69 protein-coding genes (1 of these 69 cut by a window edge) are annotated in these 53,578 nt (G+C 64.7%); 47 read left to right on the top strand and 22 right to left on the bottom strand.

What is annotated here, in order from left to right; all coding sequences use genetic code 11:
• Together TL10_RS14200 and TL10_RS14195 are read right to left on the bottom strand one after the other, a co-directional pair.
• Window positions 1–1,054, bottom strand: partial view of a S53 family peptidase gene (locus TL10_RS14200; RefSeq protein ID WP_051954930.1) — the 5' portion only. The gene continues 581 nt to the left of window position 1, outside the view; only the first 1,054 of its 1,635 coding nucleotides appear in the window; the start codon lies at window positions 1,052–1,054; its stop codon lies beyond the left edge, outside the window.
• 59 nt (window positions 1,055–1,113) lie between these two features.
• Window positions 1,114–1,380, bottom strand: coding sequence for a hypothetical protein (locus TL10_RS14195; protein ID WP_043396811.1), 267 nt, complete (start codon window positions 1,378–1,380; stop codon window positions 1,114–1,116).
• A gap of 207 nt (window positions 1,381–1,587) precedes the next feature.
• On the opposite strand from TL10_RS14195, the gene TL10_RS14190 reads away from it, so the two are divergent.
• The 4 genes from TL10_RS14190 to TL10_RS14175 are packed head-to-tail and all read left to right on the top strand — an operon-like array spanning window position 1,588 to window position 4,830.
• On the top strand, window positions 1,588–2,283 hold the full coding sequence (locus TL10_RS14190) for a DnaE2-dependent mutagenesis accessory factor ImuA' (RefSeq protein WP_043396808.1): 696 nt from the start codon (window positions 1,588–1,590) through the stop codon (window positions 2,281–2,283).
• A gap of 1 nt (window position 2,284) precedes the next feature.
• A complete protein-coding gene (locus TL10_RS14185) occupies window positions 2,285–3,865 on the top strand; it encodes a DNA polymerase Y family protein (protein WP_043397123.1) in 1,581 nt (526 codons plus the stop codon).
• A gap of 58 nt (window positions 3,866–3,923) precedes the next feature.
• Complete coding sequence (locus TL10_RS14180; protein ID WP_043396805.1) at window positions 3,924–4,355, top strand: MarR family winged helix-turn-helix transcriptional regulator; 432 nt, start codon at window positions 3,924–3,926, stop codon at window positions 4,353–4,355.
• Window positions 4,356–4,407: 52 nt separating this feature from the next.
• On the top strand, window positions 4,408–4,830 hold the full coding sequence (locus TL10_RS14175; RefSeq protein ID WP_043396802.1) for an organic hydroperoxide resistance protein: 423 nt from the start codon (window positions 4,408–4,410) through the stop codon (window positions 4,828–4,830).
• 72 nt (window positions 4,831–4,902) lie between these two features.
• On the opposite strand, the gene TL10_RS14170 is transcribed toward TL10_RS14175, so the two are convergent.
• Both TL10_RS14170 and TL10_RS14165 read right to left on the bottom strand, forming a co-directional pair.
• Window positions 4,903–5,907: a nucleoside hydrolase gene (locus TL10_RS14170; RefSeq protein WP_043986137.1), complete on the bottom strand. Its 1,005-nt coding sequence runs from the start codon at window positions 5,905–5,907 to the stop codon at window positions 4,903–4,905.
• Window positions 5,908–6,029: 122 nt separating this feature from the next.
• Window positions 6,030–8,033 (bottom strand): SDR family oxidoreductase, encoded by a 2,004-nt coding sequence (locus TL10_RS14165; RefSeq protein WP_110789079.1) that lies wholly within the window; start codon window positions 8,031–8,033, stop codon window positions 6,030–6,032.
• A gap of 88 nt (window positions 8,034–8,121) precedes the next feature.
• Here TL10_RS14165 and TL10_RS14160 point away from each other — a divergent pair, with 88 nt between their 5' ends.
• Both TL10_RS14160 and TL10_RS14155 read left to right on the top strand, forming a co-directional pair.
• Window positions 8,122–8,988: a MaoC family dehydratase gene (locus tag TL10_RS14160; protein ID WP_043396797.1), complete on the top strand. Its 867-nt coding sequence runs from the start codon at window positions 8,122–8,124 to the stop codon at window positions 8,986–8,988.
• Window positions 8,989–9,287: 299 nt separating this feature from the next.
• A complete protein-coding gene (locus TL10_RS14155) occupies window positions 9,288–9,839 on the top strand; it encodes a DUF5994 family protein (RefSeq protein WP_231575607.1) in 552 nt (183 codons plus the stop codon).
• Between the two features lie 40 nt (window positions 9,840–9,879).
• Here TL10_RS14155 and TL10_RS14150 read toward each other — a convergent pair whose 3' ends face one another.
• The 5 genes from TL10_RS14150 to TL10_RS14130 form a co-directional block, all read right to left on the bottom strand.
• Window positions 9,880–10,083, bottom strand: a complete 204-nt coding sequence (locus TL10_RS14150) for a cold-shock protein (RefSeq protein ID WP_043396795.1) — start codon at window positions 10,081–10,083, stop codon at window positions 9,880–9,882.
• A gap of 86 nt (window positions 10,084–10,169) precedes the next feature.
• Window positions 10,170–10,625, bottom strand: a complete 456-nt coding sequence (locus TL10_RS14145; RefSeq protein ID WP_043396792.1) for a DUF5994 family protein — start codon at window positions 10,623–10,625, stop codon at window positions 10,170–10,172.
• Window positions 10,626–10,871: 246 nt separating this feature from the next.
• Window positions 10,872–11,357 (bottom strand): SRPBCC family protein, encoded by a 486-nt coding sequence (locus TL10_RS14140; protein WP_043396788.1) that lies wholly within the window; start codon window positions 11,355–11,357, stop codon window positions 10,872–10,874.
• Entirely contained in the window at window positions 11,354–12,052 is a 699-nt protein-coding gene (locus TL10_RS14135; RefSeq protein ID WP_043396785.1) for a DUF899 domain-containing protein, read from the bottom strand. The genes TL10_RS14140 and TL10_RS14135 overlap by 4 nt, the downstream gene beginning before the upstream one ends.
• Window positions 12,053–12,104: 52 nt before the next feature.
• Window positions 12,105–13,565 carry an FAD-dependent monooxygenase gene (locus tag TL10_RS14130; protein WP_043396782.1) on the bottom strand — a complete coding sequence of 487 codons (1,461 nt, stop codon included), beginning with the start codon at window positions 13,563–13,565 and terminating at the stop codon, window positions 12,105–12,107.
• Between the two features lie 334 nt (window positions 13,566–13,899).
• Between TL10_RS14130 and phoU the strand changes: the two genes are divergently transcribed.
• From phoU to TL10_RS14115, 3 genes are all read left to right on the top strand, one after another.
• On the top strand, window positions 13,900–14,541 hold the full coding sequence (phoU, locus tag TL10_RS14125) for a phosphate signaling complex protein PhoU (RefSeq protein ID WP_043396779.1): 642 nt from the start codon (window positions 13,900–13,902) through the stop codon (window positions 14,539–14,541).
• 142 nt (window positions 14,542–14,683) lie between these two features.
• Window positions 14,684–15,034 (top strand): hypothetical protein, encoded by a 351-nt coding sequence (locus TL10_RS14120; RefSeq protein ID WP_043396776.1) that lies wholly within the window; start codon window positions 14,684–14,686, stop codon window positions 15,032–15,034.
• A gap of 19 nt (window positions 15,035–15,053) precedes the next feature.
• Window positions 15,054–15,335, top strand: a complete 282-nt coding sequence (locus tag TL10_RS14115; protein WP_043396775.1) for a DUF3349 domain-containing protein — start codon at window positions 15,054–15,056, stop codon at window positions 15,333–15,335.
• Between the two features lie 80 nt (window positions 15,336–15,415).
• On the opposite strand, the gene TL10_RS14110 is transcribed toward TL10_RS14115, so the two are convergent.
• Window positions 15,416–16,000, bottom strand: a complete 585-nt coding sequence (locus TL10_RS14110) for a TetR/AcrR family transcriptional regulator (RefSeq protein ID WP_043397115.1) — start codon at window positions 15,998–16,000, stop codon at window positions 15,416–15,418.
• A gap of 98 nt (window positions 16,001–16,098) precedes the next feature.
• Between TL10_RS14110 and TL10_RS14105 the strand changes: the two genes are divergently transcribed.
• From TL10_RS14105 to mbp1 (TL10_RS30165), 9 genes are all read left to right on the top strand, one after another.
• Window positions 16,099–16,932, top strand: a complete 834-nt coding sequence (locus TL10_RS14105) for an alpha/beta fold hydrolase (protein ID WP_043396773.1) — start codon at window positions 16,099–16,101, stop codon at window positions 16,930–16,932.
• Window positions 16,933–16,990: 58 nt separating this feature from the next.
• A complete protein-coding gene (locus TL10_RS14100; RefSeq protein ID WP_043396770.1) occupies window positions 16,991–17,854 on the top strand; it encodes an alpha/beta fold hydrolase in 864 nt (287 codons plus the stop codon).
• 30 nt (window positions 17,855–17,884) lie between these two features.
• Window positions 17,885–18,745 (top strand): SDR family NAD(P)-dependent oxidoreductase, encoded by an 861-nt coding sequence (locus tag TL10_RS14095; protein ID WP_043396767.1) that lies wholly within the window; start codon window positions 17,885–17,887, stop codon window positions 18,743–18,745.
• 130 nt (window positions 18,746–18,875) lie between these two features.
• Complete coding sequence (locus tag TL10_RS14090; protein ID WP_043396765.1) at window positions 18,876–19,856, top strand: enoyl-CoA hydratase/isomerase family protein; 981 nt, start codon at window positions 18,876–18,878, stop codon at window positions 19,854–19,856.
• Entirely contained in the window at window positions 19,853–20,770 is a 918-nt protein-coding gene (locus tag TL10_RS14085) for an alpha/beta hydrolase (RefSeq protein WP_043396762.1), read from the top strand. Before TL10_RS14090 ends, TL10_RS14085 begins: the two co-directional genes overlap by 4 nt.
• Window positions 20,767–22,254 (top strand): class I adenylate-forming enzyme family protein, encoded by a 1,488-nt coding sequence (locus TL10_RS14080; protein ID WP_231575605.1) that lies wholly within the window; start codon window positions 20,767–20,769, stop codon window positions 22,252–22,254. The genes TL10_RS14085 and TL10_RS14080 overlap by 4 nt, the downstream gene beginning before the upstream one ends.
• Window positions 22,251–23,270 carry an NADP-dependent oxidoreductase gene (locus tag TL10_RS14075; protein ID WP_043396759.1) on the top strand — a complete coding sequence of 340 codons (1,020 nt, stop codon included), beginning with the start codon at window positions 22,251–22,253 and terminating at the stop codon, window positions 23,268–23,270. Before TL10_RS14080 ends, TL10_RS14075 begins: the two co-directional genes overlap by 4 nt.
• Window positions 23,257–24,858 carry a GMC oxidoreductase gene (locus TL10_RS14070; protein WP_043396756.1) on the top strand — a complete coding sequence of 534 codons (1,602 nt, stop codon included), beginning with the start codon at window positions 23,257–23,259 and terminating at the stop codon, window positions 24,856–24,858. Before TL10_RS14075 ends, TL10_RS14070 begins: the two co-directional genes overlap by 14 nt.
• 142 nt (window positions 24,859–25,000) lie before the next feature.
• Window positions 25,001–25,237, top strand: a complete 237-nt coding sequence (gene mbp1, locus TL10_RS30165) for a microaggregate-binding protein 1 (RefSeq protein WP_081936719.1) — start codon at window positions 25,001–25,003, stop codon at window positions 25,235–25,237.
• A gap of 90 nt (window positions 25,238–25,327) precedes the next feature.
• On the opposite strand, the gene TL10_RS30640 is transcribed toward mbp1 (TL10_RS30165), so the two are convergent.
• The 3 genes from TL10_RS30640 to TL10_RS14055 form a co-directional block, all read right to left on the bottom strand.
• The gene (locus tag TL10_RS30640) at window positions 25,328–25,483 is read right to left on the bottom strand and encodes a DUF6131 family protein (RefSeq protein WP_110789077.1); all 156 of its coding nucleotides are present in this window, start codon (window positions 25,481–25,483) and stop codon (window positions 25,328–25,330) included.
• A gap of 230 nt (window positions 25,484–25,713) precedes the next feature.
• A complete protein-coding gene (locus TL10_RS14060; RefSeq protein ID WP_043396751.1) occupies window positions 25,714–25,947 on the bottom strand; it encodes a CDGSH iron-sulfur domain-containing protein in 234 nt (77 codons plus the stop codon).
• The gene (locus TL10_RS14055) at window positions 25,944–26,639 is read right to left on the bottom strand and encodes a HemK2/MTQ2 family protein methyltransferase (protein ID WP_043986087.1); all 696 of its coding nucleotides are present in this window, start codon (window positions 26,637–26,639) and stop codon (window positions 25,944–25,946) included. The genes TL10_RS14060 and TL10_RS14055 overlap by 4 nt, the downstream gene beginning before the upstream one ends.
• 258 nt (window positions 26,640–26,897) lie before the next feature.
• Between TL10_RS14055 and TL10_RS30160 the strand changes: the two genes are divergently transcribed.
• Entirely contained in the window at window positions 26,898–27,071 is a 174-nt protein-coding gene (locus TL10_RS30160) for a CsbD family protein (protein WP_081936718.1), read from the top strand.
• Between the two features lie 291 nt (window positions 27,072–27,362).
• Window positions 27,363–27,749 carry a heme-binding protein gene (locus tag TL10_RS14050; protein WP_043396744.1) on the top strand — a complete coding sequence of 129 codons (387 nt, stop codon included), beginning with the start codon at window positions 27,363–27,365 and terminating at the stop codon, window positions 27,747–27,749.
• Between the two features lie 27 nt (window positions 27,750–27,776).
• Here TL10_RS14050 and TL10_RS14045 read toward each other — a convergent pair whose 3' ends face one another.
• The 3 genes from TL10_RS14045 to TL10_RS14035 form a co-directional block, all read right to left on the bottom strand.
• Complete coding sequence (locus TL10_RS14045; RefSeq protein ID WP_043986086.1) at window positions 27,777–28,301, bottom strand: flavin reductase family protein; 525 nt, start codon at window positions 28,299–28,301, stop codon at window positions 27,777–27,779.
• An 86-nt stretch (window positions 28,302–28,387) separates the two neighbouring features.
• Window positions 28,388–29,440, bottom strand: a complete 1,053-nt coding sequence (locus TL10_RS14040; protein ID WP_043986085.1) for an iron-containing redox enzyme family protein — start codon at window positions 29,438–29,440, stop codon at window positions 28,388–28,390.
• Window positions 29,441–29,507: 67 nt separating this feature from the next.
• A complete protein-coding gene (locus TL10_RS14035; protein ID WP_043396737.1) occupies window positions 29,508–30,167 on the bottom strand; it encodes a TetR/AcrR family transcriptional regulator in 660 nt (219 codons plus the stop codon).
• Window positions 30,168–30,299: 132 nt separating this feature from the next.
• Between TL10_RS14035 and TL10_RS14030 the strand changes: the two genes are divergently transcribed.
• From TL10_RS14030 to whiA, 6 genes are all read left to right on the top strand, one after another.
• Entirely contained in the window at window positions 30,300–30,671 is a 372-nt protein-coding gene (locus tag TL10_RS14030; RefSeq protein WP_043396734.1) for a DUF732 domain-containing protein, read from the top strand.
• Entirely contained in the window at window positions 30,668–31,138 is a 471-nt protein-coding gene (locus tag TL10_RS14025) for a DUF5078 domain-containing protein (protein ID WP_043396732.1), read from the top strand. Before TL10_RS14030 ends, TL10_RS14025 begins: the two co-directional genes overlap by 4 nt.
• Window positions 31,139–31,381: 243 nt before the next feature.
• Window positions 31,382–31,807: an MmpS family transport accessory protein gene (locus tag TL10_RS14020; protein ID WP_043396730.1), complete on the top strand. Its 426-nt coding sequence runs from the start codon at window positions 31,382–31,384 to the stop codon at window positions 31,805–31,807.
• Window positions 31,804–34,701 carry an MMPL/RND family transporter gene (locus tag TL10_RS14015; RefSeq protein WP_043396728.1) on the top strand — a complete coding sequence of 966 codons (2,898 nt, stop codon included), beginning with the start codon at window positions 31,804–31,806 and terminating at the stop codon, window positions 34,699–34,701. The genes TL10_RS14020 and TL10_RS14015 overlap by 4 nt, the downstream gene beginning before the upstream one ends.
• 199 nt (window positions 34,702–34,900) lie before the next feature.
• Complete coding sequence (locus TL10_RS14010) at window positions 34,901–35,221, top strand: hypothetical protein (protein WP_043396724.1); 321 nt, start codon at window positions 34,901–34,903, stop codon at window positions 35,219–35,221.
• Window positions 35,222–35,274: 53 nt separating this feature from the next.
• Window positions 35,275–36,237, top strand: coding sequence for a DNA-binding protein WhiA (gene whiA / locus TL10_RS14005; protein WP_192830238.1), 963 nt, complete (start codon window positions 35,275–35,277; stop codon window positions 36,235–36,237).
• Between the two features lie 87 nt (window positions 36,238–36,324).
• Here the strand turns inward: whiA and TL10_RS14000 are convergent, their stop codons facing one another.
• Window positions 36,325–36,783 carry a hypothetical protein gene (locus tag TL10_RS14000; RefSeq protein WP_051954929.1) on the bottom strand — a complete coding sequence of 153 codons (459 nt, stop codon included), beginning with the start codon at window positions 36,781–36,783 and terminating at the stop codon, window positions 36,325–36,327.
• Window positions 36,780–37,352: an RNA polymerase sigma factor gene (locus tag TL10_RS13995; protein ID WP_043397111.1), complete on the bottom strand. Its 573-nt coding sequence runs from the start codon at window positions 37,350–37,352 to the stop codon at window positions 36,780–36,782. Before TL10_RS13995 ends, TL10_RS14000 begins: the two co-directional genes overlap by 4 nt.
• 196 nt (window positions 37,353–37,548) lie before the next feature.
• On the opposite strand from TL10_RS13995, the gene TL10_RS13990 reads away from it, so the two are divergent.
• The 10 genes from TL10_RS13990 to TL10_RS13945 all read left to right on the top strand — a co-directional run bounded on the left by TL10_RS13990 (window position 37,549) and on the right by TL10_RS13945 (window position 42,798).
• Window positions 37,549–38,016 carry an Asp23/Gls24 family envelope stress response protein gene (locus tag TL10_RS13990; RefSeq protein WP_043397108.1) on the top strand — a complete coding sequence of 156 codons (468 nt, stop codon included), beginning with the start codon at window positions 37,549–37,551 and terminating at the stop codon, window positions 38,014–38,016.
• A complete protein-coding gene (locus tag TL10_RS13985; protein WP_043397105.1) occupies window positions 38,006–38,323 on the top strand; it encodes an Asp23/Gls24 family envelope stress response protein in 318 nt (105 codons plus the stop codon). Before TL10_RS13990 ends, TL10_RS13985 begins: the two co-directional genes overlap by 11 nt.
• Before the next feature lie 112 nt (window positions 38,324–38,435).
• The gene (locus TL10_RS13980; protein ID WP_043986084.1) at window positions 38,436–38,624 is read left to right on the top strand and encodes a hypothetical protein; all 189 of its coding nucleotides are present in this window, start codon (window positions 38,436–38,438) and stop codon (window positions 38,622–38,624) included.
• A complete protein-coding gene (locus tag TL10_RS13975) occupies window positions 38,617–39,021 on the top strand; it encodes an Asp23/Gls24 family envelope stress response protein (RefSeq protein ID WP_052506412.1) in 405 nt (134 codons plus the stop codon). The genes TL10_RS13980 and TL10_RS13975 overlap by 8 nt, the downstream gene beginning before the upstream one ends.
• Complete coding sequence (locus tag TL10_RS13970) at window positions 39,021–39,581, top strand: DUF6286 domain-containing protein (protein WP_043986083.1); 561 nt, start codon at window positions 39,021–39,023, stop codon at window positions 39,579–39,581. Before TL10_RS13975 ends, TL10_RS13970 begins: the two co-directional genes overlap by 1 nt.
• The gene (locus TL10_RS13965) at window positions 39,578–40,147 is read left to right on the top strand and encodes a hypothetical protein (protein WP_043986082.1); all 570 of its coding nucleotides are present in this window, start codon (window positions 39,578–39,580) and stop codon (window positions 40,145–40,147) included. The genes TL10_RS13970 and TL10_RS13965 overlap by 4 nt, the downstream gene beginning before the upstream one ends.
• Before the next feature lie 12 nt (window positions 40,148–40,159).
• A complete protein-coding gene (locus tag TL10_RS13960) occupies window positions 40,160–40,918 on the top strand; it encodes a hypothetical protein (protein ID WP_131630742.1) in 759 nt (252 codons plus the stop codon).
• Window positions 40,919–41,048: 130 nt separating this feature from the next.
• The gene (locus tag TL10_RS13955; RefSeq protein ID WP_043986134.1) at window positions 41,049–41,771 is read left to right on the top strand and encodes a TetR/AcrR family transcriptional regulator; all 723 of its coding nucleotides are present in this window, start codon (window positions 41,049–41,051) and stop codon (window positions 41,769–41,771) included.
• Window positions 41,772–41,952: 181 nt separating this feature from the next.
• Window positions 41,953–42,393, top strand: a complete 441-nt coding sequence (locus TL10_RS13950) for a response regulator (RefSeq protein WP_043397097.1) — start codon at window positions 41,953–41,955, stop codon at window positions 42,391–42,393.
• 6 nt (window positions 42,394–42,399) lie between these two features.
• The gene (locus TL10_RS13945) at window positions 42,400–42,798 is read left to right on the top strand and encodes an STAS domain-containing protein (protein WP_043986080.1); all 399 of its coding nucleotides are present in this window, start codon (window positions 42,400–42,402) and stop codon (window positions 42,796–42,798) included.
• Window positions 42,799–42,809: 11 nt separating this feature from the next.
• On the opposite strand, the gene TL10_RS13940 is transcribed toward TL10_RS13945, so the two are convergent.
• Window positions 42,810–43,580, bottom strand: a complete 771-nt coding sequence (locus TL10_RS13940; protein ID WP_131630741.1) for a hypothetical protein — start codon at window positions 43,578–43,580, stop codon at window positions 42,810–42,812.
• A gap of 88 nt (window positions 43,581–43,668) precedes the next feature.
• Window positions 43,669–43,917 carry a microaggregate-binding protein 1 gene (mbp1, locus tag TL10_RS13935; protein ID WP_043396705.1) on the bottom strand — a complete coding sequence of 83 codons (249 nt, stop codon included), beginning with the start codon at window positions 43,915–43,917 and terminating at the stop codon, window positions 43,669–43,671.
• A gap of 242 nt (window positions 43,918–44,159) precedes the next feature.
• On the opposite strand from mbp1 (TL10_RS13935), the gene TL10_RS31445 reads away from it, so the two are divergent.
• The 6 genes from TL10_RS31445 to TL10_RS13910 all read left to right on the top strand — a co-directional run bounded on the left by TL10_RS31445 (window position 44,160) and on the right by TL10_RS13910 (window position 49,138).
• Window positions 44,160–44,336 (top strand): DUF6131 family protein, encoded by a 177-nt coding sequence (locus tag TL10_RS31445; protein ID WP_192830235.1) that lies wholly within the window; start codon window positions 44,160–44,162, stop codon window positions 44,334–44,336.
• 227 nt (window positions 44,337–44,563) lie between these two features.
• On the top strand, window positions 44,564–45,007 hold the full coding sequence (locus TL10_RS13930; protein ID WP_043986133.1) for an ATP-binding protein: 444 nt from the start codon (window positions 44,564–44,566) through the stop codon (window positions 45,005–45,007).
• 26 nt (window positions 45,008–45,033) lie between these two features.
• Complete coding sequence (locus TL10_RS13925; protein ID WP_231575612.1) at window positions 45,034–45,756, top strand: SigB/SigF/SigG family RNA polymerase sigma factor; 723 nt, start codon at window positions 45,034–45,036, stop codon at window positions 45,754–45,756.
• Window positions 45,757–45,927: 171 nt separating this feature from the next.
• Window positions 45,928–47,121, top strand: coding sequence for a PP2C family protein-serine/threonine phosphatase (locus TL10_RS13920; RefSeq protein WP_043986132.1), 1,194 nt, complete (start codon window positions 45,928–45,930; stop codon window positions 47,119–47,121).
• Complete coding sequence (locus TL10_RS13915; RefSeq protein WP_043396701.1) at window positions 47,118–48,695, top strand: sensor histidine kinase; 1,578 nt, start codon at window positions 47,118–47,120, stop codon at window positions 48,693–48,695. Before TL10_RS13920 ends, TL10_RS13915 begins: the two co-directional genes overlap by 4 nt.
• Window positions 48,692–49,138, top strand: a complete 447-nt coding sequence (locus TL10_RS13910) for a response regulator (RefSeq protein ID WP_043396698.1) — start codon at window positions 48,692–48,694, stop codon at window positions 49,136–49,138. The genes TL10_RS13915 and TL10_RS13910 overlap by 4 nt, the downstream gene beginning before the upstream one ends.
• Before the next feature lies 1 nt (window position 49,139).
• On the opposite strand, the gene TL10_RS13905 is transcribed toward TL10_RS13910, so the two are convergent.
• Both TL10_RS13905 and TL10_RS13900 read right to left on the bottom strand, forming a co-directional pair.
• The gene (locus TL10_RS13905) at window positions 49,140–49,592 is read right to left on the bottom strand and encodes an ATP-binding protein (protein ID WP_043986078.1); all 453 of its coding nucleotides are present in this window, start codon (window positions 49,590–49,592) and stop codon (window positions 49,140–49,142) included.
• Between the two features lie 23 nt (window positions 49,593–49,615).
• Window positions 49,616–50,005, bottom strand: a complete 390-nt coding sequence (locus TL10_RS13900; protein ID WP_043397085.1) for an STAS domain-containing protein — start codon at window positions 50,003–50,005, stop codon at window positions 49,616–49,618.
• A gap of 486 nt (window positions 50,006–50,491) precedes the next feature.
• On the opposite strand from TL10_RS13900, the gene TL10_RS13895 reads away from it, so the two are divergent.
• The 5 genes from TL10_RS13895 (at window position 50,492) to TL10_RS13880 (ending at window position 53,455) form a co-directional block, all read left to right on the top strand.
• Window positions 50,492–50,833 carry a hypothetical protein gene (locus TL10_RS13895; protein WP_043396691.1) on the top strand — a complete coding sequence of 114 codons (342 nt, stop codon included), beginning with the start codon at window positions 50,492–50,494 and terminating at the stop codon, window positions 50,831–50,833.
• Between the two features lie 20 nt (window positions 50,834–50,853).
• The gene (locus TL10_RS30155) at window positions 50,854–51,009 is read left to right on the top strand and encodes a DUF4193 family protein (RefSeq protein ID WP_082067944.1); all 156 of its coding nucleotides are present in this window, start codon (window positions 50,854–50,856) and stop codon (window positions 51,007–51,009) included.
• A gap of 178 nt (window positions 51,010–51,187) precedes the next feature.
• Complete coding sequence (locus TL10_RS13890; protein ID WP_082067943.1) at window positions 51,188–51,703, top strand: DUF1707 domain-containing protein; 516 nt, start codon at window positions 51,188–51,190, stop codon at window positions 51,701–51,703.
• 214 nt (window positions 51,704–51,917) lie between these two features.
• Window positions 51,918–52,916, top strand: coding sequence for an alpha/beta hydrolase (locus TL10_RS13885; RefSeq protein WP_043986130.1), 999 nt, complete (start codon window positions 51,918–51,920; stop codon window positions 52,914–52,916).
• Window positions 52,917–52,987: 71 nt separating this feature from the next.
• Complete coding sequence (locus tag TL10_RS13880; protein WP_043986077.1) at window positions 52,988–53,455, top strand: hypothetical protein; 468 nt, start codon at window positions 52,988–52,990, stop codon at window positions 53,453–53,455.
• Window positions 53,456–53,578 lie beyond the last annotated feature (123 nt).

Genomic DNA, 53,578 nt, shown 5'->3' with positions numbered 1-53,578 from the left:
GGCCGGGCGGGGAATCCCAGTCGTCGCCGCCCTTGCATTCCAGCCCGGCCAGGTCACCGCTGGCGTCAAAGGCCGTGGTGCCGTGTGATGCCGCGGCGGCCAACGCGGAACGGACGGGCGCGAGGTCGGCCGCGGTTGTCAGCTTGTCGCAACCCCAGCCGATCGACAGGCTCCAGACCGCGCCGGGGAAATCGCGGTCGGCCTGTTCGAACATCTCGCCGATCTTCAGGTAGGCGCCGTCGCCGGTGACCGTGGGACGGGCGTTGACGACGACCAATCGGGCGTCGGGCGCGATGGCGTGGATCACCTCGAGATCCATGGTGGTCTCGCCGTGGTCGTCGCCGGGCTTCCCGCCGACGAGGACCGGGGTGAATTTGGGCAGGCCGAAGGTGGTGGCGAACTGATCCAGGTCGGCTTGGTCGTAGCCGTTGAAGGCGAAGACCACCACCGTGGTGCCCTTGCCGGTGTAGCCGGCAGCGGCCAGCTTGTCGGCGTGATAGGCGCTGAGCAGGTGGCTGGGGGTCAGGCCGCGTTCCGGCACACCGAGTGGCCGGGGTGGTGGGGTGGATTCGTGATGCGGCGTGTAGCTGAGGATCCGGCCCAATTCGGTGACCGTGCCGTGCAATTCGGTGGGGACTTGGGGCTGTTGCGGCGCCGCGTAGAACTCCTGCCCACGCCGGCTGCGGTAGTCGTGCACCTGGACGCCGAAGGCGGTGCCCATGCGGTCGGGGTCGCCTTCGACGACGGCCCAGGTGTCACCCGGCCGCCAGCGCACCGAAAGTCGTTGCAACTCCGCCCAATTGATCAGGGCATCCGGCCGGTAGCCGTCGTCGAGAGTGGCGGTGAGTTGGACGCGCTGCTGCGCATGCGCGCGTCCGAGATCGGTGGAGGACGCCAGCAGCGACGCGAAGGGGCCGTCGATGGTGCCCGACGGCTGGTCAGGCGCCGCGGTCGGCCGGCCCGGGATGGGCAGGTTGAAGACCAGCACCAAGGTGGCGGCAAGCGCCAGGGCCAACAGCCATCGCTTGGACGGTGTCCGAGTCGGCGGTGACATGTAGCAACGGTAGCGCGAACCCGGATTCTGCTGGGCCGGTAGGCAACCCGGGTCGGTTGTCAGTTGCGGTGGGTGCCCGGGGTGGCGGTGGGCGCCGGGTTGGCCGTGACCGACGGGGTGAACAGGTTGCCACCGTTCGGGCTGAGCGACTTCTCGGTCGGGGTGACCGCCGCCGACGTCGTCGTCGTGGTCGTGGTCGTCGTCGACGAGGGTGTCTCGGGGGCTTTCTTCTCTTCGCCGCAGCCTGCGGTGAGGCCGATCATCGCGATGAGCGCGGTGCCGCCTGCGGCGACTGTGATGCGGTGGACCAGACGATTCGAACGCACGATGCATGCCTTCCGCTAGCGCAACGGTCCACCAAGCCCGAGTGGGATTCCAGACCTATTCCAATTACGAGCGTACAGGTCAGAGCGCTGCAGTGACGGCGTTGTGGGTCGTCGGCGGCTTGACCATGTCGGTGGGTGGGTGTTTACTCACGGTATCGAACAAACATTCGAATATTGGTAGTGGTTGATGGTGCGGGAGGTGTTGTTGTGGCGGCTGTGACCAGTCTGGCGGATAGCCGGATTGACCGCGCTGACCAGCTGGAACAGCTCCGGCGCAAGATCGCCGAGATGTCTGGGTCGGCAGGTTTGCGTGACCGGGACCGGGGTCGGCCGGAGTCGGCTCCGAAGGCTGTCGAAAGTTTGCTGGAACCGCCGGATTTCCAGTCTGAGCTGCTGCCCGACGTGTTGCCCCGTGGCACGGTCGCGGTGCTCTCGGGGGCCCGGTCGCTGCCGTTGCGGATGGTGGCTGCGGTGACGGCGTCCGGTGGGTACGCGGCCATCGTCGGTCAGCCCAAGGTCGGGCTGCTGGCGGCGGTGGAGATGGGGGCCGATCTGGAACGCATCGCGCTCATCCCGGATCCGGGACCGGACCCGGTGGAGGTGGCCGCGGTGCTCATGGACGGGCTCGATCTGGTGCTGCTCGGCTTGGGGGGCAAGTCGGTGCCGGCCGGCCGGGCACGGGTGGTGGCGTCCCGGGCCCGGCAGCGCGAGTGCACCCTGCTGATCACCGATGGCGACTGGCCTGGGGCGACGGCCCGGTTGGAGGCCAGGGTCCGCGGGTATGAGGTGGTCGGCGCGGGCGCCGGGGACCCGGTCCCAGGGTGCGGACGGATCGGCCGGGTACGGCTGGACACGCGGGCTCGGGGCCGCTCGATGCGCCCGCTCCAAGCTGTGGGTGGGTGAGATGTCCGATCCTGCACACCGGGTACTGGCCATCTGGTGCATGGATTGGCCGGCGGTGGCCGCGGCGGTGGCGGCCGGGCTGCCGGTGACCGAGCCGGTGGCGGTCACTCTGGCGAACCGGGTGGCGGCCTGTTCGGCGTCGGCCAGGGCGTTGGGGGTGCGGCGCGGGCTGCGGCGCCGGGAGGCGCAGGCCCGCTGTCCCCAATTGCATGTCGCCACAGCCGATCCGGCGCGGGACGCCCGGCATTTCGAGGGAGTGACGGCTGCGGTCGACGAGGTCGTGCCGCGCGCGGAGGTGCTGCGGCCGGGGCTGCTGGTGTTGCCGGTCCGTGGCGCGGCCCGGTACTTCGGGTCCGAACAGGCTGCGGCCGAGCGACTGGTCGACGCGGTGGGGACGGCCGGGGTCGAATGTCAGGTCGGCATCGCCGACCAGTTGCCCACCGCGGTGTTCGCGGCCAGGGCGGGACGGATCCTCGCGCCGGGCGAGGATGCGCAGTTTCTTGCCGAATTGTCGATCCGGCAGCTGGCCACCGAGCCGAGCCTGTCCGGCGAGGGGCGGGAAGAGCTGTCGGACTTGCTGTGGCGCATGGGTATTCGGACCATCGGGCAGTTCGCGGCGCTGTCCCGGGCCGACGTGGCGTCCCGGTTCGGGGCGGATGCCGTGGTCGCGCACCGGTTTTCGCGGGGTGAACCGGCGCGGCGACCATCGGGGCCGGAGACGCCGGCGGACCTCGATGCCGTGATGGACTGCGACCCGCCGATCGACCGAGTGGATGCGGCGGCGTTCGCCGGGCGCTCGCTGGCCGGCCGGCTGCACCGCAGCCTGGAGTCAGCCGGGGTGGGGTGCACCCGGCTGGCCATCGATGCGGTGACTGCCAATGGTGAAGAATTGCAACGTGTTTGGCGGTGCGCTGAACCACTGACCGAGGACGCCACCGCGGACCGGGTGCGGTGGCAGCTGGACGGCTGGTTGACCAGGCGGGGTTTGGGTAGGGCTGGGCCCACCGGGCCCATCACGGTGCTGCGGTTGCATCCGGTCGAGGTCGTCTCGGCAGCGGCGCTGCAGTTGCCGTTGTGGGGCTCCTCCGGGGATGACGACCGAATGCGGGCCCGGCGGGCGCTGGTGCGGGTTCAGGGTCTGCTGGGGCCGGAAGCAGTGCAGGTGCCGGTGCTCGGCGGTGGGCGGGGACCGGCCGAACGCATCACGCTCACCCCGCTGGGGGATGAGGTGGTGCCGCGCAGCGATCCGACTCACCCCTGGCCGGGACGGCTACCGGAGCCTGCTCCGGTGGTCCTGCTGGATGATCCGGTGGAACTTGTTGATGTACAGGGTAATTCGGTTCGGGTGACGGACCGGGGCATGTTCTCCACCGATCCCGTGGGGTTGACGGGTTCGGGCTATCGCGGGGCGTTGCGCTGGTGGGCGGGGCCGTGGCCCGTCGACGAGCGCTGGTGGGACCCGGAGCGGGGGAAAGGCCGCACGGCTCGGGCTCAGGTACTGCTCGGGGGCGATGGGGAGAGCCGTGCGCTGCTGCTGTGCTACCGGCAGCGGCACTGGTACGTGGAGGGGGTCTATGAATAGCGGAGCGCTTTCTGGATAATGGTTGTGCACAATTGAATTGTGGGCTACAGTTCATTACGTGGACGCACTCACCTTGGACCGCCAGCTCTGCTTCGCCCTGTACTCGGCGTCGCGGGCGATGACGGCGGCCTATCGGCCGATCCTGTCCGAACTGAACCTCACCTACCCGCAGTACCTGGTGCTGCTGGTGCTGTGGGAAGAGGATCGGGTCACGGTCGGCCGGCTGGGCGAACGGCTGCAGCTGGATTCGGGGACTCTCTCACCGCTACTGAAACGGTTGGAAGCCAATGGATTCATCCGTCGTGAACGGTCGCTGCAGGACGAGCGTCAGGTCGAGGTGACCCTCACCCCGGCCGGCCGCAAGCTCGAAGGGAAGGCTCAGTGCATTCCCGAGCGGCTGGGTGCCCAGACGGGCATCACCGAGCAGGAAGCAGCGGACCTGCGCGACGCGATCCACCGATTGACCGATGCCCTCACCGCATCGCACTGAGTTACCGACGCAACCCGCGTCACCGGCACCAACCAACCACAAGGAGATCGACATGAAGGCGCTCTACACCGCAGAAGCCCTGGCCACCGGCGAAGGTCGCGACGGCCACGGCCGTACCTCCGACGGCAAGCTGGACCTGGACCTGGCCATCCCGAAGGAGATGGGTGGCAGCGGTAACGGCACCAACCCCGAGCAGCTGTTCGCCATCGGCTACGCCGCCTGCTACCACTCGGCGCTGCGTCTGGTCGCCCGCGAGGCTAAGGCCGACGTCACCGATTCGTCTGTGGGAGCGCGGGTTTCGCTCGGCCAGCTGGACAACGGCGGATTCGGCCTGGCAGTCGAGCTGGAGATCACCCTGCCCAACCTGGAGCACGACGCTGCCCAGGAGTTGGCCGACAAGGCCCACAAGGTGTGCCCCTACTCGAACGCGACTCGCGGCAACATCGACGTCAAGATCACCGTCACTGACGACTGATCGTCACCCCGCCGACTGGCCACTTGTGACGCGAAATCCGCGAATTTCCGTGTCACACGTGGCCATTCGGCGTCAGAGGGTGGAGGCGAACCTGCCGACCCGCTCGATGAACCGGTCGAAGAAGGCCACCGGATCGACCTCGACGCCGATGTGGGCATTGGGCTGACGCCCCCAATGCCCACGCCAGTCGGCCACCGTCATGCCGCGGGTCAGGGTGCCCAGCAGTTCCACGTCGACCGTCGCCTGTTGATACCGGACGATGTCCGGGTCCAGGGCCACTGCCGCCGCGAGCGGATCGTGCAGGTGCGCCAGATAGCCCTCGCCCTGGTCGTAGTGGAACTCGAAGTAGAACCGCATGGCGTCTTCCAGCACCCGGATCAGTGCGTTGGACGACGTGGAGCGCGTGCCGCGCTCGTCCAGCACGCTCATCGGCGATGACGGCCCGTCCGCCGCGGTTGCCAGCCGGCTCAGCAGCGACGGTGTCATCGCGATGTTCTCGGTCAGGTTGAGCCCCAGAATGATTGGCAGATGGGCCGGATCGTCCAGGCCCCACGCCGCACCCCAGACCGAGAACACCTCGGCCGCGGCTTCCGGGTCGACGCTGATATTCCATTCGGACACCGGCGTGGTGTTGCCCCGGTAGTCGAAGGCCCCGCCCATGATCACCAGCCGACGCAACAGCCGGGGGAGTGACGGTTCCAGCCGTAGCGCCAGCGCGAAGTTGGTCAGTGGACCGGTGACCAGACCGATCAACTCGCCCGGGTATTCGCGGGCGGCCTGGATCCATGCCTCAGCGGCGTCGTACTCGGTGAGCACGCCGCCGGTTTCGGACACTGGATTCGGCTCGGGCAGTTCGGCGTACCCCAACCCCCGCGGGCCGTGGGTGTCCTCGGCGGTACGCAGGGGTGTGGCCAGCGGGACGCTCGAGCCGCGGGACACCGGAATGGGGCCCACTCCGCACAACTGCAGCAATCCCAGGTTGTTGACGCACACCTGGTCGACCGGGACATTGCCCGCCGTCGACGCGATGCCGACCAGCTCGGCGTCGGCGCTGGCCAACAGATAGGCCAGCGCCATCGCATCATCTACGCCGGTGTCGACGTCAGCAAAAACCGGCTGCACCTTGGCCTGGCCGATGGGAAGTAAGCCCCCAGTCACGTCGCCAACCTTAGGGCCGGGCCGCTACCAATGCACGCCGTCTACCAGTGCACGCCGGGGATCAGACGTACCGCCTGCTTGACCGGCCGGGGCACGCGGATGCGGGTGACGGCGTTGGGCCGCTTGGGTCGGCGCGGGTTCCGGGGGCGATCGGCCACCGGCGGGGTTTCGGAGACACCGCGGGCCGCCGCCGAATCCGGGTAGCCCAGGTACAACTGGTGCAGCACGCGGCGAGACAGCTTGGGGGTGAAGTAGTTTCCGAGGTCGCCCAGTGTGCCCATCGGGGTGTCGATCCGGGCCGGCTTGTCGATCAGGCCACGCACCACCATCGCCGCGGCGTGCTCCGGGGTGATCGGTGGCATCGGATTCAGTCGCTTCGACGGTGCGATCATCGGGGTTTCCACCAACGGCATGTGGATGTTGGTGAACGTGATGTGGTCCGAAAGGGTCTCGGTGCCAACGACTTCGGAGAAGGCATCGAGTGCGGCCTTGCTCGGTAGGTAGGCGCTGTACTTCGGGCTGTTGGCCTGCACCCCGGCGCTCGACACGTTGACCACGTGACCGAACCGGCGTTCCCGCCAGTGCGGCAGCAGCGCCAGCGTCATCCGCACCGCGCCGAAGTAGTTGACGGCCATCACGCGCTCGTAGTCGTGGAAGCGATCGGTCGAGTTGACCACGGAACGCCGGATCGAGCGGCCGGCGTTGTTCACCAGGTAGTCGACGTGGCCGAACTGGCCCAGGATGTCCTTGACGGTGTGCTCCACCGACCCGCCGTCGGCGACATCACACGTGAAAGCATATGCCTCGCCACCGAATTGGCGAATCTCGGTGACCAGTTCGTCGAGGGCGTCGGCGCTGCGGGCCAGTGCGAATACCCGTCCGCCGCGTTCGGCGACGGCGACGGCCGAGGCCCGGCCGATGCCGCTCGAGGCGCCCGTGATGATCACGTTGCGGCCGACGAGCGGGCCGCGCGGGTCATCCCGGCGAGCCCGGTCGGGGTCCAGGTGCACGGCCCAGTAGCGCCAGAGTTTCGGTGCGTAGGAGGCGAATTCGGGCAGCACGATGCCGGTGCCCTGCAGTGCCGCGACGGTGGTCTCCGACGCGAATGTCGGCGCCAGGTCGACGACGTCGAGCACCTCACCCGGGATGCCCAACTGGGTGGCGGCCATGTTGCGCAGCACCCTGGCCCGGCCGGTGGCCTTGAGCACCGGGGCAGCGGTGGCTCGCGGCAACGTGCCGCGCAACGGCGGCAGCCCGGCCTCGGCGGCGACGCCGCGGTAGATGTCTTTGAGTCCAATTGGATTCGGCGACGTCAGGTGGAACGTCTGGCCGTCTCGCCCATCGGCATGCATCAGCGCGACCAAGGCGTCGACAACGTAGTCCACCGGCACGATGTTGGTGCGGCCGGTGTCGGGCACCATCATCGGCGTGAACTTCGGCAGCGCGGCCAGTCGGGCCAGGACTCCGAAGAAGTAGTACGGCCCGTCGACCTTGTCCATCTCGCCGGTGCGGGAGTCGCCGACCACGACGGCCGGCCGGTACACCCGGTAGCGCAGACCGGGGGTGGCGTGCACCAGTTGCTCGGCTTCGAACTTGGTCTGGTGATACGGCGTCGGCAGCTCCTGCGAGACGTCGAAGTCGTCCTCGGTGAAAATTCCCCGGTAGTTGCCCGCCACCGCGATCGACGACACGTGGTGCAGGGTCGCGTTCAGGCTGCGGGTCAACTCGATCACCGCCCGGGTGCCCTCGACGTTGGCGGCCTGCTGGGTGGCGGCGTCGACGGTCATGTCGTAGATCGCGGCACAGTGCACCACGTGATCGACCGGACCCAGATCGGCGAGATCGGACAGGCCCAGATCCGCGGAGGTGAGGTCACCGACCAGCGGTTTCGCCTGTTCACCCCAGTCCGCGGCCAGTTCTTCGAAGCGGGCCAACGAGGCCCGACGAACGAGAACGAACACTTCGGCTTCGTCGTGCTGGGCCAGAATTCGGCTGACGACGCGGCGGCCAATAAACCCGGTACCGCCGGTAACGACATATCGCATGCGAGTCATCGTGAACCTCTCGCGGGCCGAGGTCAATAGCGCGTAGGGTCCGAATTTGTCACACCCACTTGTGAGGGAGAACCGCAGAATGCCGATCAACCCCAACGCCGTCGGAGCCAAGACCGCACCGCAGCCCTTCGAATGGACCGAACGCGACACCCTGCTCTACGCACTCGGAGTCGGTTGTGGGACCAAAGATTTGGCGTTCACCACGGAGAACAGCCACGACATCGACCAGCAGGTGCTGCCCACGTACGCGGTCATCTGCTGCCCGGCCTGGGGCGCGGTCGGCGAGGTCGGCAGCTTCAATTTCGGCAAGCTGCTGCACGGCAGCCAACAGATTCGGCTGCATGCGCCGCTGCCGTCGTCGGGCCGATTCAACGTCAGCTCCGAGGTGGTGGACATCCAGGACAAGGGCGAGGGCAAGAACGCCATCCTGACGTTCAAGGGCACCGCCACCGACGACCACGGAAACGTGATCGCCGAATCGTGGTCGACCGCGGTGATCCGCGGCGAGGGTGGTTTCGGTGGACAGCCGGGGGAGCGGGCCGCGGCTCCGGAGATCCCGGATCGCCCGGCGGACGCCGTCGTTGCGCTGCCCACCACCGAGGACCAGCCGCTGATCTACCGGCTCTCGGGTGACCGCAATCCACTGCACAGCGACCCGTGGTTCGCGCAGACCCTCGCGGGTTTCCCGAAGCCGATCCTGCACGGCCTGTGCACCTACGGGGTCGCCGGCCGGGTCCTGGTCGCCGAGCTCGGTGGTGGCGATGCCGCCAAGATGAAGGCTGTCGGCGCACGCTTCACCTCACCGGTCTTCCCCGGCGAGACGTTGACGACGTCGGTGTGGCGCACTGAGCCCGGGCGCGCGGTGTTCCGCACCGAAGCCGCCGGGACCGATGGCAGCAATGCCCGCTTGGTGCTCGAGGATGGGACCGCGGAGTACAGCGACTGACGATTCCGCGCCGCGTTTGGCGCGGCGTGTCAGTGACCGGCGGAGGCGGGCGTATCGGGAACCGGGCCACTGCGGAAAACGTTTTTGCCGCAATCAACGCATTCCCATCGCCGCCCGCCGTTCGCGGCGGGTTTGGGGCTGGTGCTGGCCAGTGGATACATGCCGGTGCTGCCGCATCGGGGGCATTTCGGGGCCATATATCGACTCTACGCGTACCGGCCCGCGCAGACGGCGTAGCGTCATTGAGGGGGCCGTGTCGTTGCCGCTCGGCGGCTCGGCTCAAATTGAGTTGCAGCGTAATGTCCGTCGCCGTTTTGCCGGTGGTCGTCGCGGCATCGACCGTAAGGATTTCTCATGGCATGGCGCACGGACCGGCTCAGACACTCTGCGATGCTCTGATGGCATACCTCACGCAGCGGATACGCGCAGACAAACCCGTTCGGCTGTGTCTGGCTGATGATCTCGGTGGCCGGCTCGACGGCGCGTGGTGGCCATACACCGGAGCCCTGGCCGACGAATTGGCCGGTCTGGTGACGGTTTTGGAAGACCGATTGGGGAAAATCGTTTCGGTGGAGCTCAATTGGTCGCCGCTGCACAATCCGCCAAATCTCAATTGGCGGGACTGGCGCACCAAGCCTCAACACATCATGACGATCAGGGGATCTGACGCGAGCGCGACTCTGCTCATCGTGCCGAGCACGACCAACAGCTCGCTGGCCGGCATGGTGCTGCGACGCGCAGCCAGTCAAGCAGTGGACCTGCGGCGAGGCGAAGAGGCGATGTTGCAGACGGCTGAAGAAATCTTGACAGCCGCACGGCGGCAACGGGTTTCAGGCAAAATTCTGGACTGACGCGGGGCGAACCCGCGCCAGCCCAGGACTTTTGGCGTGCTTAGAGGACGGTAACGCCAACGGCCTGCGGGCCCTTGGCGCCCTGGGTGACGTCGAACTTCACTCGCTGGTTCTCTTCAAGCGAGCGGAAGCCGCTGCCCTGAATCTCGGTGTGGTGAACGAAAACGTCGGGCGTGCCGCCGTCCGGGGCGATGAATCCAAAGCCCTTCTCGTTGTTGAACCACTTCACGGTACCTTCGGTCATGCTGTTACTACTTTCTTTTTTTCATCATGAATGCGCATCGGCGCATCCAAATCTGTTGGGGCGCAGCGTAAGGGATTCTTAGCTGGCTAGTCGGCATGCTGCGCGGCAGCCAAGATGCCCAGCACTGTCGTGTGGTCATCGGGACGCGCGGCGTTCATGAGGGCGTTATGGGCTTCCGCCGGATCCGTGGCTGCGGGCACCGTCAGAAGGACGATCCTGTCGCGGTCGAGCCCAACCACCTCAACGGTGTTGATGGGCTGGCGCTGATATCCGTCCAGTCGGACCTGCCGTCCGCCGGTGTCGAGTTTGGTCGGTGCGCTCGACCACTCGCCGACGTTGTACAGCACTCGGTCGATCCGTCCGAGACGAACCGACAGCACGGACAAGAGATCGGGCAGTTCGCTGCTGAGGTTGCTGGTGTGCGGCCACCACGCCCCGTCCACATATCCGCTGTGGGGAGCCTTGGGCTTCAACCGTAAACGGGGAGTGTGCGTCGGGGTGGTGCGGTCGATCAGGGTCGTGTGGTCATGTTGCGGCGTCATTCCGACGCTCCTGCCTTGACCGCGAATCGGCCAAACTTCTTCGAATCGGCGACGGCGTGGCAATGATCAGCCACGCGACGAAGTACCGCCGATGCAATCAGCATACCCAGGATTCGCCCAGGAGCAAATCGGCTTGATCGATGCTCGTAACCCGACCCTCCGGTCACTCGTGCGATGTTCCACCCACCCCGACGCGGCAAATCCTTTGTCGTGCAAAGGTTGCCGCGCAGGGGTGGGCGGCCTGAATCAGCCGGTGACGGCCCGATCGAGGGCAGCCAGCGACGCCTCGATGAACCCGAGGGGGAAGGGCGGCATGCCGCCGATCTGGTCGCGGAAGGCCTGCGGTGTTCCGGTCCAGTCGTAGGTCAGCGTGACATCGGTGCCATCGCCGTTCGGGGCCAGGTCGTAGCGCCACCACCAACCGCCCGGGATGTATTCGCCCGAGTCGTCCAGACTCCCCGTCGCCCAGCCGACGGTCTTGTCCTGTTCGAAGTCGGTCACCCGGTTGTGCGTGACGTAGTCGCCGCCGGCCTGGTCGAGGTACATGTTCATGGCGAAAACCTGGCCGGTACCGGTGATCGGAGCGGAGTCGATGGCGTCGCGGACCCAGTCGCCCGGCTCGGTGTCCTTGTGCCGCGCAGGGTTGGCCAGCACGGCGAACACCGCCGCGGGCGGCGCGGCGATGGTGCGGGTGGCGACGAAGCGTTCTTGTGCCGTTGTGTTGCTGGTCATCGGTGCTGTCCGTTCGGTCCGCAGAGGCGTGCGATATCGGGGGAGCCGGCCCACTTGGAGTACGTCGGCGATTTGGGCCAGCCGTCGGGCGAATCCTGCCACTGCTCCTGGCGGCCGTAGGGCAGAACGTCGATCAGCGAGAAGCTGTGGCCCAGCTGCTCGGTGCCGCGGCCGTTGGCGTGCCAGGTGCGGTACACCGTGTCGCCGTCGCGCAGAAACACATTCACCGCGAAACCGTCGCCCGGTGCGGCATCTACGTCGGATCCGAAGGTGCTCTCCGACGACGAGTACCAATCCATCTGGTTGCCCACCTTGTTCCTGTAGGCCAGGGCTTCCTCGATGGGGCCATTGGTGACGATGACGAACCGGGCGTCGTAGTTGGACAGGAAGTCCAGCCGGGTGAACTGCGAGGTGTAGCCCGTGCAGCCGGAGCACTGCCACTCGGCACCGTCGGTCCACATGTGGTTGTAGACGATCAGCTGCGACCGGCCGTCGAAGATGTCGGCCAGCCGGATGGGTCCGTCGGCACCGATCAGCGTGTAGTCGGGTAGCTCGACCATCGGCAGCCGGCGCCGTTGCGCGGCGATGGCGTCGAGTTCACGCGTCGCGGCCTTTTCGCGGCGGCGTAGGTCGTCGAGGGCGGCACGCCAGGTGTCCTGGTCAACCACCGGTGGCAGGGCGGTCTGCTCGGTCATGTTGCCTCCTGAAGAGTGTGTTCATGGGATAGACCGGTGCGGGCCCGAATATTCATCGCGGCTCGCCGAACCAGTAGGTGAGCGCGTCGCGCAGTCCCGTTTCCGTGGCACCCGCCCAGGCGATGTGCGCATCCGGCCGGATCAGCAGGGAGTCACCGTGGTGATCGAGGAGGTCGACGCGGTCGGCCCACGGCGCCGCGACGTCGCACAGCTGGGCCGGTCCGACGAAGACGGGTCGCGCCGCGCGCAGGGCCGCCACGACGTCGTCGGGCAGGCCCGACGCAAACGTGCCTGCCAGGGCGTGCGGCTGCGCGCCGGTCATCGGGTACCGGACGTCGGACGCCGCGATCATCGCGCCGACCCGCGCGAGTGCGGGCGCGTCGGAGACCAATTCGCTGAACACTTTTCGTAGTGCCTCGTCGGCCGGGTCGTGTCCACGCCGCAACGACACCTGGGCCTGAGCGTGCAGCAGTAGCCGCTCACCCGCGAGGTGACGCTCGGAGTGGTAGGTGTCGAGCAGCCCGGGCGGGGCCCAGCCCTGGACCGTGGCGGCCAGTTTCCAGGCGAGGTTCACCCCGTCGAGCATCCCGGCCGAGACCGCCACGCCGCCCGTCGGAATCTGATGGGCGGCGTCGCCGGCCAGCAGCACCCGGCCCGCGACATAACGCTCGGTATGCCGGGCCGCGTAGGTGAAGCGGGTCAGCCGTTGTGGCTCGCCGAGCGGAATGTCCACGCCGAGCACGCGGCGCACGCTGTCGCGGAATTCGTCCAGCGTCATCGGGTCGTCATCGTCGTAGTCGTGATCGGGAGCCTCGCTGGTGTACATGCCCAGCCGTCCGGCCTCCGACGACGCGATGGCGAAGATTCCGCCTTCGGTCTGGCTGTACCCCCACGGCAGACGGCCGTATCCGGGCACGTCGTAGTCGCCGTCGTCGCGGACGGTGATCTCGGGCGGCCACGTGACATTGGCCATCCGATGGACCTCGGGGTAGACGATGCCCGGAAACTCGATGCCGGCCAGTTCCCGGACTTGGCTGCGCACCCCGTCGCAGCCCACCACGTACTGCGCGCTGACGCGGTACGGGCCGTCAGGCCCCTGGACTTCGAGGTACACGGCGTCGTCGTCCTGCTGCAGACCGGTCACCTCGTGGCCGCGCCGGACCTCCACGCCGAGGTTTTGCACGTGGCTCTGCAGAAGGGCTTCCAGTTGGGGCTGGGGGAGTCGCTGCACCTGCATCGGTGACTCATCGAGCTCGGTCAGGTCGACGTGGATGCCGCCGAACGGAAGTTTGGCGGTGACGGGTGCGCCGGCCGCGTCGTCGAGCAGGTCCCCGAGCTCCCGGTAGCGCAACAGGTTCAGGATCTGACCGCCGATGCCGCCGGCCTTGGCGACCTCGCGGATGTCGGTGAGCCGTTCCAGCACAAGCGGTTTGACCCCGGCCAGGCAGAGTTCGGTGGCCAGTGTCAGACCGGTCGGTCCGGCGCCCACGATGATCACGTCGGTATCTGTCATGCGTCCCCCTCAAGACGATCAAGCCGCAAGTTGCGTTGCAGCCCAGCGATTCTGGAGCATGAGGGGGGTCTTGCCGCAAGCCCCCGGGTGCGCTATATGTTGAAAGTGGAGGGGTGAGTTTATCCGTGGCGGATGGCATTCCGAGCTGACGGAAATTGGCGGATCCGCAAACTGAAATACAAGCGTGGGCGCCGAGACGTTGTCGCAGTGTCGAGGAGTGCTGGCCGACATCGACGACCAGCACGGTGCTTGCTGGTGATTCGACCAGGTGTTGTTTGCTGACGTTAACCTTCACGTCATGCAGAGTTCCATGCGCGTCGTAGGGTGGTAACCCATGCGAACTGTCTTCCATGAGCAACTCGATGCGCTCAACGACGGCATCGCCGACCTGTGTGACCGCACCGCCGCCATGATGCAGCTGGCGACTGATGCGTTGCTGCACGCCGACCTCGGCGCCGCCGAACATGTCATTGACCGCCGCCACGACATCGACGCCAAGTGCGCTGCCTTGGAAGCGGACACGTTCAGCATCCTGGCCCGCCAAGCCCCGGTGGCCCGCGATCTGCGCGCCGTCCTCTCCGGCATGCGCAATGTCGCTGATCTGCAGCGCATGGGCGCCCTGGCGACGCACGTCGCTCAGATCAGTCGCCGCCGCCACCCCGAGACCGCCGTGCCGGGCGATGTGAGTGGCCATTTCGCCGAGATGGGAAGCATCGCGGTGCGGCTCGCGCAAGACACCAAATGTGTTGTGCTCGATGGGAACACCGACAAGGCAGCCCAGCTCAACGCTGACGATGAAGCCATGGACGACATTCACAGGCGTCTGTTCGTCGTGGTGATGGACCCGCAGTGGTCCCATGGCACCACCGCCGCCGTTGATGTCACCCTGCTGAGCCGCTACTACGAACGCTTCGCCGACCACGCCGTCGAAATCGCCCACAATGTCATCTACCGAAGCACCGGCACACGGGACTGACGCGGCGCCCATCGCCGCTGTTCTCGACGAGGCCGCGGCGTCTGAAGCTCACAACCCGGGTGAACCGAGTGTGAACGGCTCCTTACGGGACAGATACCGCAGGGAAACTGATTCTGGCCTGCGGATTTGCGATCGTGATTCGATGACGGCCGAGTTCACCGACGCCCATCGGGCTACTCGGCTGGATGCTGCGTCATACGAAGTCACCGAAGCCCACCACATTCTCCGTCTACGCCCCGCCGATCCGATCACGCCGCCGACGCTCAACACCCCCGAACGGGCGCCGGTAGGCCAGCACGATTCCGACGTGCTGCAGGCGCGGCGCTTCATCGAGCTGCTCGACGACGAACTAGCCGAACTGCAATCGCAGGCGACCGCGCTGCGACGCCGCGCCCAGCACGGCACCGACAAACACCTCGGCACACTGGCCACGCGCATGAACGAAGTACAGGCGATGCGCGACGCGCTCCACCGGCGTTTCCCCACCGCATGATGACCAGACGAGCACCGACATGAGCAGCAGATTCGGCAGGGCGATCACGGCGCTGATCGCCTACTTGCGCCTCGGGCAGCCGCCCATGGCCCCCGCCAACGGCTACAACCCCCTGTTGGCGCTGATGCCCCGCCGGCTCACCGACAGCGACATCGACAGACTGAAAAGTCTTTTCGCGCAACAGCACCGAGCGGCCGTATCGGACATCGATATCGCTGTCGCCGTCATGGCCATCACCGACAAACTTGCCGCCCGCACAGATATCGATCGCGTCAGGCGATCGCTGTTCGGTCTGCAGTAGCGGCGAACCGCCCTCCCGGGGCGGAGTTTTTCAAGCTACAGGAGGGGTTGTTCTTCTGTCTTCCAGTGCTGCCACCGAAGTCATTCCGGACTGTCGAGAATCTGAAGTGCGTTGTTGATCCCGGCGTCGAGCACTTGGGCGGAGACTTCGGGGTCGGTGATCGCTCGGGCGAGTTGCAGCGAGGTGACCAGAATGCTGAACAGGCCCCACGCTGTCTGTATCCGATTCGCTTCCGGCCTCACGGCCGGGAGGTGCGCGGCAATTTCCTGGACGATCGACTGCGCCCCAGCGGAATAGGCGTCCCTGACGATGCCATCGCAACGTCCGATTTCACTCAGTAATGGTGCCGTCGGGCAGCCGTCGGGTTGGTTGTCCCGGTGTTCGGTGGACAGATAGGTGCGGATGTAGCCTTCCAGCGAATCGCGATCAGCCCCTAGGGCGCTGACGGCGGCACGCTGTTGTTCGAGTTGATCGGTGATGACGCTCGCGACGAGATCGTTCTTGGATTCGAAGTGTGCGTAGAACGCGCCGTTGGTGAGGTTGGCGTCGGACATCACCGCGGCGATCCCCGAACCGTCGATACCGTCTTGCTTGAGGCGCCGGCTGGCTGCCGCGATGATGCGCCGACGCGTCTCAGTCTTGTGTTCCGCTCCATATCTGGCCATGGAACCCACCTCCGCTTGTGTCACGAACCACTCTTGACGATGATAATACAGTCATAATATTATGATCGTAATATCAAAGCCGCGCCGAGAGGTTTGACATGCTCACCTGGGAAGACACGCCCACCAAGACAATCGACGTCAACGGAGTGCCGTTCGCATTCCGGGAGCTCGGCGTCGAATCCGACGTGCCCGTGGTGTTCCTGCATCACTTCACCGCCGTGCTCGACGACTGGGACCCAAGGGTGATCGACGGCATCGCGGCGCACCACCGTGTCGTCGCGTTCGACAACCGAGGCGTTGGGGCCACCGGATCGGTAGTGCCGGACAACATCGACCAGATGGCCGACGACGCGATTGCGTTCATCCGAGCGCTCGGATTGACGAAGGTGGATCTGATCGGGTTCTCCCTCGGCGGGGCCGTTGCACAGGTGGTGGCACTCAAGGCGCCCGACCTGGTTCGGCGAATGATCTTGGCGGGCACCGGACCTCGCGGTGGCGGCGGAATCGACGCGATGCGCAAAATCGTCGCCGTCGCCTACACGAAGGCTCTCCTGACGCGGAAAGACCCCCGTGAATACCTGTTCTTTCCCCGCACCGCGGAAGGCAAACGCGCTGCCTCCGACTACTTTGCCCGCCTGCAGGAGCGAACCTTCGATCGGGACAAGAAGGTCTCGATGCAAGCGCGGCTGGCGCAGCTCAAAGCGATTGTCAACGGCGGCAAGGCCACACCCGACGACCTGTCGCGGATCACGGTTCCCGTGCTGGTCGCCAACGGCGATGACGACCTCATGGTGGCAAGTAGCTTGTCGGCGGACATGGCGCGGCGAATCCCCAACGCGGAGTTGAAGATCTACCCGCGCTCGGGGCACGGCGGGATATTCCAGCATCACACCACCTTCATTCCCGACGCTCTCGGGTTTCTCGCTGGCTAAGTGGCAGTACCACTGCAAATCCACTGCACCGCAGCACTATTGAAGAAACGAGTACCTCATGAGCAGTATCAGTGACATCATCACCTCCTACGCCAAGGCGCCGTCGCGCACTGTGACCGCCGGCGGCACCACCTATGCCTACCGTGAACTCGGTCCCAAAGGCGGCATCCCGGTGGTCTTCTTCGTGCACCTGGCAGCGACCCTGGACAACTGGGATCCGCGCATCATCGACCCGATCGCCAAGACCCGCCACGTGATCGCCTTCGACAACAAGGGCGTTGGGGCGTCCAGCGGCAAAGTGCCGGGCACCATCGAAGAAGCTGCCGATGATGCTTACACCTTCATCACGGCGTTGGGGTTCAAGAAGATTGATGTGTTCTCGTTCTCGATGGGTGGCATGATCGCTCAGGACCTGGCGCTCAAGCATCCCGAACTGGTGCGCAGGCTGGTCCTGACCGGGACCGGGCCGCGCGGCGGCAAAGACATCGACAAGGTGGCGGGCCTCACCTACTGGGACACGTTGCGGGCCACGCTGACTCGTTCGGACCCCAAGGAGTTCTTGTTCTTCCACCGCGACGCCGTGGGCAAGCGCGCCGGCAAGCAGTTCGTCAACCGGCTCAAGGAACGCACCACCGACCGCGACAAGGACATCGCGATCAGCGCCTTCCAGACCCAGCTCAAAGCGATCAAGGCGTATGGCCGTTCCGGGCCGTCGGACCTGTCAAAGATCACTCAGCCGACGTTGATCGCCAACGGTGACAACGACCGAATGGTGCCCTCGGTGCTATCCGAGGACCTACACCGGCGCATCGCGGGATCGGAACTGATCATCTATCCCAACTCCGGGCACGGTGGCATCTTCCAGTACCACGAGCAGTTCGCGCCGATCGCCGCGTCGTTCCTCGCCGGCGACGGCCAGTAGCTAATCCATTACGGCAGAAAGAGTTTCGTGATGGCTCGTGCTCGTCAGCAGACCTACTCGCTGGACCGCAAGGTCGTATTCCTCACCGGCGCGGGAGGCGGGCTCGGTGCGGCGACTGCCGCGTTGCTGACTCGCCGCGGCGCACAGGTTGCCCTTGCCGATATCGACCTGAGTGCCGCAGAACGAACGGCTCGAACGCTGCCGCCGGGACAGGTCCTGACCGTGGACTGTGACGTCACGGCGATCGACTCCGTCCATGCCGCAGTCCGCAAAGTCGAGGACCAGTTCGGGCGCATCGACGTAACCATCGCCAACGCGGGTCTGATGGGACGCGGTGGAACATTCCGTACCCTGGCGACCGACGAGGTCGACCGCGTGCTGTCGGTCAATGTGTCCGGCGTCCTGAATACGGTGTCGGCAACGATTGACTCAGTCATTCACAATCGTGGCCAGATCGCTTTGGTGAGTTCGGTTTTCGCCTACCTCAATGGCGTAGGAGCAATGCCGTATGCGATGAGCAAGGCGGCGGTCGAGCAAGCCGGTCGCGCGCTCGCCGTCGAACTGGCCAGCCACGGCGCGACGGCCATGACCGCATATTTTTCGCTCATCGAGACCGGCATGATCCAGCACGGCATCGACGAAGACCCGCACGTGCAAGCGCTGATGTCGGCGATGCCGAAGTTCATTCTCAAACGCATCCAGCCGACCACGGCGGCAGCAGTCATCGTCAACGGCCTCGAACAGCGGCGACGCACCGTATCCGCACCAGCGCGCTGGCGCCCGGTCTCGGCATTGCGCGGTGTCCTCGGCCCTTTGGTCGATGCCCGACTGGCACGTGACATCGGCGTGCAACGCGCACTGTCTGAACTCGATACCAGGCATCGGGGTTGAGCCCCGAGCCGAACTGTGCTGACGCGCGGCAAGAGCTTCTGATGGCCGCCAGCTATCGGTTCGGCGGGCAAGTGGGAACCCTTGCCCAGAACAGAAATTCGTTACAGATGGTTCGCTCGAAAGGACGGCGATGACACAGCAAGTACGAGGCGATCTGGTGATCGAGGACCACGGGCGGGTGTTGGTCGCCCGGGTAGACGGTGGCCCGCATAGTTTGTTCGGGATCCAAATCGCAAGGCAGCTCGAGGCATTGGTGGACCGGGCCGACCGTGACCCCGGTGTGCACGCCGTGGTGTTCACCGGCGCACGCCCGGGGCGGTTCGTCAGTCACGCCGATGTGCGCTGGCTACAAGCAGAAGGTGCCGCCGTGCCCGAGTTGGGCCGGCGCAGCGCGTCAGCCGCCCTGCGTCTGGCCCGCGGCGTGGACCGCGCCCGGGTCTTGGATCCGGTTGTGCAGAAGACGCCGCTGCGCGGTGTCGCGCAGCTGGATCGGCTCCACGCGACGTTTTTGAAGATGAACGCCAGTGGCGTCATATTTGTAGCCGCCCTAAACGGATCGGCTCTCGGGCTGGGTGCTGAATTCGCGTGGGCCTGCGATCTGCGGATCATGGCCGACGGCGACTTCTTCATCGGCCAACCCGAAGTGCTGCTGGGCATCATGCCCGGCGGCGGTGGCAGCCAGCGTCTGACTCGGCTCATCGGCACGCACAAGTCACTGGTCGCCATTTTGGAGGGCAAACCGTTCACTCCCGCACAGGCGCTGGCCAACGGCGCCGTCGACGAAGTGGTGGCCCCTGGGGACGTCGTGACGCGGGCAGTCGAGGTCGCCGAGTATTTCGGCAAGCGGACGAAGGGTTCGGTCGAGGCGATCAAGCGGTCGGTCTACTTCGGCGGGTCCATGTCGTTGCAAGAGGGCTTGCACGTCGAGCGCACCGAGTTCCTGGGCACCGATCAATCCCCGGAGGGCCAGCAGCTGATGTTGCAGTACCTCGCCGACACCGAATCCTCGGGTGAGCTGCCGCTGTATAACGATGACGTCTACGACCGCGCGCTGGAATCAGGCACAGTACCTGCACTCAACGGTATCGGCGCCGGGGCGGCACGGAAATGACCTCGCCACAGTCATTTACGCGACAGGACGTCTCGTTCACCTCCGGCAAGGACACCTGCGCCGGGTGGCTCTACTTGCCCACGGGTGTGGCGTCGCCACCGGTGGTGATCCTGGGGCATGGCCTGGGCGCCACCCGCGAGATGCGGCTGGACGCTTTCGCCGAGCGGTTCGCGCAGGCCGGCATCGCCGCGTTGGCCTTCACCTACCGGCATTTCGGTGACAGCACGGGTCAACCTCGCCAGCTGCTGTCGATCAAGCGCCAACTCGCCGATTGGGATGCGGCGATCGCCTACGTGAAGGGGCGGCGCGATGTCGACGGCACTCGGATCGCGGTGTGGGGCAGTTCTTTCGGCGGCGGCCATTCCATCACGGTGGCTTCCCGTCACCCCGAGCTGAAAGCGGCTGTGGCCCAATGCCCGTTCACCGACGGTCTAGCGTCGGCCCTTGCGCTCGGGCCGCTCGGTTCACTCAAAGTGCTGCCGTTGGTCGCCCGTGATTACGCCTCGATCGTGAGCCGGCGGGAACCTGCGATGATCCCGCTGGCGGGAGCCCCGGGAACCCTGGCCTTGATGAACGCTCCGGACGCACTACCCGGCTATCAGGCACTGCTGCCGGCGGATTCGACGTTCCGCAATGAGGTCGCCGCTCGTGTGGCACCGACGATCATGGCCTACCGGCCGGGCCGGGCCGCGAAGAAGGTCGCGTTTCCGATCTTGTTCTGTATCAGCGATACCGACACGGTCACCCCGCCCGAGGAGACTGAACGCTATGCACGGTCGGCACCCCGCGGCGAGATCAAGCATTACAGTGCCGGCCATTTCGCGTTCTACCTCGGCGAACCGTTCGAGCAGTTGGTCACCGACCAGACCGACTTCCTGACCCGTCACCTGAACCCGATACGTGTGGCGCCGTGAAACTATCCATGCTGACCGGCCGCCGTGCCGAGCACGATCCGCACGGACCGGCGGTGTTCGACGCCCGCCACACACTGACGAATGCGCAATTGCACGACCGCGTTCTGGCTGCGGCATACCAGTTGCGCGACAAGGGGATCGGCGTGGGGGACGTGGTGGCCGTTGCGCTACGCAACCGTGTCGAGTTCGTCGTGCTGCTGTTCGCGGCCTGGCGGCTGGGCGCCGCGATTACGCCGGTCAACCCGAGCCTCACAGACGATGAGGTCAATCGCCAACTCGCCGACTCCGGGGCACGGCTGCTGGTGATGGACGACGACATCACCACCCGCACCGAGGTACCCACCCTGGGTGTCGCTGAGTTGGCGACTGCGCCTGTGGGAGCAGATCAGGCGCCGCACGACGATCCCGCGGCACTGGCGCTGCTGATCTACACCAGTGGCACCACGGGCGCACCCAAGGGCGTGATGCTCGACCATGCCAACCTCGATGCGATGGCGCAGATGGGGCGCCAGGCCCTGCAGATCGGACCGACCGACCGATGCCTGCTGATCCTTCCGCTGTTTCACGTCAACGGGATTGTCGTCAGCGTGATCACGCCACTGTTGGCCGGGGCCAGCGTCGTCATCGCCGACCGCTTCGCACCCCGCACCTTCTTCGAGGTGATCGAACGCGAGCGCCCCACCTATTTCAGCGCGGTTCCCACCATCTACACCATGCTGGCGGCCCTGCCCGAGGACGTCACTCCGGACACGTCGTCGGTGCGTTTTGCGATCTGCGGCGCGGCACCGGCGTCGGCGGAGTTGTTGAGCCGCTTCGAAACCCGCTACGGGTTCCCGCTCATCGAGGGCTACGGGCTTTCCGAGGGTACCTGCGCCTCGACCATCAACCCGATCGATGGCCCACGTCGGGCGGGTACGGTGGGCAAGCCGTTTCCTGGCCAACGGATTCGGATCGTCGACGCCAACGGCGACGACGTTCCTACGGGCTCCGCCGGCGAGATCATCATCGCCGGGCCCAACGTCATGCGCGGCTACCTGGGCCGCCCGGAGGCTACGGCCGACACTGTCATTGATGGCTGGCTGCACACCGGCGACGTCGGTCACCTCGACAGCGAGGGGTATCTGACCCTGGCCGGGCGCTCCAAAGACATGATCATTCGCGGCGGCGAGAACATCTACCCCCGCGAGATCGAAGACCTCCTGTCCAGCGACCCCAATGTGCTGGAAGCCGCGGTCATCGGGGCACCCGACGAGAAATGGGGCGAAGTAGTGGTGGCCTATGTCGCCCCACGCCCAGGAGCCGCCATCGACATCAACGCACTACAAGCCCTCTGCGCACTCAGTCTCGCCGGCTACAAACGCCCCACCGAAATCCTCATCTTGGACACCATCCCCAAAAACCCTGTCGGCAAAACCGACAAGGCCCCCTTGCGCGCCGCTCACGCGGCGTCGACCAACCACCGCACCGAGAAGGCCACACCATGAAAGCGTTCGCCCTCACCCGCTACGGCAAGAAAGACACGGTCAGCGCCGTCGAACGTGCCGTCCCCGACCTACGCGACGATGACGTCCTCGTGCAGATACACGCCACCAGCATCAATCCACTGGACCTCAAGATCAGAAACGGGGAGCTGAAACCGCTTCTGCCCTACAAACTTCCGCTCGTCCTCGGCAACGATCTGGCGGGCATCGTGGTCAAGACCGGCCCACGGGTGCGGCGATTTGCCCCTGGCGACGCGGTCTACGCCAAACCCAACCAGGACCGCATCGGCACCTTCGCCGAGTACCTCGCCGTCAACGAGAACGACGTCGCGAGGAAACCGGACAGCATCGACATGAACGAAGCCGCCGCGCTGCCACTGGTCAGCCTGACCGCCTGGCAGGCGCTGGTCGACAAGGCGCAATTGCGGCCGGGACAGAAAGTGCTCATCCACGCCGGCTCCGGCGGCCTCGGCAGCATCGCGATTCAACTGGCCAAACACTTGGGCGCCACTGTCGCGACCACGACCAGCACCAAGAACGTCGAATGGGTGAAGGAACTCGGCGCCGATATCGTGATCGACTACAAGACACAGGATTTCGCCACCGAGCTGCGCGACTACGACGTCGTCCTGGATACCCAGGGTGGCGAGACCCTCGACAAGTCATTTCAGGTCGTCAAACCCGGCGGCAGGGTCATCTCGGTCGCCGGACCGCCCGAGCCCGACTTCGCCCGCGAATTCGGAGTGAACTGGCTGCTGGTTCAAGCGATGCGGACTCTGAGCTTCGCGGTGCGGCGCAAAGCCAAACGACGTTCGGTGCACTACTCGTTTCTGTTCATGACCGCGAACGGGGATCAGCTGCGCGAACTGGCTGCCCTCGTCGATGCCGGCGTCATCCACCCCATCATCGATCGGGTGTATCCATTCGACGCCACCCTCGATGCGTTGGCCTACGTCGAAAACGGCCGCGCCACCGGCAAAGTCGTCGTGACCGTCCGAGGCGACGATGACCACCCGTGATGGGGCTTTTGACTACGACTGGCTGGTGATCGGATCGGGTTTCGGCGGCAGTGTCTCAGCACTACGTCTGTCGGAGAAAGGGTTTCGCGTCGGGGTGCTCGAACGCGGCCGCCGCTACGCTCCGCAGGACCTACCCAGGTCGGCGTGGCAAACCGACAAGTACACCTGGGCGCCGCGGTTGGGCAAGCTGGGCATCATGCGCACCTCGATATTCCGCCACATCTTCTTCCCCTCCCAAAGCGGTGTCGGCGGCGGCAGTCTGGTCTACGGCGGCGTCCTCTATCGCGCCAAGAAAGAGTTCTTCGGTGACGCCCAATGGCGCGAGCTCGGCGACTGGGAACAGCGCCTCAGGCCGCACTACGACACCGCAGAACGAATGCTCGGCGCGGCTCCGGTCCCGTTCGATTCGGTTCACCAACAATGGATTCGCGAAATGGGCCGGCACTTCGGCACCGAAGACGCCGTCAGCCGCGCACCCACGGGAGTGTTCTTCGGCGAACCGGGAAAAACAGTGCCCGACCCCTACTTCGGCGGCGCCGGCCCCGACCGCACCGGCTGCACCCGCTGCGGTGCCTGCATGGTCGGCTGCCGCGTCGGGGCAGTGAACTCCCTGACCCAGAACTACCTGTGGTTCGCCGAGCGCAACGGCGTGCACATCCTGCCCGAGCACCAGGCCATCGATGTCACCCCGGCGGGAAATGCCGACGGCAGCGACGGCTTCCACGTCACCACCATCCATCCCACCGGCGGCCACCGACAGATCTACACGACACGCGGTGTGGTGTTCGCCGGCGGGGCCTTGGGCACCAACGAACTGCTCGCCAACTGCAAACACGGTGGCTCGCTGCCCTACCTGAGCGACCGTCTCGGCGAATTGGTGCGCACCAACAGCGAATCCGTGCTGACCGTGTTGCTGCCCGACGATCAGGGCAGCTGGCGGGATGTCACCGCCAGCAGCAGCGTCCAGGTCGACGCCGACACCCACATCGAACTTCTCACCTATGGGCCGAACGCCGACATGCTCAGCCTGCTCTACACCGTGCTGGTCGGTGACGGCACCCGGGTGACCCGGCCCCTGAAATGGATTGCCGCCATCGTGCGGCATCCGCGACGCTGGCTGGCGACGCTGCGGCCACGGGGCTGGAGTCGGCGCACGGTGATGTTGTTGGTGATGCAGTCACGCGACAATGCGATCTCGTTTCGCGCCCGAAAACGCCGGTGGGGGAGCGGCTATCGGTTGTCCACCGCCGCGAACGCCGACAATCCTGCCCCGACTTACATCGACAAAGGCAACCAAGCCGCGCGCTGGCTGGCCGAACGGACGGGGGGCATCGCCCAGAGCAACGTGCTGGAGGCGCTCGGCAACATCCCCTCCACCGCCCACCTGCTCGGTGGCGCCGTCATCGGCGCCACCCGCGCCGAGGGAGTCATCGATGCGAACCTACGCGTTCACGGCTATCACAACATGCTCATCTGCGACGGCTCCGCGATGCCGGCCAACCCCGGCGTCAACCCGGCCCTGACCATCACCGCGCTCGCCGAATACGCCATGGCGCAGATTCCCGCACGCATTTCCGCCGCCGTGTGACGGGGCAACCGGTTCTGCACAACGGGTTTCGCCGCGGTCTGACGGGGAACCCGATTGGTAGTGGGTGCCGGCCCCGGCCCGCCGTCATGAAATGTGACGCACGAATCGTTCACGTGGGGCTTACCAACCGAGGAGAAACGCTGTGGGTGAACACAATAGTGGTCCTGAAGAGGGTCTCAAGGGAGTAGTCGAGGGTGTCAAGGGCAAAGTCAAAGAGGTCGCCGGCACCGTGACGGGTCGCGACGACCTTGTCCGCGAGGGCCAAGCTCAGCAGGACAAAGGTGAGGCGGAGCGGGATGCCGCAAAGAAGGAAGCCCAAGCCGAATCGGCGCGCGCAGCAGCAAAAGTCGCTGAGCAGAGGCAACGAGCCAACCAGTAGGCCAAAATAGCCCGGTGGCCCGATCTCTTTGGCCGGCAAGGAGATCGGGTCATCGCTCGTCAGTGATGGCGCGCGGGGGAGGTCGGCGAGTTAGAACCAGACCTTGCGTCCACCGACCGGGCGCCCCACTGCGCCGAGGATCCACAGCACAGCACCTACAACCAGCAGGATGGTGCCAATGGTCTCGAGAATGGGCACCGCCAGTGCGTACCCGAGAACAAGCAAAATGACTCCCAAGATGATCACGTCAACCGCCTAACTTTTGTAGACCGCTCCAACCGCGATCACTGCTGACAGGGATACCCATACCGGCGGGCTACCAAACCGCGGGTCCGGCTCAAACGCACTAGAACGCAATGAAGCGCAAACGATCCGCCCGTGTCCGACCCCTAGGAGAGCCATGCGCGCAAGTCCATCAAGGCCGGTGCCAACATCGCCATGACGGCCGGCTCGCCAAGCGCGCAACGGGGTGGTGGTCAATCGACGGAATCTTGTGGTGCCGAACGCTGTGCTGATGAATTGCGGACGACGGTGCGGTGCGAGGTATCACACAGTGGATAGATCTTGCTGCGGCGGCAGGTGCAGATCCCGACCATGAACCGGTCAGACTCAACGATGCGACCGTCGGCCAACTCGATCCGAACAGGGCCCTCCACCAGTATCGGGCCGGACGGCACCACCCGGACAAGGCGTCGCGTGGAGTCGCTCATCGCTTGTCCGCGCGGATCACCGCGATCTGTTCATGTCGGCGGCCGCGCGGCAGCCGTCCGGTGTGCTCGAGCCAGCGTGCGCGCGCCGACAGTACCGGTCCAAACGGAATCCATTGCTGAGCAACGATTTCTGCGTCGAGACCCGACGATCTCAGGGACTGCAGCGATTCCTCGATTCCGGCGAACTCTGACTGCACCAGCATGAGGGTGCCGCCCTCGGCCAAGAGCGTCGTCGCCCATTCGCAGAGCGGACCGAGCACCTCGCGCCCGTCGCGACCGGCGTTCCATGCCAGGGCGCGACCGGCCGTCGACGGGATCGCTTCGGTATCGCTGTCGGGGCCCATCGGAACATAAGGGGGATTGCACACCACCAGGTCGAAAGGCCCCGCGGCCAGCGCGTGGTCCAGCGTGCCGAGACGAATCCCTACGTCCACTCCGACCATATCGGCGTTGGCCCGCGAGCAGCTGACTGCCCTCGGGCAGATGTCGAATGCTGTGACGCTGGCCGCTCCGAGTTGGGCGGCTGCGATTGCCACCACTCCACTGCCAGTGCACAGGTCCAGCACCCGCCGCCCCGCAGCGATGGATGCCGAACTGAGTGCATCGATGAGCAACCGCGAATCCTCTTGCGGCGCATAAACACCCTTGTCGACGACAACCGCGTCAAACACCGAGTGGTGCGTAATGGTCAACTGTGGACCTCTCGACAATCATGGGTACTGGTAGCTCCAGGACTTCAGACTGAGATTCCCTACAATCGGCCGAGTCAAACCCCCAACCAATCCGGCGGCGTAGGACGTGAGTGCTGGACGATAGCGCGAGCGCCGAATTTGGATCCGCCGAGAACGGTTAGACGTCGCCAATCCGGGTACTCGGTAATTGGCCGCGTGGCGATGTCATTTCCACATTGCGAAACCGTGGCCGGCCAAGCATTACCAAAGGAGAAGCACATGGGCGCCGTCGACAAGGCCAAAAACAAGGCAGAAGAGCTGGCCGGAAAGGCCAAGGAGAAGGTCGGGCAGGCAACCGGAGACAAAGACACCGAGGCCGAGGGTCGCAAGGATCAGGCCAAGAGCAACCTGAAGCAGGCCGGCGAGAAGGTCAAGGACGTCTTCCGAGGCTGACCACTCGTCGTCACCCCGTGGGTAACGGATTGCGTCATGCCAAATCGCAATCAGTAATGCCCACAGGTCAATTCGTACCTATTCGGCCCTAGTCAACCACTGTGAGAAGCTGACATGTCGCCAGCGCGTAACATCCGAACCGCTGACTGTCTGGCCTCCTGTTGTCGTGATTCTTCCGACCCACTCGAGAACATTGCCCGCCAGTGGGTTCGGATGTTTGTGCCTACCCGAACCGGGGTATCCGCCCACGTCGGGGAATCGCAATAGCAACTACTTCAAGGATTTCGCCTGATGCTCAAACTCAACTCAAATTCCCAACTGGCCCTCACTGCGTTGGCCGCTGGAACGGTGATTGCGGCCGCAATGGCACCGATCGCCGGCGCCGCTCCGAGCGACTGCAGTCGAGAGTCCGTCAATGCGACCGTCCAGTCGGTGCTTGGCGTGGCGCGCGGCTATTTGAATGCGCACCCTGGCGCAGACCAGGCCGTATCCGCGGTCTATACGCAACCGCGCGAGGCTGCGGCCGCCAACATCAGAACGTACTTCACGGCCAACCCGCAGGAGTACTTCGAACTCAAGGGCATCCTGGCGCCGATCGGTGACACCCAACGCGCGTGCAATGTCGCGGTGCTCTCGCCCGAGATGGCCTCGGCCTACGACGAGTTCATGGCAGGCTGACCAGTTCTTTTGCCGTGCTGGCGGAGCTCATCCGTTCTGGGCTTCCGGTAGCGGTGCTTGAGCCCGATGCCCGGGTTCGAGGTCTTTGACATCGTCGAATGACACTGGGGCACGTGGGTTCTCAGCGCGATGCCCGGCCAGCGGCTTCAACAGATAGCCCACATGGTCGCCGCCCATATCGAGGCGCCGCACGACAGCTCCGACAAACCAGGCTTCGGCCGCGTCCAAGATCGGGGTGCCCTCCGGACCCAGATGCCACGCGCAAAAGTCGAATTTGTTGACTGCGTCGTTCGTTTGACCGCCGAAGAGCCGACACAACTCGATATTCTCCCTGGCCATCAGATGCACCCCGAGATGAGTCGCCTGATGCGCTACCGACAGTGTGTGGTTCGGCTGGGACAAGCCGACGAGAAAGATCGGGGGAGTGATGCTGGCCTGGGTGGCGAAACCGACCAAGCACCCACCCATATCGCCGCGGGCGTGTGCGGTGACGATGAACATCGGGTAGTCGAGCAGCCCGACGAAATCCTCAAATGCGCTGTTACCGTCCATCATCCTCACCTGCCAACTGTGCCGGAATCCAACACCTGGACATCTGATAGGCCAATGGCCACAACGGCATACGCGACATTGTTGGCCTACCGCTGCAGCTGTTGCAACGAAGATCGGCCGTCGTTCCAGCTGTCCAACATGAGGTGTTCGAGACGATTCTCGAGGCTGACGAACGCACGCATCCCGAACACGACGTCGCTGGCCAACTGCGGCTCGTGCAGTAACAGGTTGTCGATCACATCGGTGCGCACCACCTGTTCGTGTACCGCGTCGGCCTCGACGTGTTCGGCGTAGAACCGCACACACGGTTGTGGTGCGCGTAGGCGACGCAACGCCTCCACCAGTCGATACGCTCCCGGGGGCGAAGTGATCTCGGTGGCCGCGAAGTGGCCCACGGCGGCGCCCCGCAACCCTCGGTGCAGGCTGAACAGGGACATCACGTTGACCACAGCCAGCGTCTCGGCGGCAACGGCGTCGAGGTAGGCCAGATAGCCATGGTCCAGGCCGGCGGCCTCCAGTAGATCGGCGAATAGCTCCTGGTGAACGTTGCGGCCGTGTCCAGCGCCGTATTCGTCGAACTCCACAGCCACAAATGAGGCCTTGGCCTGTCCGGTGAGTCGTGGGATCACCCAGGCGTGGGGGTCACCCTCTTTGAGGTGATACAGCGAGCGGTGCACGAAGAATTCCTGCATCTGTGCCCAGGTGCCCCCATCGCGCAGGTACGCCGACACACTTGGGCTGCCGGGGCGGACGGTGGACAGCTTGTCTATCTCGGTCGTGGGGTCATCGTCGGCCGTGATGGTGCCGACCTCGCTGCGCACGGCATCGAGGAAGACAGTTTCCATGCGACCGCGCAAGTGCAACAGGGCGCCGTCCCATTCCCATCGGGGGTCAACGTCGACGAACCCGCGATAGTGCAACTCGTAGCAAAGATAGAGCGCCAGTTGAAGATCGAGGCCGAACGGGTCGGCATCGCCGAGTGGTGTCTCAATCCGGGTCAGATGAGAGCACGGCGCACGCTCGCACAGCAGCTTGATCACGGTGTCGGACAACGGGCCGCGCGACGGGGGCAAGAGCGGCGCCACATGGTGGCGCGGACCCGCCGGGGCGAAGGGGTCTGAACGGAAGGGTGCACGCATACCTGGGTGGGTACCCGACTTTGTGCCCGGATAACCGCCGCCAGTCAGAAGGGTTTGGCGTGCTGATTCAGGACACGGGCGGCGGACTGGTAGTCATGGCGATCGCGGCCTGGTCTTCATCAAGGGCATCGACCGGCAGCGGGTCCTGCCCATCGCGAGCGCGCAGCCCGTCCAGGAAGATGGCCACGTACCGTCGCCACAGGTCAGCATTGACGTGCCCGGCGAACTCGCTGACCGTGCCTGCCAGAAGACCCAGGATCGGCATGTCGCTGTCGGAGATACCCGGCCGCAGATAGCCGTCTTTTTGGGCCCGTTCAACAAGTTTCGCGAGCTTCGGAACCAGGCGGGTACGTGCCGCATCCACCCGATTGCCGCAACCACTCTGCCCGTACAGGATTTCACGCAGGCCACGATCGGTGGCAGTCTGCTGACCCATCTGTTCGACGAACCAGGTGAATCCCGCCCACGAGTCGTCGAATTCCAATCCCGAATCGGCGAAGGCGGCGATCTCGTCGATCGCGTCCTCGAAGATGGCCTCGATCAGCTCGTCCTTGGTGGGGAACCTGCGATAAACCGTGCCGACGCCGATCCCGCCGTGGTGGGCTACCTCATTGAGCGTTGCGCCCAGGCCTCGTGTGGCGAACAGGTCGCGGGCCGCGTCGATCACACGCTGACGATTGCGCACAGCGTCCTTGCGCAGCGGTCGATCAGTGGTCTGGCGGGTCATCACCCCCGCAGTGTAATGCGAGACACTATTCAGGTAAGTGGATTGACTTCATCCACTTACCTGAATAACTTCATGCCGAACACTGTGATCGGCTGACGATTGTGGTGATCTGCGATCAGGGGGACGTGCTGTATGACGCGACATCACCGGGCCGTACGCGTGTTGGCCGCCGCCGGTATTGGACTGCTTGCGGCAGTGGCCAATTCGGGGACCGCATACGCCGATCCCGATACGGACTTCGCGAATCAATTGCACACCTACGGGATCTATGGCCCGAAGGACTACAACGCCTGGTTGGGCAAGATCACCTGCCAGCGGTTGAGCAACAACGTCGACCATGACGCCTATCAGTCGGCCAAGTTCGTCGCCACCAACTTGTCCCGGCACAACGTCACGCAGCAGAACTGGCAGTTCCTCGGTGCCGCAATAGATTTCTATTGCCCGGACAAGCATTCGGTGTTGGACGACGCCGCGCATCAGTCGCAATCGGGAGGCCGCGCATGACGATTCGATCAATTCGTATGGGATTGGCCGCCATGGCATTTGGCGTTGCGGCGTCTTCCTCTCTGTCGCTGGCCGGCCCGGCTGCGGCCGATGCCACCGACGACTACCCGATCCCGCATCGGATCATCGTCACCACCTGTGATGCCGAGCAGTATCTGCAGGCGGTGCGTGATACCAGTCCGGTGTACTACCAGCGCTACATGATCGACCGGAACAACCGGCCCGCCGACATTCAGCAGATGGCCGAGGATCGCATCCACTGGTTCTTCTCGCTCGATCCGGCGGGTCGCCGGCAGTACTCCGAGGACACCGCCACCAACGTCTATTACGAACAGGTGGCCACTCACTGGGGCAACTGGGCCAAGGTGTTCTTCAACAACAAGGGTGTGGTCGCGAAGGCCACCGACGTATGCGTGAACTACCCGGCCGGCAACATGCAAGTCTGGGACTTCGGCTCCAATAGTTGAGTGATTTGCGTCCGAATTTCCCGCGCTGACCAGCCGTTTTCCGGGGTAGATCGCGCATGTGCGGACGTGGCAGGAATGCGGTGGGGCCGCGCCGGGTTGTAACGAAGACGACATTTAAATGGATGGACTCTATCCACTTTTTCGGTTAGGTTACCTAGCTAGATGTCCTCGGGGGTCACCAATGGTGGTGTGCCGCCACATGCCCGACGACCGCGCGGTCGGCAATTTCTACAGAAGGCAGCGATGACGAGTGTGTTTCGGCGGGCATGGCTACCGCTATTGGTGATCGTCGCGGTTGGCGCCGGCGTGGTGATCGTGTCGAACGTGCGCCAGGTGTTCGGCTCGAATCCCGTTGTGATCACAGAGAAGAGCTCGGACAACGCCGAGGACTTCAACCCGAAGTTCGTGAAGTACGAGATCTACGGCACGGGCAGCACGGCCGTCGTCAACTACATGGACCTCGAAGGCAAGCCGCAGCGCGCCGCGGGAGTTTCGTTGCCGTGGACGTTGACGCTGTCGACCACCCTGCCCTCGGTGCAGCCCAACATTCTGGCCCAGAGCGACGGCAACAGCATCAGCTGCCGGGTCAGTGTCGATGACGTGGTCAAAGAAGAGAGGACCGCCACCGGTATGAACGCCGAAACCTTCTGCTTTGTGAAGGCCGCATGAGCGCGCCGGCCGACGAGGCCCAGACCGACGCCATCCCGGTGGTAGAAGACAAGGGACACAAGGGGATACCGCAGTTCCTCCGCCGGTTCGCGGTGCTGATCATCCTGGCCTGGATCGGGGTCATCGCCGCACTGAACACCGTTGTCCCGCAGCTCGAGGAAGTCGGCAAGCTGCGCGCGGTGTCCATGAGCCCCAACGACGCGCCGTCGATGATCGCCACCAAACGCGTCGGCAAGGTGTTCGACGAATACAGCACCAGCAGTTCGGTGATGATCGTGCTCGAAGGCGACAATCCGCTGGGAGCCGACGCGCACGCGTTCTACGACAAGATGGTCGCTGACCTCCGCGCCGACACCACCCACGTCCAGCATGTGCAGGACTTCTGGGGCGACACGCTGACCGCCAAGGGCGCCCAGAGCCGCGACGGCAAGGCGGCCTATGTTCAGGTCTACATCGCCGGTGATCAAGGTGAGACGCTGGCCAACGATTCGGTCGCCGCGGTGCGCCACATCGCCACCGAAAGCCCTGCTCCGCCAGGGGTAAAGGCATATGTGACCGGTCCCGCAGCGACGAGCACTGACCAGAACGTCGTCGGCGACAAGAGCATGGAGCTGATCGAACTCGTCACGTTCGGCGTCATCGCGGTCATGCTCTTGCTGGTCTACCGATCCGTCATCGCGACCTTGATCGTGTTGGTGATGGTCGTGCTCGAACTCTCCGGGGCGCGCGGTCTGGTGGCATTCCTGGGCTACCACAACGTTTTCGGGCTGACCACCTTCGCCACCAACCTGCTGGTGACGCTGGCGATCGCCGCGGCGACGGACTACGTCATCTTCCTGATCGGGCGCTATCAGGAAGCGCGACGGGCCGGAGAAGACCGAGAATCGGCCTACTACACCATGTTTCACGGCACCGCGCACGTGGTGCTGGCCTCGGGCCTGACCATTGCCGGCGCCACCCTGTGCCTACACTTCACCCGGTTGCCGTACTTCCAGACCATGGGCTTTCCGCTGGCCATCGGCATGGTGATGGTGGTCGCGATGGCGCTGACCCTCGGGCCCGCGGTGATCTCGGTCGCAACCCGCTTCCGCCGGGTCCTCGAGCCTCGAACGAACACGAGAACCGCCGGCTGGCATCGGGTCGGCACCGCGACGGTGCGCTGGCCCGGCGCCATCCTGGTCGGCGCCGTGGTGGCGGCACTGGTCGGTCTGATCGCGCTACCGGGCTATCACACCATCTACGACGACCGGATCTATCTGCCGAAGGACATCCCCGCCAACGTCGGCTATGACGCTGCGTTCCGGCACTTTTCGCAGGCCAAGATGAACCCGGACCTGATGATGGTCGAGTCCGATCACGATCTGCGGAACCCGGCGGACTTCCTGGTGATCGACAAGATCGCCAAGGCGCTCAAGAACGTGCACGGAATCGCCCAGGTGCAGACGATCACTCGCCCCGACGGTGACCCGATCAAGCACTCGACGATCCCGTACACCGTCGGACAGAGCGGCTCCACGCAGCTCATGAACAACGATTACACGCAGACCAATCTGAACAATCTGCTCTCTCAGGCAGACGATCTGCAGAACAGCATCGACGCCATGACCGAGATGATGAGCGTCCAGAAGGATCTGGCTGCCGTGTCGCAGCGGATGGCCGACAAGATGAAGACCACCTCGGATGACATGGGTGACACCCGAGATCACTTGTCGGACTTCGATGATTTCTTCCGGCCCATGCGCAACTACTTCTACTGGGAGCCGCACTGCTTCGACATCCCGGTGTGCTGGTCCATGCGGTCGGTCTTCGAGAGCATCGACGGCATCAGCTTGATGTCCGATGACTTCCAGGCCATCGTTCCCGACATGCAGCGCATGGCCGACCTCATGCCCAAGATGGTCGCGACGATGCCCAAGCAGATCGCGTCGATGAAGCATCAGAAGCAGGTGCTGCTGAACCAGTACCAGATGCAGAAGGCCCAGCAGGATCAGACCATCGCGATGCAGAAGACCGGCACCGCGATGAGCGAGGCCTTCGACGCAGCCAAGAACGACGATTCGTTCTACCTCCCGCCGGAAGCCTTCGAGACCGCAGATTTCCAGCGCGGCCTCAAGCTGTTCATGTCGCCCGACGGCCATGCGGTGCGGTTCACCATCATTCACCAGGGCAACCCGTTGACGCAGGAGGGCACCTCGCGTATCGAACCGCTCAAGGTTGCGGCGGCCGACGCGATCAAGGGCACCCCGCTCGAGGGCTCGTCGATCTACCTCGGCGGCAGTGCGGCCATGTACAACGACATGCAGATCGGTGCCGATTACGACCTGATGATCGTCGCGGCCGCGGCGCTGATCCTGATCTTCATCATCATGTTGGTGCTCACCCGTGCGGTCGTCGCTTCGGCGGTGATCGTCGGCACCGTGGTGCTCAGCCTGGCATCGGCCTTTGGTCTCTCGGTACTGCTCTGGCAGCACATCGTGGGTATTCCGTTGCACTGGATGGTGTTACCGATGTCGGTCATCGTCCTGCTGGCGGTCGGCGCGGACTACAACCTGCTGCTGGTCTCCCGCGTCAAGGAGGAAATCCACGCCGGGCTCAACACCGGCATCATCCGCGCCATGGTCGGCACCGGCTCGGTCGTCACCTCGGCGGGCCTGGTGTTCGCCTTCACCATGATGTCGATGTCGGTGAGCAAGCTGATCATCATCGGCCAGGTCGGTACGACCATCGGTCTGGGTCTGTTGTTCGACACCCTGGTGGTGCGGTCGCTGATGACGCCGTCGATCGCCAGCCTGCTCGGACGGTGGTTCTGGTGGCCGCAGCGCGTCCGTCAGCGTCCGGTTCCGCAGCCCTGGCCGAAGCCGATCCAACGCGATTCCGAGCTGACGTCAGTCTGAGTCCAGCGCTTCACTGCTGACATCGTCAGCCGCCGACGCCGGCCGTGGCCCTCCAGCCACGGCCGGCGTTGTCGATTCATGCGGTGATCCGTAGTTCCTGTATCGGGGGCGATTGTGTCCCGTATCACGCGACGGCGACGTTCGGTTCGGGCCCTGGATCACGACTACCCCCTATGACGCAGGAAATGGGGGCGTGGTGATGGGGGGCGAGCTGAAGGGATTGATGTCGTTGAGTAGCGAGTCCGACGTTGCGTGGGAACTGGTGGAGAGCATTCGTTCTCGCTTGACAGTTTCCGAGCTCAACAATGCCTACGTGAACCTGGGCATCGGAGAATTCGGCACGGTGATCGAAACGTTGATCACCGTCGTTGTCCGCGAACAACTTACGGTCCCAGAAACCCTGATGGGAACGCTGGAAACCTGGCGTGCGCTGCACCACCCCGACGGTCCGCTCTCCGGGCGCCTCATGCACCAGCTCGCACAGTGTCGCCAGCATGGCGATTCGCGATGCGGCGCATAAGTCAGCTGAACAAACGGGATTCGATCAGGTGAGGCAGTGGGGGACTTGTGATGTTGACACCGAGCGCCAAGGATGAGCTTGCCGGTACGGTCGTGCATCTGGCCAGTGCGCGCAAAGCGGAAGTGACTGCACTCCTGCAATTCGCAGGCGGGCTGCGTATCGTCAAGGGACGCGCGGTGATTGACGCAGAGGTCGACCGCGAGCCGATCGCCACGCGGGTCTGCAAAGACCTCAAGGACTTGTACGGATGTACGGCCGAAATTCGTGCACTGCCGAGCATCGCCACCCGCTCCCGATACGTGGTGCACGTTGCCCACGAAGCCGAAGATGTGGCCCGGTTGACCGGGCTGATCGACCGTCGGGGTCGGCCGGTCCGGGGCATGCCGCCGCAGATCGTCGCGGGTAGTACGGCCGACGCCGAAGCGGTGTGGCGGGGCGCCTTCCTGGCCCGGGGTTCGCTGGCGCTGGCCGGTCGCGCACGGGGGCTCGAGGTGGAATGCCCCGGGGTCGAAGCCGCCTCGGCTCTGGCCGGGGCTGCGCGCAGATTCGGTGTGCACATCCGAGCGCGCCAGTTGCGCGGTGCCGAGCGGATCACGGTGCGCGACGCCGACACGATCGACACCTTGTTGAATCGAATTGGCGCCCAACAGACCCGGGCGGCCTGGCAATCACACCAACGAACCGGCACCACACCGACCGTGGACGCGGCGCTGGTGGACTCCAACCAACGTCGTGCCCAGCAGTCGGCCATGGTGACCGCGATCCGGGCGCAACGCGCCCTGGAGATCCTCGGTGACGCGGCGCCCGCTCATTTCGTCGCAATCGCGCGTTTGCGCGTTCGGCACCCCGACCTGTCGCTGGACGAGTTGGGCCGCCTCGCGGAGCCCCCGATGACCAAGAACGCCGTCGCGGGCCGTCTTCGGCGCCTGATGGGGATGGCTGACCGGGCTGCCGAACGAGCTGGGATTGCCGGCACTGCCGTCGCCATCACTGCGGCTGACCGGGGCAGGTGCTAGGCGTCTACGCCGTCCACCGCAAGATATTGCGGGGCAACATGTTTCATCAATCAGCGGTGCAAAACCGCCGTAGTGCGTGGTGCCGGGCTATCCCAGCGGGTCGCCGTCGACGACGTCGGTGACGGTCACGTCGATGGGCCCGGCCGGAGTGCTGCCGTTGTCGTCGAGGTTGTCGAGGATGGGGCGGATCGTGTCCAGTACCAAGCGGCGGATGTCGTCGCCGAGTTCGCGCAGTTGCGTGCCGTAGCTTCCGGTGACGTCGATGTCGACGGCGCGCAGCACGGCACCGTCAAGCGTGAAGTCGATGCGGGTCGGCTGGCAGACGAATCGGCGCCGCAACTCCCGGGCCAGCAGGCTGCGTAGCGCGTGATCGCTGATGTACACCACGCCGGCGTCGGTGTCCCGCGAGGCGCGGATCGGCCAACCGGTCCGGGTTGCGCTGTGTATAGCCGCGCGCACCCGGTCGCTGATGGCGTCCCAGCCGGGTTCGGGCACCGATCGCAGGTATGAGGCTGCGCGGTGCAGGATGGGATCAGGCTCTGTCACTGCCACCTCCCCAACAGAACTCGCAACGTCTTGATAGCCCGAACGTGGTGTCCGCGCACTGCATCGGAACTGAGGTGTAGCACTTCGCCGATCTCAGGGAACGTCATCTGTTCGATCTCCCGCATCATCCACACCGCGCGCTGGCGTACGGGCAGTTCGTCAAGCGCTTGTTCGAGGGCGGCCAAAAACGCGGCGTTGGACGCGGCGGCGAAAGGGTCGGCGGACGGGTCTGGTCCGGCCAACGGTTCCAGCACCCAATCTTCGACCGGTTTTGCCCGCTTGAGCCGGTGTGTGTCGGCGATCTTGCGGTAGCAGATCGCGAACAACCACGTCCGAAGCGACGAGCTGCCGCGGAAGCCCGCGATCTGTTGCCAGGCCGCAACGAAGGTGTCCTGCACGACATCTGGGACGTCAGCTTCGGAGGCGAGCATTCGCCGCGCATACCGGTAGAGCACGGGCCCGTACCGGGTGACGATGACGTCAAACGCCTCGCGATCGCCGATGACGGCCGCGGCTCGTAAAGCCTCGTCGTCGGCGTCGCGTAGGTCGCCACCGGTTGGCGCTATCACCACACTCCGCTCTCAGCTGCGCTTCGCCGCTCCTGAAATATAGGCCCTCACTGCAAGAGTTAGTCGAGTTGTGGTTCTGTTCAGGGCATGCTGAGCTGAGAATCGTGAAATGTGTCCTGTATCACTCGCTGGACACGTTCGGTTCAGGCCCTGGGTAGCGACTACCCATGTGTCGGCAGTCGAAAGGGGAGTGATGATGACCAGTGCGGAGGCCGAAGTGGAGTCGTCCAGTAAGGAAATGAGCCCTTACCAGGGATCGCCGTTGGTGAGCTCGCAGGGCAAGACGACGATCGCGGACATCGTGGTCTCGAAGATCGCCGGGATCGCCACCCGCGAAGTGAGCGGTGTGTACGACCTGGGCGGCGGCGCGTCGCGGATGGTCGGCGCCCTCCGGGAGCGAATCCCGGGTGCCAGCGTCAACCAGAGCCAGGGCGTGTCGGTCGAGATCGGCGAGAAGCAGGCCGCCGTCGACATCGACATCGTCGCCGAATACGGCGTGGCGATTGCTGACCTGGCCGCAGGTATCCGGCGAAACGTCATCGCCGCCATCGAACGGATGACCGGTCTCGAGGTGACCGAGGTCAACATCACCGTGCACGACGTGCACCTCGACAGTGACGGCGGCGGCGACGACGCTGACGCCGCGCCCGCTCGTGTCCAGTGATGCCCCGACGCGGGCAGCAGCTCCGGAGGACGACGCTGATCGCATCGCCGCCGCGGTGACTGCGGTCAAGGGTGTGGCGGGGTTGCACGGCGGCATGTTCGGCGAGGTGGGCACCTACCTGCCGGGCCGGCGGGTCTCCGGGATTCGGATCGGGGCCGACCGCGTCGACGTGCACGTCAGTCTCGCGCTCGACGCGCCGGTGCGACAGACGGCTACTGCCATCCAACGTGCCGTCGCCGCGATCACCGACCTACCGGTCGACGTCACGGTCGAAGATCTCCTGCCGGTGACATCAGCTTCCGGTTGAGGATCGCCCTGGAGCGCCCCGGTGTGGCGGCGCGACGAGGGGCGCGCCGCCACATCGCGGTCAGCGAACACCTCAGCGCCCGAACAACTTCGATTCGAGGAAGGTTCACATCATGACCTCATCCACACTGGGTCTGGTTGCCGGTCTGCTGCTCGGCGTGGCTGCGGCGGCCGGTGGCCTGTGGGGTTTCATCGTCGCGTTGCTGCTCGGCGTGGCGGGGTACCTGCTCGGCGCCCACCGCGACGGCGAACTCGATCTGGCCAATCTGGCCGCATTGCTGCGGGGCCGCGGCCGTGACTGAGTCAGCGGCCGCGGAACCTCTACTGCCGCAACGCGAATCCGATGACGACGACGGTGCCGCCACGCGCGGCACCCTGACCGTCCGCGAGAAGGTCGCGGATCGGCTCGCGGTTCGTGCGGCGCTCGACACCCCCGATGTGCTGCCGTTCTCGGAAGGACTGACGAAGATTGCCGGCCGATCGCTGCCGCAGGCGCAGCTGACTGTCACCGGCAACCGCGTCACCGCCCACCTCAAGGTCACAGTGGCGTGGCCGGCGCCGGCGGTCGACGTCGCGCGCGCCGTGCAACGCAATGTCGCGCAGACGTTGTCGAGCATGGCCGGATTGCAGGTCGACCGCGTCGACGTCACTGTCGAACAATTCAGCACCGCCACCAAGGATGTGAAAAGGATTCAATGATGACCGCCGACGCATTTGCGCTGCCGATACCTGGTCGTGCCCCGGTCACCGCTGCCACCGCGCGATACATCGCCGTGGTGCTGGCGCTGGTCCTGCTGATCGTCGGATTCGTGGCTCTGCGCGACGCCGGAGTCGTGCTGGGCTTCGTGGCAGGCTCACCATGGATCGGCACTACCGCCACCGCCTTGAACGGCCTGCACAGCCAGTGGTGGATGGTTCCCGCTGGCGCCGGCGTGCTCGTCATCGGAGTGTGGCTGATGGTCATGGCGTTACTACCGCGGCGTAAGACGGTCGTTGCCGTCGACGCGGCGGGATCGGTGTGGATGCGCCCGCGCGATGTCGCCCGACTGGCGTCGTACGCGGCCTGCTCCGTGCCTGGTGTCGAGGTGCTGAACTCGGCGGCCACCCGCCGAAAGGTGACGCTGTACGTCGGACTCACCGGAGTTGAGTCCGAAGTCGCGGCCAAGGGCACGATCGCCGCCGTGGTCGGTAGCGCCACCGAAATCCTCATTCCGACACCGCGAATCACCGTGCGCGTCGGCACGAACGGGTCGGCATGAGCCTGAGGCCGACCGATCTGCTGGACCGCGCCGCGACGTTGGTCGCCGGAATCGTGGTGACCACGATCGGCGCGGCGGCGGTGCTGTGGCCCACCCACTGGGTGCGCGCCGCGCCGGAACGCATCAGTACCGGACCGATCGTGCGCGCCACGTCCTCGACGTGGTGGGCATGGGGGCTGGCCGGCGCAGGAACAGTACTGGTGCTGATCGCGCTGGTTTGGCTGATCTCGCATGTGCCGATCCGCAAGGCGCCGGTCCTGCGTGTGGCCGGCACGACCGATCCGGGGTTCATCACCGTGAACCTCGACGGCGTTGCGTCTGCGGCTGCGGCCGCCCTGGAACGTGAGTCGAATGTGCAGTCCGTCAAGGGGAAGACAGTCGTCGATCGGCGTGCATCCACCGTCGAACTGACTGTCACCGTTGCCCATCCGGCCGGCCTGCATCGCGTCATCTCGGCGATCGACGGCACCTGCGCCGACATCGCTCGAGCCATCGGGGATACCAGCGACAACGCGGTGGCGGTACGCGCTGTGGTGCAGATTGCCAAGAGCAAGCGCCCTGGCTGACATGATCGATCGGTGACTCAACCACCGCAGGACGGCTCGTGGGGCGCCCCGCAGCACCAGCCGTCAGTAGGCCCGCCGGGCCAACCGATCCCGTCGACGCCGGGTCAGCCGGGGTGGCAGCCGCAGCCGGGTTGGCCGGTGCCGAACCCGCAACCCTGGGCCGGCCAGCCGACGAACTACGGTCCGCCGAACCCGATGTCTGGCTTCCCGCCGCCGCGCAAGTCTGCGATCAAGCCGTGGGTGTGGATCGTGGGCGCGGTGGTATTGCTGGCTGTGCTCGGCGGCATCGCCAATGTGGCCCGCAAGGGACTGCACACCAACGCATTCGGTGCCCAGCTGAAATCGGGGCAGTGCGTCACCACTGCCGACTACGAGAAGTTCCATTTCACCTCGACCAGCTGTGAATCGTCGGATGCTGTCTACGAATTAGCGGGCGCGACCTCGATGGGTCTGTGCCCGGATGGCAAGGCGCCTTCGGACGGTCCGTACTTCTACGCCACCAGCAATCAGGATGACCCCAAGGCCGCGTGCTTGTGCTTTGCGCTGAACCTGCATCAGGGGGACTGCTACGCGCTGGATCTCACCGGTAAGAGCGTCACGAACATTGATTGCGCGCAGGCCCCGACCATCGCCAACTCTCACACCGGGGTGTTCAAGGTGGCCCAGCGCATCGATGACAGCGTCGACGAAACGGCCTGTGCCACTGCGGCAAAGGCGATGGTGTTCACGTCCCCTCAGCGGGTGTACTGCTTGACCAAGCTCGTCGACTGACGTCGAGATCCCGCCCCGCATCGCGGATTGCGACACCGGCTGAAGGCCTTCGACCCCACGTCGCCCCAGCACCGTCTAGCGTTGGGGCCGAGACACTCACGGGTGCAAGGAGGTCGGGCGGTTGTCGGAAATTGATGAGTCCGAGGTCTCATCCGAGTCTGGGGACGGATTGCCTCATGGCCATCCGCAGTCCCTGACCCGTGAGTTCATCTTGGACAAGGCCGTTGAGTTCATCGACCGGCACGGCTTGGCAAAGCTGACGATGAGGCGGCTGGGCGCGGCGTGCGGGGTGGAGGCGATGGCGCTCTACCGCTACGTCCACAGCAGGGGAGACTTGTTGACCGGTGTGGTCGATCACGTCATAGATCGGTTGTACGCCGACCAGTTGGCTGCCCGCCGGCAGGAAGACGGCTGGCAGGACTATCTGGTACGGGTTTCCCACGGCGTACGCCAGATCGCTCTGCAACATCCTGAGGTCTTTCCACTGGTGGCGACCCAGGCGCCCGAGGCGCCCTGGGTGCGGCCGCCGCTGCGCAGTTTGCGTTGGATGGAGAGCTTTCTCGACACGTTGCTTTCCTACGGCTTCGACGACGTCTCCGCAGTAGCCGCTTATCGCACCTACACCACGTTCTTACTAGGTCAACTCTTGCTCGAGGTGTCGGCGCGTGGTGCCGAGCTCAGCCCCGAAGAAGCCATCTTGGAGGACGCGGCCAGACCTCGGACAAGACTGTCGGATTATCCCCAGCTGCGGCGTCTGCAAGCCATGCTCTCGCAAGATCGCAGCGAAGCGGAGTTCGAAGAAGCTCTCGAAGCTCTGCTGGACCGACTCGAATTATTGCTGTCCCGGCGCTGAACCGCCGAGCGCGCCTGACCAGACGCGCTCCCAGTTTACAACGTAAACTGGGAGCCGCTATGGTGGCTCGAACGGTCCGTGCAGGTAGCCCTGGACCGATTGGACGTTCACGCCCTGGGCTGGGCGGCGCGTGATCGAGCATCACCCGCCTTGGGAAGCTGGAGGGAATCGGGACGTGGCAGTGCAGGAATCAGACAAGGTGATCGACATCTTGTTGGTGGAAGACGATCCGGGTGACGAGTTGATCACCCGCGAAGCCTTCGCAGACAACAAGATCAACAACGTGCTGCACGTTGCCCGCGATGGTCAGGAAGGTCTGGATTTCATCTATCGACGTGGCGCTCACTCCCGCGCGCCGCGGCCTGACCTGATTCTGCTCGATTTGAACCTGCCCAAGTACGACGGGCGGCAGTTGCTCGAGAAGGTCAAGTCAGACGCGGACTTGTGCGATATCCCGATCGTCGTCCTCACCACATCGTCGGCACAGGAAGACATCGTGCGCAGCTACAAACTGCACGCGAATGCCTACGTGACCAAGCCTGTCGACCTCGACCAGTTCATCAAAGCGGTACGCCAGATCGATGACTTCTTCGTTCGCGTAGTCCGCCTGCCGAGGTCCTGAGTACCGATGACAACAGGTGATGAGCTGCAGCCGGCCGAGAGCCGCAGTGGTAGTGCAGGGGCTGCCTGCGCAGTCGAACAGAGCACGATCGGCTCGGTCCGCGTGGTTTCGGTGTCCGGCACGGTTGACATGCTCACTGCGCCACAACTCGAAGCGGCCATCGCCGCGGCCGCCGGTGACGCATCACCAGCGGCGGTGCTGGTGGATTTGAGTGCTGTCGATTTCCTCGCGTCTTCCGGTATGGGCGTCCTCGTTGCCGCACATGCCGACCTGGCACCAGCGGTCCGCTTCGTGGTCGTGGCAGACGGGCCGACCACCAGCCGACCGCTCAAGCTCGTCGGGATCGCCGACCTGATCGAGTTGTTCGCCAACCTCGATGACGCTCTCGCTGCCCTGGCCACGTGAGTGGATGCGCGCTACCGCGTGGCCAAATGCGGTTCGGGCTGCGTGATCGTGGTGAACGTGGTTGCCGGAGAATCGATTAGGTCTACCCAGTAGACGATCGGCTTTGACGTCCGGACGTTCGCCTTGCCGTTGAGGACCTGCCTGTGCAGATCGGTTGCACTTACGGCAGCGACAGTCTCGGTGTTGTCCACAGGACCGAACGGTGAAGCGTTGGCGCGCAAGAGATGTTGGACCCGATAGTGAGAAACCGCGCTCCGCAGGCTGGGATGTGCCTCTCGCGCCAGCCGCATCGTGCAATACGAACCCGCTGCGATCACCTCGACGGCAACGATCTCTTCTCCCGCGCTTTCCAGCAGGTCGATGAATCCGGCGACCTCGTGGCCGTCGATCACATCGCCGGCCACGCTGCTGGTTACGGCGATACCCACCGCAGCGTGGCCACTACGGTCTGAGGGAACGAATCTGAAGGCACGTCCGCCCACCGACGGCAGCCCGTCACCTCCGGGACTCTGCACCGCTCCGGCTGGTTGTTCGGTGTCGAACAACCAGCGCAACCCCACCAAAAGCACAGGCATATGGACGCTTAGGTCAACTACAGGCCGCGCTCCCGCAGTTTCGTCCGCGCTGTCCGCTGTCGACATCAGCTCGTGTGTCATCCGCAGTTCCTTCATCCGGGTGACGCGCGAGTGCGTCAGCTCTCGTGGCTGTACCCGTCCGGCGAAAACGCAAAACATCTGGGTGCTGTGCGCGGATGCGACCAGTGCGAAGCGGGCAATGATCATTGAGATGCGGACGAACCCGTCGTTCAGACCTCCACATGAGCGATGGCCCAGTCCAGCATTTCGCTGGACTGGGCCATCGGCCGGCACGTTATTCGCTGCGCTGTTCGGCGCGCTCGCGCGCCTCGGCAATCTTGGCGCCGGCCCGCGCCGCGTCGGCTTCTGCCTCTTTTTTCGCCGCGTCGCGCTGGGCATCTGCCTTGTCCTGCTGGGCCTGACCTTCCCGAACCAGGTCATCGCGACCGATGACGGTGCCGATGACTTCCTTGGCCTTGCCCTTGACGCCTTCCACGACGCCGCGGACGGCTTCCTCAGGTCCCGTGTTCTTGTTCTCGCTCATGATTACCCTTCCGGTTTCCGGGTTGGATGTGAATCGTGCACGGAGAACATCTCCCCACGCCGTCAATGAGTTCCCTGCTCCAGCGGACACCAAACGCTCCGGCGTTGCGATCTGGCCCACAGTTGCGACGGATAGTGCTGCCCCACATGGTATTCCGCTGATCGTATGCAAATGTTTGGCGAATCGGCATTCCGGGTAGTCGAGGAGCGTTCGCGGGCGTTGCCCGAAAAGGAAGAGGCGCCATGATTCTCATCGGAGCTGTGCTACTTGCTCTCGGATTGCTCATCAACAGCTACCTACTCTGGTCGGCGGGCGTGGTGGTTTTGGTGGTGGGTGCGGTTTTTTGGCTGCTGGGTGCGGTTTTTTGGCTGCTGGGGGCGGCGGGACGGCCGATCGCAGGCCGGCGCTACTGGTGTTAGCCGATCTGGTGCCGGCTGATCCCTCGCATCGAATCCGCTTCGGCCGCAAGAAAAAGCCGCAGTCGAGGCAAAGGAACCGGCCCAGGCCGCCCAATGATGAAGCACTGAGCGTGCTGACTTGATCTGCCCCGCTGAGTGGAACGGATGCGTGATTGTTTGTGGAACCGAGAACTCAGGGTATGCAGACTGACCCGTGGAGTAGTCTGCATTCCGAATCGGGAGGGCACGTGGTTGAAACAGTAAGTCAGGATGGAGGGTCCCTGGGGGACCGCTCGGTTGAACTGACCGTCGCGGCCACGCTCGAAAATCTCGCTGTATTGCGGACTTTGGTTGCGGCCGTCGCCGCTTTCGAGGACCTCGATCTGGATGCGGTAGCCGACCTACGCCTCGCGGTGGACGAGGCCTGTACTCGTCTCGTTCATTCGGCGATGCCCGGGTCGAAGTTGCGGGTCGTGGTCGACCCGTCCGAAGAAGCCCTGGTGATTCAGGCGTCGGCGCGCTGCAATGTGGAAAACGCGCAGACTCCTGTGGTCGAGCCGGGAAGTTTCAGCTGGCATGTGCTGAGTTCCCTGACCGACGAGGTGTCCACTTTCGCGGCGGGCGATGTCACTGACGGTATCCAGGTGCGGGGTATCTCGTTGACCGCGAGACGAGTGAGTCTGCTGAGGTGACCGCGGACTATGCGGACGTCAGGGACATGTTCCGTGAACTCCGCGCCCTGCCTGAGGGGTCGTCCGACTACACCGTGCAGCGCGACAGGATCATCGAACGGTGTCTGCCGCTGGCTGATCACATCGCGCGGCGATTCGAAGGCAGAGGTGAGGCGCGCGACGACTTGGTGCAAGTTGCGCGAGTGGGCTTGGTCAACGCGGTCAAACGCTTCGACGTCGAATTAGGTTCGGATTTCCCGTCTTTCGCGGTCCCCACCATCATGGGTGAGGTGCGGCGTCACTTCCGCGACAACAGCTGGTCGGTGAAGGTGCCACGGCGGATGAAAGACCTGCACCTGCAGATCACCGCGGCGACCGGCGAGCTGTCTCAGCGCCTCGGCCGCGCGCCCACCGCGTCCGAACTCGCAGCCGAACTCGGGGTGGACCGCGACGAAGTGTTGGACGGCCTGATGGCCGGTAGCTCCTACAACACCACGTCGATCGACGGAACGGTGGGCGGCGGCGACGAGAGTCTCGCTCTGGCCGAGACGCTTGGCGACCTCGATCCGGGACTGGAGACCGTCGAGTACCGGGAGGCGCTGCGGCCTCTGTTGGCTGAGCTGCCAGAGCGTGAACGGACAGTGCTCGTCCTTCGATTCTTCGAGTCCATGACCCAATCGCAGATCGGCGAGAAGCTCGGCATATCCCAGATGCACGTGTCGCGACTGCTGGCGAAGACGCTGGCCCAGCTGCGGGAGCGGATGCAATAGTCGCCTGCCGTACGTGACCGGGTGCGTGTCGGTGCATGCGCGCTGCGACGCGCCATTCTGCTGGTAACGTCCCCAGCCGTAGGAAGAGCGAGTAGTGGTCAGCGAGACCTGGTGGCCTCCTCCTTTCGTGAAGGAAGTGACTGCTTGTCCGTGCCGGTGGATCCGCGGCAGATGACAGGAACCGTCTCTGCCCACGCTACGGCTGCGGTGCACCAGCAGCTGTCGCTGCTGCTGGTGGAGGATGATCGCGGCGACGCGCTGCTGGTGGAGGAGCTCATCGCCGATACCGCGATGGACATTGATTTCCACTGGTCGAGCACACTGTCGGACGCCGAGAACAGGCTGGCGGAGGTTCGGCCGGATTGCGTGCTCCTAGATCTGCACCTGCCGGATGCCGCTGGTGTCACCGCGTTGGACCGACTGCGCGCCCAGAATCCGAGACTGCCGATCGTGGTCCTTACGGGCTTGAACGATGAGCATTTCGGCGTCTCGGCCATGGCCTCTGGCGCGCAGGACTACCTGGTGAAAGGGCGGGTTGATCCGGAATCCCTGCGCCGCGCCGTGCTCTACGCCATCGAGCGCAAGCGTGCCGAGGCCACCTCGGTCGATCTGCAGGCCAGCCGGCTGCGCGCCCAGGAGAACGCACGGCTGGAACGCGGCCTGTTGCCGTCCCCGCTGCTGTTGGACGACTCTCCGCTGGAGATCATCATGCGGTCCTTGCCGAGCCGGCGCGACGCGCTGCTCGGCGGTGACTTCTATGACGTGGTTCAGACTGCTGACCGTACGGTGCACGTCATGATCGGCGACGTCTCCGGACACGGGCCGGATGAAGCGGCGCTGGGGGTCGCACTGCGGATCGCCTGGCGCGCACTGACATTCGCCGGATTGCGCGGAAATGAGCGGATGCGCCAGCTCGACCGAATCCTCACCACCGAACGACCCAGCCGTGGCACCTTCGCGACATTGCTCAGCGTGGCGCTGGAGCCCGATTCAGGAGATTTCGCGGTGGTGCGGGCCGGCCATCCGGGGTTGTTGATGCACGGTTCGGGCACCGTCGACTGGTTGGAGCCCGCGGCGGGCGCTGCGCTGGGACTGGGTGCCACCGAATGGCCCGTGCACCGACTGCACTTGAACACGGGCCATGGCCTCGTGCTGCTCACCGACGGTTTGTTCGAGGGATGCTCTGGCGATGACGGTGAACGCCTGGGCGAACAGGGACTGCTGGCTCTGGCCCGCTCGCTGGCGAGCTTGCCCGGGCCTGAATTCGTCAAGGGACTCATCAGCGAGGTCGAAGCACTGGCCGAGCCTGCGGGTGGTCTCACCGACGACATCGCGGTGATCCGCGTGGAGCGCTCCGTCCGATGAAACTGACCGTGCAGGGCTGGCAGAAGCTGGTGTTGTCGGTCATGGGCATCGTCGTGCTTTCGGGAGCCATCGGCGGCGCCGTTCTGATGAGCCGGACCGACGGAGTGTCCGATGAAATCACCGATCAGCTTCAGCCCGCGCGGGTGGCCGCCTACCAGTTGCAGGCAGGACTGCGCGATCAGGAAACCGCTGTTCGCGGCTACGCGATCGCCGCCGATCGCCAGTTCCTGGAGCCCTACGCTGCAGGCCAGGGCACCGAAGCTGATGCGGTGCGGCGTATTCGGAAGCTGGTGGGCGATCGCGCCGGCCTCATCGCGGACGTCGACGCCATCGAAAGCGCGGCGGCAGGCTGGCGCAGCAGCTACGCCCAACCGCTGATCGATAGTGTCGTCCCCGGGCATCCCGCCGTTGTCGACAGCCGCACCACCGAGCTCGGTAAAGACGAATTCGACCGTCTCCGTGCGTTGTTCGACGTGCAGAACACTCATTTCGAGCAGGCGCGTAGTGCCGACAACGCGGAACTGATCGCGATCCGTAAGTGGCGGGATCGGGTGCTGGTGGCCATGGTCGGCGCCTTTTTCGTGATGGCGTTCATCTTGGCGACGTTGGTGCGCAGCGCAGTGACGCGTCCCCTGGACGCCCTCGCCGCGGCCTGCCGGAGGATCACCGAGGGCAACTTCGATGAGCGCATCGTGCCGCGGGGACCGACCGATATCCGGGCCATTGCAAGAGATGTGGAGGGGATGCGACAGCGCATTGTCGAAGAGCTCGACGCAGCGCAATTCGCCCGCACGACCCTCGACGAGCAGACCAAGGAACTGAGGCGATCCAACGCCGAACTCGAGCAGTTCGCCTACGTCGCATCCCATGATCTGCAAGAGCCGCTCCGCAAGGTCGCATCCTTCTGCCAGCTGCTGGAGAAACGCTACGCAGACAAGCTTGATGAGCGCGGGCTCGAATACATCAACTTCGCGGTCGATGGCGCCAAACGCATGCAGGTGCTGATCAACGATCTGCTCACCTTTTCGCGGGTGGGGCGGATCAATGCCACGCACACCGAGGTGGATCTGAACCAGGTGGTGGCCGCAGCGGTGAGCAACCTCGCGACGGCGATCGGGGAGTCGGGAGCCGAGGTGCTCGTGCCGGACAGCCTGCCGCGTGTCGACGGCGATCCGACGCTGCTGGTCATGCTGTGGCAGAACCTGATCGGCAATGCCGTGAAGTTCCACCGGGAAGCGCTCGCTCCGCGGATTGTGGTCGACTGCACACCGGGCGCGGGTGAAGATGCCGAAAACTGGGTATTCACCGTTTCAGACAATGGAATTGGGATCGCTGAGGAGTTCGTGGACAAGGTCTTCGTGATCTTCCAGCGATTGCACGGCCGTGATGCCTATGGCGGTACCGGTATCGGGTTGGCGTTGTGCAAGAAGATCGTCGAACACCACGGCGGCACGATTCGGATCGACACGTCGTACGAGGGCGGAACCCGGTTTGTGTTCACCTTGCCGACCACGCCCACTACTGAGCCGAATGTCGTCGTCACGCCGGAGACGCTGGAAGGGAACCACACATGACCACCGTCGAGCGAGGCCGAATAATCGACATCTTGTTGGTCGAGGATGACCCGGGCGACGAGCTGATGACTCGGGAAGCTTTCGCGGACAACAAGATCAAGAACACCTTGCATGTGGCGCGTGATGGACAGGAAGGCCTGGACTTTCTCTATCGCCGGGGCGCGTACCGAGATGCGGTGATTCCGGATCTGATCCTGCTCGACCTGAATCTGCCCAAGTATGACGGCAGGCAGTTGTTGGAGAAGATCAAGTCCGACGCCCAGCTGTGTCACATTCCGGTGGTCGTCCTGACGACTTCCTCGTCGGAGGAAGACATCTTGCGCAGTTATAAGCTGCACGCGAATGCCTACGTCACCAAACCCGTTGACCTGGACCAGTTCATGAAGGCCGTGCGCGAGATCGACGAGTTCTTCGTCCAGGTGGTGCGGCTACCGCAGTCCTGAATCACACTGTCGCGCTGGGCAGCACGGTGATGTCGTTCCACTGGAGGCACACCCGGGTGCCGGCGTCGGTCGGCTCGATCTCGGTCCGGTCGGTCAGCGCATTCATCAACGGGATTCCGCGGCCGCGAACAGCGTTGGAGTCCCGGGTTGCGGCCGGTCGCCACCGTCCGTCGTCGGCCACGATCACCGTCAGAACCGCTGACTTCTGGTCGTAGTCGGCGTAGACGTGCATGGCACCGGGCTCGGGCGTATGGGCGTATGCGGCGTCCACCACATTGGCCAAGGCCTCGTTGACGGCGAGCACGATATCGCTGACTCTCACCCGGTCCAGCGTGAAGTGCTCCGCCAGCCAGGCAGCGAAGTCCTGACGGATGGCGGCAGCCAGCGCGGGGGTGGCGACAACGTCCCTGCGGACGAAGCGTGTGCCTCCGCGCGGCTGACCCGAATCCGCCATCTGGTCTGTTCCTGTTCGACCGTCTAAGCGGCGACGGCTGCGAGCGCTTCGTCGAGTGTGGTGAACAACTCGATCAGATCGGCAATGCCGACCAGCTTGAGCGGCCTGCTGGTCGTGGGTCCGTCTGCGACGACTACGAGGCGCAGCGTCGGCATCAAGTCTCCGTGTGCGGCGACCAGCACTCCCATCCCGGCCGAAGCCAAGAAGTCGACGGCGCTCAGATCCACGACCACGGCCGCAGGGCTATCGGCCGCTGCCGCAGCGATTGCTGCCTCCAGTTGCGGGGCGGTGAGCATATCGACGGTTCCGGACACCGAAACCACGCCGATTTCGCCGATCCGCTTCTGATCGATTGTGCAGCTGGACGCTGCTGGGTTGCCGCCTTCTTGCGTCGACTGTTGCTGGCTGGTCATCGTCACCTCCGATGGGTTCATACGTATGAACCGGTTCTTCCAAATACTATCGGCGCCGGGCGTCGTCTCCGCATCGAACCTGCCGTCGGAATTCGGCGGATTGAGCTGGCGGCAGACAACATGTTTCGGATCGTCAATTGGCGGGTATGCCAGTCCGGTCAATGCTGTTTCTGCGTTCGTCGCAGGTGTCTGGGAGGGCCGATGATCGACGATTTCGCGTTGGTAGCTCACGTTCAGCCGGGAGCAGCGGGATTCGATTTCCGTAGTCGCCATGGGATCTTTGTCACCACAGGAGGCGTGATGTCGACCGTCGCAGGCGTGGTCGCCACGACAGCCTGAACAAACCAGCCGCGGTGGGCAGCAGTGGCCGTCCTCGAACAGGTCGACGCGCGCAATCTGCCATTGCCCAACCGCTTCCAAACGTCTGGAAATTCACGACAACTCGCCGGAATTGCGGCGAGTACCTCAAATAAGTAGGGAGCACCGATGTCCATTCGACGAATGATTCTGCTGGGCGGGGCCGCATTGTTCGTGGCCGGAGTGATTGCGATGCTGATCCCGGTATCAATTTCCAAAAGTGACGGCAACAGCATCGGCTGTGGCAACGCGCTCGTCGAAGATCTGGACGGAGCGCGCTCAGCCAACAAATCGAGCATCGCCGGCGTCCCGGTGCTCAATGAGATTGTTCCGCATACCGATTTCGTGGCCCAGTGTGAATCAGCTGTCTCAAGTCGCCGTACGTGGTCCATCCCGCTGGCGGTGGTGGGGATCCTGGTCGGGGCGGGTTCCTTCGTCACCGGCCGCAGCCGATCCGTGGACAGCGTGTAGGCAGGGAACGGACCAGAACCATGACAATCGACTACGACCTCGATGCCACGACGCTGCGCAAGTGTCTGGTGGCCAGGCGGACCAAGGAATTCGTCTGTACCAGTTGCCTTCTCGTGCGTGATGGGCACGAACTGGCGGCGCGGGACAGCGAGCGCGTCTGCCTGGATTGCGCTTGATGGCTCACCGCCGCGCGGTTGGGCGCGGCGTGTTGCCCGGTGATCAAGAGCGGTCGCGACGCGGAAGTGGCGGGTGATCCTCCCGCAACCCGGCCGCGCGTCCCAGGTACGCCTTGCCATCGCGCCATAACGGTGTTATGAATATCCATAACACCGTTATGGCGAATGGAGTTGCACCATGCACCACCATGAGAACTTCCGGTTCTCCGAGTCGGCGCGCGACACGGCCGGCAGTGCCGCGATCGATACCCTCGGCGATCACATCCGGGTCGGCGACACCGACCGTGACGCCGTCTCGCGCAGGCTCAGCCGTGCCGTCGCGGACGGGCGACTGACGCTCACGGAATACGACACCCGTCTGCAGCGGCTCTACCAGGTGGAAACACGCTGCGCACTCGCCGAGATCGTGTCCGACCTGCCCGTTGAACGGCCTGAGCCGAAACGGAAACGGAGGCAGTCGATTCCGGGATGGGTCGTGATCATGTGGATGCCATGGATCGCGGTGAACGTCATGTGTCTCGCGATCTGGCTCACCACCGGCGGTGGCTACTTCTGGCCGTTCTGGGTGGCAGTCCCGTGGGGGTGCGCTTTGTCGATTCCCACAGCAATTGGTGTCCTGGCCAATCGTGGCAGGGCAGGCGGCAGCGTACGTGGCGACTGCCGTGGCGGGGTCAGATCGCATGGGGTGCAATGAGAGTCGTGCGGGCAGCAGCACTGCGCGACTGCGAATGCGGGGATCCGCGCTGAGCTCGGCTTTTGTGACGTGTCACAAAAGCCGAGTCTGATACTTCTGCCCTCGGTGTAGAGACGGCGGCCACCTGGACATTGATACTGATTCGAACAACGAGACAGCATCGGCGCTGTCGCAGCCGCCGGAACGGGGCTCGTTGATACAGAAGGGCTACAACGTGGTTGCCAAACCGGAGAATCTGATCCCGCTGGACCTGGGTAACTCCCGTCGTGTCGAGTTCGAAGGCGGCAGCTTCCAGTCGCGCATCCTCGCATTGGCGTTGAAGGCCACGGTCAAGCCGGCCTTGACGGTGTGGGCGATGGCCCCTGGTCTGCCGTGGCCGTATCGGGCGGTTGATCACGTCGGTCGCGTCCTGCGGTCGGTCTCGGGCACCACCAGAAAGCCCGTCAGCCTCGCGAATTGCTCCGCTGAGACGACCCGCCCGGCGTCGATGCGTGGGGACCGCTTTGTGGTGTACATGCATGGCGGCGCTTTCCTGGTCGGTGGCCGTCACCTGCACCGCCAGATGATCTCGCGGATCGCCGCGTCGCTGCAGAGCGAGGTCCTTGCGGTGGATTACCGCAAGCTGCCCAACCACACCCTCTCCGACGGTATCGAGGATTGCATCGATGCCTATCGATTCGCGCTCGGGCGAGGCATCGCGCCGGAGAACATCGCATTCATCGGTGACTCGGCCGGCGCGTACCTGGTGTTCATCACTGCCCTGTTCGCGGGCCAACGCGGGTTGCCGATGCCCGGCGCGATCGTCTCGATGGCGCCGCTGGCCGACTTCGACCTGCAGGCCAAGATCGATGCCCCCTCGGGAGCAACCGATGTGCTGTTCTCGAAGGCCTTTGCCCGCGCGTTCCATCAATTCGTCATGCGGCACAGCCCGCCCGAAGACGATCACCGGTTGCTCGATGCGGACCTCAAGGGGCTGCCGCCGTCCCTGATCCAGGTGAGCTCGACCGAACTGCTGTGCCCTGACGCTGAGCTGCTTGCCGTTGAACTGACGAAGGCCGGTGTGCCGCATCAGTTGCAGGTGTGGCGGGACCAGGTCCACGTCTTCCAGGCCGCGGCCTCAATCGTTCCGGAAGCGGCGCGTGCACTGCGTGAGGCGACGCAGTTCGTCGAGTCGGCATTCGCCCGCAGCGCGGCGCAGGAGCAGTCTGCGTAGTTGCGGCCGCCGAGCGCATCGGAGAGCCGCTGATGGCTGAAACGATCTGTAGCCCAGGCTTGCTCCGTCGCGTGACGGTTGCCTACGCCGCTTACTCCGTGGTGATGCTGGAGATCGAACGGCGACTACGCCAAACCGGTGGGCCGGGCATCATCAGATTCGAGCTGGCCGGCAACGCGGACCGGTCCGCAGAGATGATGGCGCGCTGGGGAACTCGGGGCCGGCGCTTGGCTCGGGTGTCTCTGTGGCTCGATTTCGGTTACCTGCTCACCTACGGTGCGCACACCGCACTCCTGGTGGAGCACGCGCGCTGCCGCCAAGGCCACTCTGCGGCGCTTCCGCTGCTGGCGGTCGGTGCCGTCGCCGGTGACGCGATCGAGGGTGTATCGCTGCTGAAAGTCTTCGGCGGCAATCAGATCGACATGTACGCACGACGCGCGCGGCGCGCTGCGTTGGTCAAGTTCGCAGTCCTTGCAGTCTGTTTGGCCTATGCCGCGGTCGGCTATGTGAAACCACCGAGATCAATCGAATCCGGCTAGGGCGTGTCTCCCGAATGTGAGGGTGTTATCGGCGACGATTGATCGGTGACACGGATGGATGTGATTTCTGACGAGTTCTGGGCTGTCGTGGAACCCTTGATGCCCTCGCATGAAGGCAAGCGG

Origin of the sequence: Mycolicibacterium llatzerense (genome assembly GCF_000878195.1) — a bacterium.
GTDB classification, from domain to species: Bacteria; Actinomycetota; Actinomycetes; order Mycobacteriales; family Mycobacteriaceae; genus Mycobacterium; species Mycobacterium llatzerense.
Note: the sequence above shows the minus strand (reverse complement) of the source record. Positions and strands in the feature narration are given on the sequence as shown.

Coding starts and splice junctions, on each gene's coding strand:
- TL10_RS14185 (WP_043397123.1), top strand. CDS start 2,285: ATGTCCGATCCTGCACACCGGGTACTGGCCATCTGGTGCATGGATTGG.
- TL10_RS14175 (WP_043396802.1), top strand. CDS start 4,408: ATGAAGGCGCTCTACACCGCAGAAGCCCTGGCCACCGGCGAAGGTCGC.
- TL10_RS14170 (WP_043986137.1), bottom strand. CDS start 5,907: ATGGCGCTGGCCTATCTGTTGGCCAGCGCCGACGCCGAGCTGGTCGGC.
- TL10_RS14165 (WP_110789079.1), bottom strand. CDS start 8,033: ATGCGATATGTCGTTACCGGCGGTACCGGGTTTATTGGCCGCCGCGTC.
- TL10_RS14160 (WP_043396797.1), top strand. CDS start 8,122: ATGCCGATCAACCCCAACGCCGTCGGAGCCAAGACCGCACCGCAGCCC.
- TL10_RS14155 (WP_231575607.1), top strand. CDS start 9,288: ATGTCCGTCGCCGTTTTGCCGGTGGTCGTCGCGGCATCGACCGTAAGG.
- TL10_RS14150 (WP_043396795.1), bottom strand. CDS start 10,083: ATGACCGAAGGTACCGTGAAGTGGTTCAACAACGAGAAGGGCTTTGGA.
- TL10_RS14145 (WP_043396792.1), bottom strand. CDS start 10,625: ATGACGCCGCAACATGACCACACGACCCTGATCGACCGCACCACCCCG.
- TL10_RS14140 (WP_043396788.1), bottom strand. CDS start 11,357: ATGACCAGCAACACAACGGCACAAGAACGCTTCGTCGCCACCCGCACC.
- TL10_RS14135 (WP_043396785.1), bottom strand. CDS start 12,052: ATGACCGAGCAGACCGCCCTGCCACCGGTGGTTGACCAGGACACCTGG.
- TL10_RS14130 (WP_043396782.1), bottom strand. CDS start 13,565: ATGACAGATACCGACGTGATCATCGTGGGCGCCGGACCGACCGGTCTG.
- phoU (WP_043396779.1), top strand. CDS start 13,900: ATGCGAACTGTCTTCCATGAGCAACTCGATGCGCTCAACGACGGCATC.
- TL10_RS14120 (WP_043396776.1), top strand. CDS start 14,684: ATGACGGCCGAGTTCACCGACGCCCATCGGGCTACTCGGCTGGATGCT.
- TL10_RS14115 (WP_043396775.1), top strand. CDS start 15,054: ATGAGCAGCAGATTCGGCAGGGCGATCACGGCGCTGATCGCCTACTTG.
- TL10_RS14110 (WP_043397115.1), bottom strand. CDS start 16,000: ATGGCCAGATATGGAGCGGAACACAAGACTGAGACGCGTCGGCGCATC.
- TL10_RS14105 (WP_043396773.1), top strand. CDS start 16,099: ATGCTCACCTGGGAAGACACGCCCACCAAGACAATCGACGTCAACGGA.
- TL10_RS14100 (WP_043396770.1), top strand. CDS start 16,991: ATGAGCAGTATCAGTGACATCATCACCTCCTACGCCAAGGCGCCGTCG.
- TL10_RS14095 (WP_043396767.1), top strand. CDS start 17,885: ATGGCTCGTGCTCGTCAGCAGACCTACTCGCTGGACCGCAAGGTCGTA.
- TL10_RS14090 (WP_043396765.1), top strand. CDS start 18,876: ATGACACAGCAAGTACGAGGCGATCTGGTGATCGAGGACCACGGGCGG.
- TL10_RS14085 (WP_043396762.1), top strand. CDS start 19,853: ATGACCTCGCCACAGTCATTTACGCGACAGGACGTCTCGTTCACCTCC.
- TL10_RS14075 (WP_043396759.1), top strand. CDS start 22,251: ATGAAAGCGTTCGCCCTCACCCGCTACGGCAAGAAAGACACGGTCAGC.
- TL10_RS14070 (WP_043396756.1), top strand. CDS start 23,257: ATGACCACCCGTGATGGGGCTTTTGACTACGACTGGCTGGTGATCGGA.
- TL10_RS14060 (WP_043396751.1), bottom strand. CDS start 25,947: ATGAGCGACTCCACGCGACGCCTTGTCCGGGTGGTGCCGTCCGGCCCG.
- TL10_RS30160 (WP_081936718.1), top strand. CDS start 26,898: ATGGGCGCCGTCGACAAGGCCAAAAACAAGGCAGAAGAGCTGGCCGGA.
- TL10_RS14050 (WP_043396744.1), top strand. CDS start 27,363: ATGCTCAAACTCAACTCAAATTCCCAACTGGCCCTCACTGCGTTGGCC.
- TL10_RS14045 (WP_043986086.1), bottom strand. CDS start 28,301: ATGGACGGTAACAGCGCATTTGAGGATTTCGTCGGGCTGCTCGACTAC.
- TL10_RS14040 (WP_043986085.1), bottom strand. CDS start 29,440: ATGCGTGCACCCTTCCGTTCAGACCCCTTCGCCCCGGCGGGTCCGCGC.
- TL10_RS14035 (WP_043396737.1), bottom strand. CDS start 30,167: ATGACCCGCCAGACCACTGATCGACCGCTGCGCAAGGACGCTGTGCGC.
- TL10_RS14030 (WP_043396734.1), top strand. CDS start 30,300: ATGACGCGACATCACCGGGCCGTACGCGTGTTGGCCGCCGCCGGTATT.
- TL10_RS14025 (WP_043396732.1), top strand. CDS start 30,668: ATGACGATTCGATCAATTCGTATGGGATTGGCCGCCATGGCATTTGGC.
- TL10_RS14020 (WP_043396730.1), top strand. CDS start 31,382: ATGACGAGTGTGTTTCGGCGGGCATGGCTACCGCTATTGGTGATCGTC.
- TL10_RS14015 (WP_043396728.1), top strand. CDS start 31,804: ATGAGCGCGCCGGCCGACGAGGCCCAGACCGACGCCATCCCGGTGGTA.
- TL10_RS14010 (WP_043396724.1), top strand. CDS start 34,901: ATGGGGGGCGAGCTGAAGGGATTGATGTCGTTGAGTAGCGAGTCCGAC.
- TL10_RS13990 (WP_043397108.1), top strand. CDS start 37,549: ATGACCAGTGCGGAGGCCGAAGTGGAGTCGTCCAGTAAGGAAATGAGC.
- TL10_RS13980 (WP_043986084.1), top strand. CDS start 38,436: ATGACCTCATCCACACTGGGTCTGGTTGCCGGTCTGCTGCTCGGCGTG.
- TL10_RS13970 (WP_043986083.1), top strand. CDS start 39,021: ATGACCGCCGACGCATTTGCGCTGCCGATACCTGGTCGTGCCCCGGTC.
- TL10_RS13965 (WP_043986082.1), top strand. CDS start 39,578: ATGAGCCTGAGGCCGACCGATCTGCTGGACCGCGCCGCGACGTTGGTC.
- TL10_RS13945 (WP_043986080.1), top strand. CDS start 42,400: ATGACAACAGGTGATGAGCTGCAGCCGGCCGAGAGCCGCAGTGGTAGT.
- TL10_RS13940 (WP_131630741.1), bottom strand. CDS start 43,580: ATGATCATTGCCCGCTTCGCACTGGTCGCATCCGCGCACAGCACCCAG.
- mbp1 (WP_043396705.1), bottom strand. CDS start 43,917: ATGAGCGAGAACAAGAACACGGGACCTGAGGAAGCCGTCCGCGGCGTC.
- TL10_RS31445 (WP_192830235.1), top strand. CDS start 44,160: ATGATTCTCATCGGAGCTGTGCTACTTGCTCTCGGATTGCTCATCAAC.
- TL10_RS13925 (WP_231575612.1), top strand. CDS start 45,034: ATGTTCCGTGAACTCCGCGCCCTGCCTGAGGGGTCGTCCGACTACACC.
- TL10_RS13920 (WP_043986132.1), top strand. CDS start 45,928: ATGACAGGAACCGTCTCTGCCCACGCTACGGCTGCGGTGCACCAGCAG.
- TL10_RS13915 (WP_043396701.1), top strand. CDS start 47,118: ATGAAACTGACCGTGCAGGGCTGGCAGAAGCTGGTGTTGTCGGTCATG.
- TL10_RS13910 (WP_043396698.1), top strand. CDS start 48,692: ATGACCACCGTCGAGCGAGGCCGAATAATCGACATCTTGTTGGTCGAG.
- TL10_RS13905 (WP_043986078.1), bottom strand. CDS start 49,592: ATGGCGGATTCGGGTCAGCCGCGCGGAGGCACACGCTTCGTCCGCAGG.
- TL10_RS13900 (WP_043397085.1), bottom strand. CDS start 50,005: ATGACCAGCCAGCAACAGTCGACGCAAGAAGGCGGCAACCCAGCAGCG.
- TL10_RS13895 (WP_043396691.1), top strand. CDS start 50,492: ATGTCCATTCGACGAATGATTCTGCTGGGCGGGGCCGCATTGTTCGTG.
- TL10_RS30155 (WP_082067944.1), top strand. CDS start 50,854: ATGACAATCGACTACGACCTCGATGCCACGACGCTGCGCAAGTGTCTG.
- TL10_RS13890 (WP_082067943.1), top strand. CDS start 51,188: ATGCACCACCATGAGAACTTCCGGTTCTCCGAGTCGGCGCGCGACACG.